The following is a 57,455-nucleotide window of genomic DNA, read 5'->3' as shown; positions in this document are numbered from 1 at the left end:
ACACGCGCACGGTGTGCTGCTTGACGTGACCGACGCGGCAGCGGTGCGTCGCGGCGTCGAGCAGGCCATCGAGCGCGCGGGACCGATCGACGTACTCGTCAACAATGCGGGCTACGGTCTCTTCGGCGCATTTGAAGAGGTCTCCGACGCGGAAGCACGTCAGCTGTTCGATACCAACGTGTTTGGAACGGTCAACGTGATACGCGCCGTACTGCCTCATTTTCGCGAGCGCAACCGCGGTCATATCGTGAACTTCTCGTCGGTCGCCGGCGTGATCGGCATCGCGGGCTGCAGTTTCTATTGCGCTTCGAAGCATGCGATCGAAGGGCTTTCGGAATCGCTCGCTCGTGAACTGAGCCCGTTCGGGATTCGTGTGACCGTGGTCGAGCCGGGTGGCTTCCGCACCAATTTCGCAGGCGGATCGCTGAAGTGGAGCGAGGTCGAATCACCCGTCTATACGGAGACCGTGGGCAAGATGCGTCGTTACATGAGCAGCTACCACGGCACGCAAACGGGCGATCCGGCAAAGGCTGCCGACGCCATCGTGCGCGCGGTTTCCGCAGACAGCCCGCCGCTGCGGCTACCACTAGGTCCCGACGCCGTCGACGTCGTTCGGAAGAAACTTTCGTCCGTGCAACACAACCTCGAAGCCTGGCTCGACGTGTCGAGTTCCACCAACTTCGACCACTGACGCCTGGCAACTCATAGCCCTGGAGACGACATGTCCGCTTTGGACCCGTTCTATGCAATGCTGCGCGATGAAAGCGACCCGTTTCGCAAGCACCCCGAGAACCTTCGCGAGCTTCAGCTCGCTGCCATGAAAGAGCGCTTCGCCGAGCGCCGCGAACAGATCAGGCTACTGCGTCGCAGAGCGGAAGATGTCGGCGTCAACGAGGTGACCCGCCATGAAGATATGGTGCCCCTGCTGTTCGCGCATCAGATCTACAAGAGCTACCCCGAGTCATTCATCGACAACGGCCGCTGGAAGCATCTTTCGGCATGGCTGCAAACGCTATCGAGCAAACGGGTAGCCGAAGTCGATCTGGACGGCGCGGACAACGTCGACGCATGGATGGACCGTCTGCGCACAGCGGGACACCATGTTTTCAGCTCGAGCGGCACATCCGGCAAGTGCAGCTTCATCAGTCAGACGCAAGCCGATCTCGACAATGTCACCGAGTCGTGCGTGAAACTGGGCGTCTATGGCAACGCAATGATCCAAAGAGATTTCGGCAAGCGCCCGGCTTTCCTCATGATGCCGCCTGCCGGCGCGCATCGGCATATCGAACCGGTACTGAACGCAGCGCGACGGCTCGGCGCGGAAACCACGCTGATGTTCGACGAACCGGTGCTCGCATCCGCAACGATTTCGATGGGCCGCATGCGCCGCGCAATCGCCGACGGCTCCGCGAAACCGAGCGAGGTCGCGGCGTTTCAGGAGCAGGCGGTGGCGCGCCAACGTCATACCGGCAAGATGATCGACCGGTTTCTCGACAAGCTCACCGCGCAGCGCGAAGTTCCGGTGCTCGTCCAAGGCAACTGGTCGTTGCACTGGACGCTCGTCGAGCGCGCCCGTCAGCGCGGCATCGCCGATGGCATCTGCCATCCGGACACGGTAATCACCACCGGTGGCGGCTTGAAGGGCACCTCGGCCCCCGCCGACTATCGGGAGCAAATCATCCGCTTCTACGGTATTCGTGCCGAGAACGTCCAGAACAGTTATGGCATGTCCGAGATGATCGGAACCGGCCCCTGGTCGGAAGTTGCGCAGGGCTATGCAATCTGCCCGTGGATCGTCCCGTTCGTCCTCGACAAGGCGGGAGAGCAACTGCTGAATCCTGCGGATGGACTGGGCGTCGTTGAGGGGCGCTTCGCGTTTTTCGATCTGCTGGCCGAAGGATACTGGGGTGGTTTCATCACCGGCGACAAGGTCGTGGTCGACTTTTCACCGGCGGGAAACACCGACGGCCTGCAAGGGCCGCTGGTCCGTCAAGTCGGCCGCTACGCCGATCTCGAAGAAGGCGAAGACAAGCTCTCGTGCGCCGGCACGATGGAGTCGTATGTACGTGGCATGATCAACGTTTGAGCCCTGCTGCGCGCGGTCCGAGCCCCAGGGGCGCCATGACTGGCGCCCCCTTGGGCTCATGAGTATACTGATGTCCTGATTCCGACATCAAACACTCCCCGATGTACAAACCTATGTCAGTTCAGGCTCCCAACGGAGCCTCGCGGCTCGCTGCGGCGGACAAACCTCGAACGGCTGGCCGGCCCACCCACGACGATGCAGTTCAGTTGCGCGAGCGGCTGCTCGAAGCCGCCAAATCCGTGTTCATCAGAGAAGGTTTCGGCGCCGCCAGGGTCGAGGAAATCGCATCGCTGGCTGGCGTCAGCAAAACGACCGTGTATCGCCAGTTCGGCACGAAAGAAGAGCTGTTTCGCTCCATCGTCTGGCGCGGGATGGCCGATCTGCGGGGCAAGATCTCGGAACATCTGGAACCGGGCCGCGATTTTTCGACGAACCTGGCATCCCTTATCGATGCGCTCGTCGAACACATGGCAATACCGGACAGCATGCACACTTCACGCATGGTCATTGGCGAGGCGATTCGCTTTCCCGATGTCGCAAAGCAGTTTCTGCAGTTCGTGGTGACGATGCTGGAGCCGCTAACCGGCGTTCTGGAAGCCGCCGCGCTCAGCGGCGTGATCGCCATCGACGATCCCTCGAACGCGGCGCGCGATCTTCTCACACTGGTCACAGGCGCGCCCGAAGTGCACCTCGCGGTTCAGACCACCCGTTCCGAACGGAAACGCCGGGCTGAGCGGATTCATCGGCTTCTGTTGACCGCGTGGAGGTACCGTGCGGCACTGGATAAGGTTCGAGCCCGGTCAATGCCGTAACGTTCGCGCGGCCATCCAGGTCTCGCCGACGCACTAGCTGTCAATTTCTCCCATCACCTGGAATTGCCCCGACGCCTGGGCGATGCATTTCGCATTCGCCCAGATCCGGCAGTCGGAGAAAGTCCGCATTCGCTCTTGCGAAAGTAGGTAGGTCCGAACATCCGATGGAAGGGACCGAACTCCGGCATCAATGCAAAGCCCTCCGGGATGAGCTTTGCGCCGCTCTCTTCGAGCGCGTCTACCGCCGATGAGTCTGCTTGCTCCAATGCAATCCTCCTGTTCAACGCCGCCTGCGAGACGGCGCCAATATTGCTTTTTCATCGATAGAACATAGCGTATCATTATCCGCACACAAGTCAACTATGTGAATGACCAATGGATACCACGTCGCTCTTTTCGCCTCTCACCGTGCGCGGGGTCACGCTTGCCAACCGTATCGTCATGTCACCCATGACTCGCGGCTTTTCGCCGAACGGATTGCCCGGTAGTGACGTCGCCGCCTACTACAAACGGCGTGCGCAGGGCGAGACGGGCCTGATCATCACGGAAGGCGTCGGCGTCGATCACCCCGCGGCGCTCGGCGAAGCCGGACTCGGAGAAAATTCGATTCCAGTGCTCGCCGGAGAGGAATCAGTTGCCGCGTGGCGACGCGTGACGGACGAAGTTCACGCTAGCGGCGGAATTATCTTTCCTCAGTTGTGGCATATGGGACCCATGAAAGAGGCGAATACGGGCCCCTTCCCGGCCGCCTCGCCACTGCGCCCATCGGGACTGTGGGGACCGGAAGGACGAACCACATCGCTCAACGCAGGTTACATGGAGCGCGTCATGCCGCCAACTCGCCCGATGACCGATGCCGAGATCGCGGACGTCATTGCAGCCTATGGTCGAAGCGCGCGCTATGCGACGGCCGCCGGCTTCGATGGCATCGCGATTCACGGAGCTCACGGCTATCTGATCGACGCTTTTTTGTGGGCAGAAACCAATCAACGCACGGATCGATGGGGCAAGGATCTCACGGCGCGCAGCCGCTTTGCCGCCGAGGTTGTCCGCGCAATCCGCGAAGCGATCGGTGCGACGATGCCGATCACGTTCCGCTTCTCCCAGTGGAAGCAGCAGGATTTCCGCGCGCGTCTCGCCAACGACCCGCACGAACTCGAGCACATTCTCGCGCCGCTCGCGGATGCTGGCGTCGACATCTTCGAGGCGAGCACCCGCTATTTCAACCGGGCGGAATTCGCGGGCTCAGAGATGAATCTCGCCGGTTGGGTGAAGAAGGTAACCGGCAAGCTTTCGATGACTGTTGGTGGGATCGGCATTAACAAGGGCTACTACGATTCAATGGCCGGGGCCGCGACAGCGGCGCAGCCCGACCTCACTGCCCTGCTCGATCGTTTCTCACGCAGCGAGTTCGATCTTGTCGGCGTGGGACGCTCGCTTCTACATGATCCGAACTGGGCGCGGCGCGTACGGCTTGGCGAGCCGTTCCTCGGGTTCAGCAACGACTCGCTCGCACACCTCACCTGAAACGCGATTTGCAGTTGGCGCCTTGACTCGGGCATCAACTGCTATTTCCGGTTCGGGATCTTTACGTACGCCCGGTGACAGGAATCAACGCACCGGTCACCCCCGACGCGGCGCCAGACGCGAGAAAGAGAATCACCTCGGCAATTTCTTCAGGCCGCACCCAGCGGGAAAAGTCAGCGTCGGGCATATCCTTGCGGTTCTGTGGCGTATCGATGATGCCTGGCAAGATAGCGTTGACAGTAATGGAACGGCCTTTGAGTTCTTCGGCCAGCGCCTCAGTCAAACGCATCACCCCCGACTTCGAGGCCGCATACGCTCCCATGCCCGCGCCCGCCTTCAGCGCAGCGCCGGCTCCAATATTGATGATGCGTCCGCCCTCCGCGCTGTCGGCAATATGGTCGAGTGCCGCTTTCGACGCAGTCGCCGCCGTGCGCACGTTCGTCCGGTACATCAGATCCCAGGTGTCGAGACTGCCGTCCGCCAGCGTTTCCCAGCGAAAGCCTCCCGCTACATTGACGATCGCATCGAGCTTGCCAAGCTGCTCGACGACCGCGGAAAGCGCCGAGCGCGCCGCATCGAGATCAGTCAGCTCGACGCCTCCTCGCCACCAGGAAGCATGCAGCTGCTCCGCGCTCGCGTTCTCCGGCTCGAGCGCCTTGTCGATCAGCGCGACCTTCCAGCCGTTCTCGGCAAACACGCGACCAACCGTGCGCCCAAGCGTGCCGAATCCACCCGTTATCGCCACTACCCGTTGCATGAGCATCCCTCCCTCGCCGCGCCCGGCGCCGCGGGTACCGCTGGCGCCGGACACTGTAAAAGCTCAACGTCCCTTGAACACCGGCTCGCGTTTCTCGCGAAACGCGTTGACCGCCTCTTGATGGTCTTCCGTCAGGTTCGACAGCGCCTCGTATGCAATCGACGCGTCGAGAATGGCATGCGCAAGTTGCTTCAGGCCGATGTTGATCGACGCCTTGGTCCACTGGATGGCGCGCGAAGCGCCGTTTGCGAGACGCTTCGCCATCGCGTCGACCACGGCATCCAGCTGGTCGGCCGGTACGGCATGATTGATGAGCCCCAGTCGGGCCGCCTCTTCCGCGGTGACGAGGTCCCCCGTCAACAAATACTCCTTGGCCTTCGCATAGCCCACGAGCTGCGGCCAGATCACCGCGCCGCCATCGCCCGCCACGAAGCCGACTTTCACGTGCGGATCGCCAATCTTTGCGTGATTGGCCGCGTAGCTCAGATCCGAGAACAGCGCGATCGTCGCGCCGAGACCGATTGCATGACCGTTGATCTTGGCGATGACCGGCTTCGGACAATCGAGCATCGAGAAGACAATTTTCTTTGCACGCTGCATGCCTTCGAGGAACAGCGTGGGGTTGTCGATGACCTGCTGCATATGCTCGATATCGCCGCCCGCGCTAAAAGCCCGCCCTGCGCCCGTCAACACCACGACACGGGTCTCAACGTCCTCCGCGACATCGAGAAAAAGCCGCGACATCTCAATGTCCATTTGCTCATCGAACGCGTTCAACGTTTCCGGGCGGTTGAGCGTAACGGTCAAGACGCCGCCTTCGCGTTCGAGCAGTAGCGCCTGATAGGCCGAAATATTCATGGCTAACCTGTTCATAATGAAGAAATCGCGCGGGACGGACAGACCGTCTGCCGCCGCCGACCGGTACAAGGCCGATCACACGTGCAGCGGAATGAACCGGCGGCCGTTGTCGTACATGATCTTGCGCGTGTCTTCTTCCGAGAGCCCATTGCATGCTTCCGACGCGAACTCCTTCGGTTCGGGCACGCCTTCCGCGTGCGGATAGTCGGAGCCCATCAACAGGAAGTCCGACGATCCCGTTTGAGCGATGATCTGGGCGATGTCGTCCTCCGGATACGCGACCACGAAGACATTTTCCTTGAAGATCTGGCTCGGGCGTTTCTTCAGTTGACCGCATGGCCAGTAGCCATTCTTCGCCATCCCCCGGCACTTGTCCATTTTGACGAGCAGCGAAGGCACCCATTCGGCACCGTTTTCGGCGCTGCACAGCTTGACCCGCGGGAAACGCTCGAAGAAGTTGTAGAAGATGAACGACGACAGCGTTTCCATGACCGGCCGCTCGCCGTAACCGTGCATCCAGACAAAGGCGGTCTGACGCTGGCGCGACTGCTGCACGGGCTCGCCCCACACCGCCATATGATCCTTCATGTAGATCGCTTCCGACACATGGAAGGTGACGCGCACGCCCGCTTCGTTGAGGATCGACCAGAACGGATCGAAGTACGGATCCGCAGGTGCACGGCCATTGAACGGCCCCATCGGCATCAGGATCACCCGCACACCGTTCGCAACCAGCCACCTGGCCTCGGCGACAGCCGCATCGAGATCGTCGAGCGTGACGACCGGCGTCGTGTAGATGCGGTCTTTGTAGTCGAAGCCCCAGTCGTCGAGCATCCACTGGTTATACGCATGCAACACCGCATTTGCCGCAACGGGCTCGTTGAGGTAGGAAATACACGCGACCATTTCGCCGATGTACATCGTGCAGGCTTCAACACCGAAATCGTCCATCTTCTTCAGGCGCGCGTCGCGGTTGAACATGTCCGGCGTCGGCGAAACCCGCATATCGACGTTATCCTTGCCATCCTTCATCGCGCGCAGCCATTCATGCAGCTTGCCCGGCGGCGGAACGTGCCCCTCGGCCGATGTGTATCCCTCGCTGATTTCCACCTTCCGGTCGCCCACATACATGCAGCGGTTGCCGTCTGCCGTGACACGGCTGGTAAAAGACCAGTCCTTCCTGAACTTCTCGGGCAAATGACGGTTGAACGCGTCCTCGACTTCGTAGAAGTGCGTGTCGGCGTCGTAGATCTTCCCTTGATACGTTTGCATGGTCTCGCTCCTGATTGTGGGGAGCGCTTCAGAACGTGCGCCCTTGAAAGAAGTATCGGGTCAAGCCATCGACCAAAAAACTCTCATATCGAACTCGAAAACGTCGATATCGATTTGATATCGGGCGGTGGCCTCGCGACCCTTGCGGTCGGTATCGAACTCTCCAAAAAACATCAATACGAACGACGTTCGCATATAAGTATAATCGAAACGAAGACACGCAACCGGAGACGTTTATGCAAGCCGAAGTACTCTCCCAGCCGGCACACCGAGCGCAACCGGTAGCGGGTCCACCGCGCGGGTTCACGATGGCGATCCTGCTTGCCGCGGTAGCGGCCTCGTCCGGCATCACCGTCATCTACACCGTGCTGGTCACGCTCTACAAGGCTTTTCCTGCGTCGAACTCCGTGAGCTGGACCGTCACCGCGTACTGGCTCGGCTCGGCCGTCTTTGCCGCCGTGAGCGGGCGACTCGGCGACCTGTTGGGCTACCGCCGCATCCTGCTCGTGGTGATATCGGTCGCTGCGGCGGGCGCAGTCGTGGCCGCATGCGCGACCGATGTCGGCATGCTCGTCGCGGGGTGTGCGATGCAATCGATCGCGGCAGGCATTACGCCACTCTCCATCGGGCTGGTTCGTGAGAATCTGCCACCCGCGAGACTGCCTGCCGCGGTGGGGTTGATCAGCGCGGCAGGCATGGTGTCGGCGGGGCTGATCTACATCTGCGCGGGCGTTGTCGTGGATCACTATTCGTGGCAAGGCGGCTTCTGGTTCAAAGTCGCGCTTTGCGTCGTGGCCGTCGCGGCGGTACGCGCGTGGGCACCGCCGTCGCCACCGAATCCCGGCGTACGGATCGACTACATTCGAGGTCTCGCGTTCGCTCCGGCGCTTTGCGCCATCCTCTTCGCCGTGCAGCAAATCCGCACGTGGGGGCTCGGCGATCCGCGGCTGTGGGGCTTGATCGCTGGCGGGATGATCGTGCTCGGACTCTGGGCACGCCATCAACACGGGGCGCGTCATCCGCTCATCAATGTGCGTCTGCTGAAGACGCGCGAAGTCGTGTTGGCCAATGCATGCATGGCATTCCTCGCGGCAGGCGCCATGCAACTAGGACAGGTCTTCTCGCTGCTCGCCCAGCAACCTGCCGGCACGCACGCCGGATTCGGGTTGAGCGCGACGGCAGCCGGATTACTGATGTTCAGCATCAACATCGTCGCGCTGGTCGCGAGCCCATGGAGCGGCCGGGTTGCTGCCCGCTACAAGGCCCGGCCCGCTGCCTTGATTGGCATGCTCATACTGGCCCTGGGCTGGGCCTCGCTGATCGTGCTTCATCGCAGCCTGCTGCTCTTCGTTCCAGGTGCGGTGCTGTGCTCGTTCGGCCTCGCCTTCGCAAGCACGGCGCTGTACAACCAGATCGTGGAAGCGACGCCTGCACATCAGACAGGCGAGGCAACGGGCATGCTCTACGTTTTCTTCTCGTGTTTCTTCGCGGTAGGTGCCCAGGCGGTATTTGCGCTGCTGCGCAGCGCGACGGCGGGACACGACGGTGCATCGTTTCCGGCCGATAGTGGCTATGTTTCGGTATTCGTCTACATCGCCTGCAGTTCGATCGCCGGACTGCTGGTCGCCTTCATGCTGCCGAAGCGTCGTACACGCTGACGGTCGTTGCGACCGATCCGTTGCGCGCGGGTGCAACGCTTCTTCGACCGCACCGCGACCGCGGCGCATTGAAGCACCCGCTTCACTGCGCCGCCGGCCGACTGGCGAGTCACTCCTCTTCTGCCTGACCCAACGCAGACGCCCGCTGGGCGACTCTGATCATGTGCTCTTCGAGCCGGCGACGTTCGCGGTCGAAGCGTTCGAGCGGCGCACCAATTGCCATCGCCGCGATGACATTGCCATTCGGTCCGAAGATCGGCGACGACACGCCGGCCGAATCCGGCAGTAGTTCACCGCGACTCACCGACAGGCCGCTTTCGAGGATGTGGTCGAGTTCGTCACGCAACGCCTTCTTTGTTGCGATCGTTTGCGGGGTGCGGCGCTCGAATTTGACCGTCTTCATGTAGTCGGTAACGAAAGCGTCCGGTGCATGGGCGAGCAGCACGCGGCCCGCAGCCGTGCAATAGAGCGGGCGACGCAAACCGATGTGCATTGAATAGCGCACCGATTGCTCGCTCTCGATCACGTCGACATAGGTGATCTCTTTGTGTTCGACGTCAAGGACACCGACATACACGGTTTCATTGGTGCTCTTCGAGAGATCCACCAGGAACGGGCGCAGTATCTTCGAAAAATTCCACGCGGCCATCACGCCTGCCGACAACCGGAAGATCGACGGTCCCAGGCGATAGCGGCCTACGTCGTGCATCAAGTACCCCTCCGCCACCAGAGGTCTCAGCAGATTGAGCAGGCTGCTCTTCGGTGACTCGAGAGCGACATTCAGTTCTGCTAGCGACATCCCGTCCGGAGACTTCGCCAGCACATCGAAAATTCCGAGGAGTCGGGTCAGCGAGCGCGGCCCGCTGACGTCCCGGTCCGCCGGCGCTGAGGTCTCTTTCAACATGATTTTCCCCATGAATTGACTGTATCGATTATACGTGAACTATTCACATAGTTTTACATCGATCACAATTTGGCACACTTTAACACCACCCGAATTCGGGAATACGCCAGGGCGCTCCCTCACACAGCTTGGGATATATTTGAACGACGTTCACAAATCTGGAATTCAGAAGCATCATCTTCCAGACCCTTTACGCAATACGCTCGCGCGTCGAACAGCAACATCAACCTTCACTTCTGGATTCACTCATGTACACGAAAAAACTGGCAGAAAAGGTCGCCATCGTGACCGGAGGCGGGCAAGGCGTTGGGCTCGGCATCGCCCTTGCGCTTGCCACCGAGGGGGCGAGTCTGGTCCTCACTGGTCGCACGGAGGCCAAACTCACGCGGGCTGCTGAGCAATTGAGCGCCCTCGGTTCGCAAGTGCTGGTCGTGCCCGGCGATACGCGCAATCGCGCCGACGCCGTGCGGACGGTCGAGCTTGCCGTCAAGCGATTCGGACGTGTGGACGCACTCATCAACAATGCCCAAAGCAGCAGCCCGGGGGTGCCGCTCGAGTCCGTTACCGACGATGACTGGAGCAACACGCTCGAATCGGGCTTGTACGGCACGCTGTATTTCATGCAGGCCGCATTGCCGCGGATGAAGTCGCAGGGCCGCGGCGCCATCATCAACTTCGGCTCGCGCACCGGCATCGAAGGCCTCAAGGGATTCGGCGCGTACGCCGCAACCAAGGAGGGCATTCGTGGGCTCTCGCGTGTTGCCGCGCGCGAATGGGGCGTCTACGGCATTACCGTCAACGTCATTTGCCCGGCAGCGCTCACGCCTGCCGCCGAAGCCTACCTCGAAGCCAATCCTCAGGAACGCACTCGCTATCTCTCTGAAATTGCGCTTGGCCGCTTCGGCGATCCTCAGCGCGATATTGGACGAACAGTTGCATTTCTATGTAGTGACGACGCTAATTTCATAACCGGGCAGACTATCAGTGTGGACGGCGGACAGTCAATGCTCTAGTGCGTCTTTTTGAACACGGTGCAATATATGAAACGTCCAGTTGCATTATCGCGAGCCGCGATCCGAGGAGTGAGCTTCCCGCCGGGCGCGTACCGCGTCTGTTGAGAAATTTCTTAAAACCATTCCGACGTGAAGAACGGCAAGTGCACGTCCATCCAGTCGAACTCGCTGCGGCAGTTCGCCCAAGCCCAATGAGGTGACTTTCCGCTGCGCACGGGAGCGTCCGAACGTTGATGCGGACGCGAGATATTCGGGGCGTCCCTACCGGAGTGGATACACCCGACTTCTACGTGGTCTGTACATACGATACGGCTGTTGCGTCGCAGGCTTTGCCCTTTCTATAGAACTTTCTTTTCGCGCAGGATATCGATATCCGACTGCGACATACTCAGCACATCACGCAGCACGTCGTCCGTATGTTGTCCGAGCGTCGGCGGCGCCCCGTACGAATCGATAGGCGTGCCCGACATCTTGACCGGGTTGGCGACCATCCGAACCGCCTTATCCGTGAGCGGGTGCGCAACTTCGACGCACATCGCGCGTGCCTGCACATGCGGATCTGCGAACACCTGCTCCAGATTGTTGATCGGTCCGGCCGGCACCCCGGCGGCGTCGAGTGCTGCGAGCAGTTCGTCGCTCTGCCATTGAAGGATCAGCGGCTCGAACACTTCGCCCAGCGCGCGACGATTCTTCACGCGCAGCGCAATCTCGCTGAATCGTGGATCGCTAGCGAGCTCGGGGTGCCCCAGAACGTTACACATCCGCGCGTATTGCTCGTTGTTGCCCGCCACGATCATGATGTCGCGATCGGCGCAGCGGAACATGCGGGACGGCATACCACCGTTGCCCTCGGTACCGCGCCGGATAGGAATCTGGCCTGATACGAGATACTGGCTTGCATAGTGCGATGTGGCAGCAATCATCGCGTCCAGCAATGCCAGGTCGATGTACTGTCCCTGCCCGGTACCGCCTTGCGCCGCGTCGCGATGATAAAGCGCTGCGATGATCGCCGAAGCGGCGTACTGACCACACAGGATGTCCGCAAGACTGGGCCCGGTTTTCATTGGCCCGCCGCCCGGCACGTCGTCGCCGTTTCCGGTCACGCTCATCAGGCCACCCATCGCCTGGAAAATCGAGTCGTAGCCGGGGCGCGGGCTATACGGTCCGGTCTGACCGAACCCGGTTATCGAACAGTAGATCAGGCGCGGATTGACCAGCTTGAGGCTGTCGTAGTCGAGCCCGTAACGCTTGAGGTCGCCAACCTTATAGTTCTCGAGCAACACGTCGCAGTGCGCCGCCAACGAGCGGATCAGCGCCTGGCCTTCGGCCGTGGAGATATCGCACGTGATCGACTTCTTGCCTCGGTTCGCGCTGATAAAAAACGTCGACTCGCGCGTGACCTTTCCCTCCCGATCCATCAGGAACGGGGGGCCGAATTGCCGCGAATCGTCGCCCTTGCCCGGACGCTCGACCTTGATGACCTCCGCGCCGAGATCCGCCAGCATCTGAGCCCCCCAAGGCCCGGCGAGAATGCGGCTCAGGTCGAGTACGCGAACACCCGCCAACGCGCCTTTTGTCATAGCAAACGGTCCCCTTGAATTCACACCGGCTGCCCCGGAAGCTTGCATCAGCGTCCGACGAACTTCGCCGTACGTTTTTCGATGAAGGACTGAACCCCTTCCTTCGCGTCTTCAGTGTTGTAGAGAAACTGCTGGGTCGACTGAATCGTCGCGTAAGCATCCTGCCAGCCTTGTCCCAGCGAAACGCGCGCGTTCTGCATCGTGGCCTGCACGGCTAGCGGTGCCTGTGCCGCGATTCGCTCGGCGATCGCGAGCGCCCGGTCGAACTCCTGCCCCGCAGGCACGACATCCTGCACGAAGTTCATGTGCCGTGCCTCGTCTGCGGTGAATTCGTCGCCGGTAAGCAGTACCTTCATTGCGTTGCCCCAGCCGGCTCGCTGCACCATGCGAAACGTCGCACCACAACCTGCCATGATCCCCCGCTTGACTTCAAGCTGGGAGAAACGGCAGTTGTCGGCCGCAACAGCCACTTCCGATGCAAGCATCAGTTCGACCGCGACCGTGAAGCAGATTCCCTTCAGCGCAATGACGACCGGCTTGGTACGCAGCGGCGCGCGCAAGTTGAACGGATCGACCTCGCCTTCAGGAAGCAGCGGTTTCCCTTCGCGGCGCAACGGCGCGACCTTTGGCATGTCGAGCCCTGCCGTAAAGTGATCGCCTTCGGCGTATACCAGCCCGCAAAAAATATCGCCGCTCTTCTCGAGCTGCGTGTAAGCCATGGCAAGCTCTCTGAACATTTTCGGCGTGAAACCATTGCGCTTTTCCGGCCGGTCAATGCCCATCAAGAGCAGGTTCCCACGCTGCTCAACGCGAATCTGTCCGTCCTCGTGACGAGTGGTCATGCAGTGTCTCCTCGCGGTGTTTTCCGTTAGCAATTCTGAGCTCGCGCTCAATTGACAAAGCTGGGTCGCACATTCAGAATCATAAACGTCGTTCACAAAATTGGCAACGCACGATACGCTCCGACGCTGCCGAGCGGCGCACCGCAGACACGCAAATCATCGGCGAGGAGGCCCCATCCGGGCCTAGGTGTTCACCCTCATTCGTTCAAGGAAGAACCATGGCCTACGAGACGATCATCGTCGAAACGCACGGGAAAACCGGCTTGATCAGGTTGCACCGTCCGCAAGCCTACAACGCACTGAACAACCAGCTGATGGACGAGCTGACGGCGGCACTCGACGACCTCGACGCCGACCCCGCCATCGGCGCCATCGTGATGACCGGTAGCGAAAAGGCGTTCGCCGCCGGCGCCGACATCAAGATGATGAACGAATGGACGTACATGGACGTGTACAAGAATCAGTTCATCACGTCGAACTGGGAACGCACGTCGCGTTGTCGCAAGCCGGTCATCGCCGCGGTCGCGGGTCTTGCGTTAGGCGGAGGCTGCGAACTGGCCATGATGTGCGACTTCATTCTCGCCGCCGACAACGCCCGTTTCGCCCTGCCCGAAATCACGCTCGCGACCATTCCCGGCGCCGGCGGCACGCAGCGCCTTACGCGCGCGCTCGGCAAATCGAAGGCGATGGAAATGATCCTCACCGGCCGCAGGATGGACGCCATTGAAGCCGAACGATGCGGCCTCGTGAGCCGCATCGTGCCCGCCGACACGCTCGTCGAGGAAGCGCTGAAAACGGCCGATGAGATCGCGCGATACTCGCAACCCGTCGTAGCGATGGCCAAAGAGTGCGTCAACCGCGCCTACGAATCGAGCCTGGCGGAAGGCATCCTGTTCGAGCGGCGTATGGCGTATTCGACCTTCGCCACGGAAGATCGAAAGGAAGGCATGGCAGCCTTCGCCGAAAAGCGCAAACCTCAGTTTCGCGATTGTTGAATTGCTAAAAAGCGCCACGCTGTCGTGGCGAACAGAGCCCGCCAGGTCACGCGCGTCACGCGCATTTCTCTGGCACCCATACTTCCTATCCAGGCTACAGGCGCGCGATGAAACCGTATGTCAATCGCATTACTGAATTACTCGGCATTCAATATCCCATCATTCAAGGCGGCATGCGCTGGGTGGCGCGAGCCGAACTGGCGGCGGCCGTGGGCAATGCCGGCGGTCTCGGCTTCATCTCCGCGCACACCCATGCAAGCGCCGATGCACTCGCGCGCGAAATCGACAGGGTGCGTTCGCTCACCGACAAGCCCTTTGGCGTCAACCTGACCGTTCTCGGCGCCAATGTCGGTCTCGACTATGACGCGTATGTGCGCACGATCGTGTCTCAAGGCGTCCAGGTCGTCGAGACAGCAGGCAGCAATCCGGCGAAATACATCGCCGAGTTCAAGGCGCAGGGCGTCAAGGTCGTGCACAAGTGCGTGACGGTTCGCCACGCGGTGAAGGCCGAATCGCTCGGCGCGGACGCCGTCAGCATCGACGGGTTCGAATGCGCGGGGCACCCTGGCGAAGACGACATCCCTGGACTGATCCTGATTCCCGCCGCCGCCGACAAGCTGAAGGTGCCGATTCTCGCGTCCGGCGGCTTTGCCGATGGGCGCGGGCTGATGGCGGCTCTCGCGCTCGGCGCGGACGGCATCAACATGGGAACCCGATTCATGCTCACGCAGGAGTCCCCCGTCCACCCTGCGATCAAGCAACGGCTGCTGGAAGCGAGCGAGCGCGATACGGTGCTGGTTGGCCGCTCGATCGGCGATTCAAGCCGGGTGGTCAGGAACAGCGTGAGTCTCGCCGCGCTCGAACTCGAGCGCGCCGGCAACGTGACGCGCTCGGACCTCTACGCGCTGATCGGAGCACAGCGCTGGATGGACGCATTCGTGACAGGAGAAGTTGAAGGCGGCGCCTTCCCCGCCGGTATCGTGACCGGCCTCATTCACGACTTGCCGACCTGTGCGGAATTGATCGGTCGCATCGTGAAGGAAGCCGCCGCGATTGCGCAACGCCAGCTCGGCTTCAGCGCTGCTCTGGCATGAAACTGACCGGCCTTCGCGTCGTGGACCTGTCGCAATTCATGCCGGGTCCGTTCCTCGCCGCCAACCTCGCCGATCACGGCGCGCACGTCGTCAAGATCGAACCGGTCACCGGCGACCCCACCCGCGGCGCACCCGGCACCGACGGTGCGTTCTTCGCCGCGATCAACCGCGGCAAGCGCAGCATCGCGCTCGATCTGAAACATCCGGACGCACGCGAGGTCGCGCTCAAGCTGATGAACGAGGCCGACGTCGTGATCGAATCGTCGAGGCCGGGCGTGGCCGCTCGGCTTGGCATCGACTACGACACGATCAGCCGGACGAACCCGGGAGTCGTTTATTGTGCGATTACCGCATTCGGCCAAACCGGCCCGCTCTCTCAATTGCCCGCACACGATCCGGTAGTTCAATCGCTTGCAGGCACGCTGCCGCGCGATGGCCGGGGAATCCCAATTGCCACGGGACCGTCGCTCGCTGCGCTGGCCGGTTCATTGACGGCGTTGTCCGCCATATTGATGGCGCTGCTGCGCGCGCGGGAAACGGGGCGCGGCGACTACATCGACATGGCGCTTTTCGATGCGGCGCTCACATCGCAGCCGTATCTGAGTGGCCGCTTGCTCAACGCGCCGGACAGCCAATTGCGAGGGCCGACTGAAGGCGACAGCGGGCTCGCGTTGCTCGACACCTATGAGACCGCCGATTCGAAGTGGCTCTGCCTTGGCGGCCGGGAGCACAGCTTTGCAACCAACCTGCTTACACCGCTCGGCCGTCCGGATCTCGTCGCCGACGCGATCGGCCCAGCCGGTGAAGGCCAGATACGCGTCCGGGCGTTCCTGACGCAAATCTTCCTGACTCGCACACTCGATGAATGGCTCTGCTGGTTCGAAGGCCGAAACATCAGTGTGGCGCCGGTGCTCTCGCTCGCCGAAGCGCTCGACCATCCGCATGCGCACGAGCGCGGGATGGTCCAGGTGGATCCGTTCGGACGCAACCACGTTGCAAGCCCGATTCACTTCCGTTTGGAGCCTGGGTCGCCACCGCTCGCCGTTCCACACCTTGGCGAGCACACAGAACTCGTGCTGCGGAGCATTGGCTACAGCGACGAACGGATTGCGGAACTCGTCGCGACAGGCGCAGTACGTGGGCAGCACGACGAAGCCCAGGCCCTTGCGCAACCCGCCACCTGACGCAAACAACACCATGCCCTTACAGCTAGAGGCGGACGCCGTCGATTTCGCGTCCATCATCCGCCCCGGCGATACCGTCGCATGGGGCCAATCGAACGCAGAGCCCCTTGCGCTCACGCGCACTCTACTTCAGCAGCGGCACGGCATCGGCGCGTTCCGGGTCTTTCTCGGCGCCGGCAACCACGACACGTGCCGGCCTGAGCACGCGGACTGCATCGATTTCGTTTCGTACTGCGGGAGCGGCTCCAACCGCGCACTGGCCAAGGCTGGCGCGCTTGATATCCTGCCCTGCCATTATTCGCAGTTGCCAGAGATGATGGAGTCGGGTCAGCTAGCGATCGACGTCCTGCTGCTGCAGTTGGCGCCACCCGATGCGCACGGCCGCTACAGCTTGTCCGTCGCGCATGAGTATCTGATCCCGGCGCTCGAGCGCGCGCGCGTCATCATTGCGGAAGTCAACGAACAGGCACCCTGGACTTACGGCGAGCGATATCTTCGCGACGACGACCTCGACTTCATGGTCCCGACGTCGCGCGCTTTGCCCGAGAGTTCGCCCAGCGCCGTCAGCCCGACGGAGCTGGCGATTGCACGGCACACGGCCGGTTTGATCGAAGACGGCGCCACCATTCAACTCGGCCTCGGCGCGATTCCAGAAGCGATCCTCGCCTGCCTCGGCGATCGGCGAGACCTTGGCATCCATTCCGGCACGATCGGCGACAAAGTCGCCGATCTGATGGAAAGCGGCGTGATCAACAATGTGCGCAAGACCATCGACACGGGCAAGACCATTGCTGGCGTGATGATGGGGGGTCGCCGCATACACGAGTTCGCGCATCGAAACGACGCCGTGCAGTTTCGTTCGACCCGCTACACGCACGATCCGAACGTGCTCGCAAGCATCGACCGCTTCGTCGCCATCAACTCGGCGGTCGAGGTCGATCTGAGTGGCCAGATCAACGCCGAAATTGCCGGTGGCGTGTATGTGGGCGCGGTGGGCGGCGCACTGGATTTCCTGCGCGGCGCGCGGCGCTCGCGTGGCGGCGTTCCTGTCATCGCATTGCCGTCCACAGCGGGCAAGGGCGCGACCCGCATCGTCGCGTCGTTGAACGGACCGGTCAGCACGCCGCGCAGCGACGCCGCCATCGTGGTGACCGAATACGGCGTGGCCGATCTGCGCGGCCTGACGCTGCGCCAAAGGCGCGAACGCATGCTGGCAATCGCCCATCCGGACCATCGCAGCGCTCTCGATCAGATGGCGGGCGTCCCGCCTTCCAATCGCTTAAGAAGCGCGACGCTCGTCGGCTGATTGCAACTCCAGCCGAATCAGAACTTTCAAACTTTGCAAGGAAACGTCCGATGAAACGCGCGGCAATTGTCTCCCCTGTACGAACGCCCGTCGGCACCTTTGGCGGTAGCCTGCGCGGCGTTTGCGTCGAAGATCTCGGCGCGCTCGTCGCGAATGAAACGATCCGGCGCGCAGGACTCGAACCCGCTCGCATCGACGACGTCGTCTTCGCGCAATCGTACGCGAACAGCGAAACACCTTGCGTGGGCCGCTGGATTGCGCTGCAGGCCGGCCTGCCGGTGGAGGTGCCGGGCATGCAGCTTGATCGACGTTGCGGCGGCGGCCTGCAGGCGCTCGTCACCGCCGCGATGATGGTGCAGACCGGCGCCGCCGACGTGGTGTTGGCCGGCGGCGTGGAAAGTATGAGCAATATCGAGTACTACAGCACGGACATGCGCTGGGGCGCACGGTCGGGCTCCGTCCAGTTTCACGACCGGCTCGCGCGAGGCCGCGAGCGCTCACAGCCGGAATCGCGCTTCGGCTTTATCTCCGGCATGATCGAGACCGCGGAAAATCTGGCCACCGACTATGGCATCAGCCGCGAGGCCGCCGACGAGTTCGCGCTGCGCAGCCATCAGCGCGCGGCCGCCGCATGGGAGTCCGGCCATATGGCCGAGGAGGTCGTGGCGGTCAGCGTTCCTCAGAAAAAAGGCCAGCCGCTTCTGTTTTCCAAAGATGAAGGATTCCGCGCCGACGCCAGCATGGAAAGCCTCGGCAAGCTTCGCGCGTTGATGCCGGGCGGCACAGTCACCGCAGGCAACTCCAGCCAGCAAAACGATGCCGCTGCCGCTTGCCTCGTCGTCGCGGAAGACCGCCTCGAAGCGCTCGGACTCGAACCCATGGCCTGGCTGACCGGCTGGGCCGCAGCCGGATGCGAGCCATCACGCATGGGCATGGGGCCCGTGCCCGCAGTGCAGAAGCTGATGACGCGCATCGGGCTTACGCTCGAGCAGATGGATCTTGTCGAAGTAAACGAAGCATTCGCGTGTCAGGTGCTGGCAGTCCTCAAAGGCTGGAACTGGCACGATACCGACCGGCTCAACGTGAACGGCTCTGGCATATCGCTGGGCCACCCGATTGGCGCGACGGGCGTGCGCATCATGACAACGCTGTTGCACGAGTTGACGCGCCGGAAAGGACGTTATGCACTCGAGACCATGTGCATCGGCGGTGGCCAGGGTATTGCCGCCGTGTTCGAGCGCGCCTGATCCTGAGCGATGAAGCGCACGGCCTTGCGCCGTGCGCCGTGCGCCCGCCCGCTCAGGCCTCCACTTCGAACATCACGAAGTCGGACTTGGTCGCACCGCACTCGGGGCATGCCCAGTCATCGGGGATGTCTTCCCAGCGAGTGCCAGGCGCGATGCCCTCCGCGGGAAGTCCCGCTGCTTCGTCGTAGTAAAAACCGCAAAAAATGCATTGCCACTTTTTCATGATCGTCGATGAGTCGTTGAGGGTGGGGATACTTCAGGGCGCTACGTCCCAGACGAGCGGCAGATAGAGCATGCCGTTGACGGAGCCCGAGCCGCATCGGGGCTTGTCGCCCTCGCGAATGCGAAAATCGGGAATGCGTTTGAGCCACTCCTGGAGAAAAACCTTGATCTCCGTACGCGCGAGGAACGACCCCGGGCAGCGATGCGGGCCGTTGCCGAACGCTGCGTGCAGCACTGGCTTGCGCGTCAGATCGACGGCGAGCGGATCGCTGAACTTGCGGTCGTCGAGGCCAAACAGGGAGTTCGGCAATTGAATCTGGTCACCCTTCCTGAACTGGATGCCCTTGTATTCCATGTCCTGCGTGATGAGCCGCGCGGTGTTCGCCACGCCAAAGCGACGAATCATCTCATCGACCGACGACACCATCAGATCGGGATTCTCGATCAGCTGCCTGCGGTGCACCGGATTCTCCGCCAGAAAGCGCGCGATGAAACCCATCATCGACGCGACGGTATCGAGGCCGCCAAACAGCACGACGATAAACATCCCAAACATGCGCTCGGGGCTGATCGGCTTGCCGTCGATCTGCGCGTTGGCGATGAGGCTGACGAGATCGCCGCCCGCCTCTGCCTTGCGCTTGTCCACCCAGGTGGAGATATAGCCAATCAGCCGGTGCTGGGATTCGTTGCGCTGCTCGAAGTTGCCGCGCACGGCCCATTCCGCCCATTCGAGCAATTGTCCTCGATCGCTCAACGGAAGATCGGCAAGACGTAGGAAAATCACGATCGGCAGGATCTTCGAGAACTCCGAGACGAACTCGCATTCGCCTCGTGGAGCGATTTTTTCGATCAGCTCGATTGCGAGCTTGCGCACGTCGCTTTCCAGCGAGGAGATAGCTTGCGGCAGGAAAGCGGGCGTGATCAGGTTGCGGTACGCGGTATGTTCAGGCGGGTCAAGCTCGAGCGGCACGAGCTGCGTTTCGTTGAGCGGCGGGATGTTGACACTGCGATGCGAAAAATGGGTGTGGTCCTTCTGCATGGCCTCGATGTCTTCGCCGCGCGTGGCGATCCAGTGGCCGCCATGGTACGGGGACCAGACGATATCGGGCCCGGTATGCAGCCTCTTCCACGCCAGATGAACGTCGTCTTGCGCACCGGGCGGATTCATATAGTCGAAATCGACCACGAGTTCTCGCGGAACATGGTCCGGCACGGTCCAGTCTTTCGTAGGGTTCATCTCGCGTCTCCTATCATTTGGTCGTCTTCGAATGGATCAATCGTCACACTTTGCATCAACGTGCCAGCGTTCATATTATGCAACGCCGTTCAGTTTTGATATTATACCGAAGCGAGCTTTTTTACATCAACGCCTATCGAACGGAGACAAGAGTGAGCGATTTCGTCAAGGACAAGGTGGTAGTGGTCACGGGTGCGGGTGCCGGCATCGGGCGCGATTTTGCGTTGCAATTCGCGGCGAACGGCGCAAAGGTCATCGTCAACGACCTGGGTCGCAACGCCGAATCCGGCCAGTTCGCCGCAGAGCGCGTCGTCGAAGAAATCAAGGAGGCCGGCGGGCAGGCGCTTGCCTCGACGGATAGCGTCGCTGAATGGGATTGCGCGCAGAAGATCGTGCAGGCCGCGCTGGACACGTTCGGCCGCATCGACTGTGTGGTCAACAACGCCGGCATCGTGCGTGACCGCATGTTCTTCAACATGAGCCTCGACGAGTGGAAGGCCGTAGTCGACGTGCATCTGAACGGGTCGTTTTTCGTGGCACGCGCGGCGGCTCCGCATTTCAAGGCACAAAACGGCGGCAGCTTCGTTCACATGACCTCCACCTCGGGTCTGATCGGCAACATCGGACAGGCCAACTACTCCGCCGCCAAAATGGGGGTCGTCGGTCTGTCGAAGTCGATTGCCCTCGACATGGCGAAATTCAACGTGCGCTCGAACTGCATCGCGCCGTGGGCATGGACCGCAATGACGGCCTCGATCCCCTCGGAGACGCCTGAGCAAAAAGCACGCGTCGAAATTCTCAAGCGCATGGAATCGCGCAAGATCGCGCCGCTCGCGGTCTACCTTGCGTCCGACCAGGCCGCAAAGGTTTCGGGTCAGATCTTCGGCGTGCGCGCCAACGAGATCTACTTCTTCAACCAGATCCGCATGATCCGCTCGCTGCATCGCGACGGCGGCTGGACGCCTGAAGCGATTGCCGAGCAGGTCATGCCGGCGTTCGAGTCGAGCTTTTTCCCGAACGTGCCGTCCATGGCGCTCACGCCCTGGGATCCGGTGTAAGCGATACCGTGTCACGCCCGCGCCACATGATGCGGTGGTGGCGCGGGCGGTGCGGCGCTCACCCGCACCCGCCGCACCACTTACCCTTCCTCTGAACCTCGCACGCTTTCAGACAAGCCAACGATGCGTCTTGCCTTGAGCAATACCGGCAAGTCCACCATCCGTCCATCTACGGACACCGCCCCGCCTTCTGCCCGCTCATACGCGTCGACGATTCGCCGCGCCTTGGCAATTTCATCCGCGCTCGGGCTGAACGTCGCATTGACCGCTGCAATCTGGCGCGGATGAATGCACAGCTTCCCGCCAAAGCCCAGCGATCGCGCCTTCGACGAATCGTGCGCGAGTTGTCGTTCGTCATCGATTGCCACGCTAACGCCATCCACGGGAGACTGAATGCCCGCTACGCGGGAGGCCAGCACGATACGCGAACGCGCGAACAACAACGCGTCCCATGAACCGTCACAATCCAGATCGAGTTCGAAGTCAACCGAACCGAATATGAGTCGCTCGACGCCGGGCATGCGCGCCACGTCCAGTGCGTTCCAGACGCCCTCGGCAGATTCGATGATCGGCAATATGGGTTTCGCCGTTGCCGCCGCGACAGCGGCCAAAGCAGCCGGATTCTCAGCCTTGGGCAACACCACGCCATCGATACCATCGAACGCTGCGAGCGAGAGGTCCCGCTGGAACGACTGCGTCCCCGCGCCATTGATGCGCAAAAGTACCCGAACCGTCGATGCCAAAAATGTACGTACCGCGTCGGCAACATATGCACGCGCCGACGCTTTGTCCGCATCTGCAACAGCGTCCTCGAGGTCCACGATCACCGCATCGGCGCCTGCCGCGAGCGCCTTGGCGAATCGTTCAGGCTTGCTGCCCGGCACAAAAAGAAACGAACGCATAAAGTCTCCCATTCAGCGTCCGGCCCGGCTATGGCGACCTCGCCAGCGGACCGGCTCGACGATCAGATCAGAACAGCCGTGGCTTCCATGCGCAACGATCCGTCGCTGCCGGCGATCCACAAGCTCACCTTGCTTTGGTCCGATTCGTGTTGCTTTCCGCAAACATGGAAAGGCGAAGTGTCCACCACCGGCTTGATCGCGCGGAACGAAAACGCTCCGACGCGCGCGCCCGGCAACTCCGATCCGAGCGAGTCCATCAGTAGCGTGGCGAGCAGCGGGCCATGCACGACGAGTCCCTCGTATCCCTCTGCGCCGATCGCGTAAGGCCGATCGTAGTGAATGCGATGACCATTCAACGTAAGCGCTGAGTAGCGAAACAGCAGCACAGGATCGGGATTGACCTCGCGTGCCCATTGAGCGCCCATGGGCGCGGCCTGTAATGCTGCGGGCTTTTCGCTGGCGGCCGGATGATCGCGATACACGATATCCTGGCGTTCGACGATCGCAAGGCCAACAGCGTCGCTGACCTCGTGCTTGACCTTCACGAACACGAGATCGCCGGTACGTCCACGCTTGTGCGCAACACTCTCGATGCATGAAAGACGCGTGATCGCACTCCCTGCTTTCAGCGGCCGTAGAAACTCGAGTTGACTGCCCGCCCACATGCGGCGAGGCAAATCGACCGGCGGCAGAAAGCCGCCGCGTTTCGGATGACCGTCCGCCCCCACCATCGACTGGCGATGAACCGGCAGAAAATAAAGCCAGTGCCACAACGGCGGCAAGTCATCGCCACGTGCTGAAACCGCGTCATCGTGGTCAAGCATGGCGCTGAGGGCCGCTATCGGCGTGGAGGTAAGCTGGTCCTGCACTTCCTCAGTGCGCCCAGTCCATTGCTGCAAATACTCGATATCCATGCGCATCGTGCCAATCACTTCAGATCCAGTGCGTCGCGAATCGCCGCAGCGATCGGAAGCAGCGGATCTTCTTCCGGCGTGGCCGGGTTGAACAGCTTGTTATGGCAGATCGCGACGGCGAGCCCGGTATCCGGGTCCGCCCAGCCGATCGAATTGCCCTGCCCCGGATGGCACAAAGCGCGCGGCGAGCGTGCCGCCGTCACCGGCGGATGGTTGCCGCCGAACCAGAAGCCACCGATCGTGATTGGAATCGGAAAGCCGAACATCACCGGGTCGGGCTCCTCGCTATTGGCGCGCGGCGTGTTGAGCGTGGCGACGAGCTCCTTCGAGAGGATCCTCACGCCGTCCAACTCGCCGCCGCACGCCAGCATTGCCCAGAAGCGCGCCTCGCTGCGTGCGCTGAAGATCCCGCCAACGCCCGCCACTTCCGCGCGCCGCACGTCCGGACGCTCGAACACTTGCGGCGCCAATGCGACCTGTTGCGGCATCGAGCGCAGGAACAGCGGCGGCAGGTATTCCGCGGGAACCGGCACCATTGCATCGGTGAGACGTGCGATGCGCGGTTCGACTTCGTCGGGAATGCCGATCCATAGATCGTCGATGCCGAGTGGCATTGCAATCTCCTCCCGGACAAAACGGCCCAGCGAGCGCTTCTTCGGATCGGCGCGCCGCACCAGCTCGCCAACGATCCAGCCGAACGTCATCGAGAGGTACAGCGTCTTCGTCCCCGGCTCCGCAAGCGGCTCGAGGTTGGCGATGGCGCTGGTCATCCACTGCCAGTCACACATCAGCTCCGGTGTGACGCCTTCGGGCATTTGCGGCACACACGCGCGATGAGTCAGCACATCGCGCACCGTCGTTTTCTGCTTGCCGTTGGCACCATACTCTGGCCAGTAGCGTGTCACCGGCGCGTCGTATTCGATGAGCCCGCGGTCGGCCAGGATATGCAACGCGGTTGCTGCAACCGCCTTCGTCACCGAATACACATTGAACAGCGTTTCGCCGTCGACCAGACGGCCGGTGGACGGATCGGCCACGCCGCTCCATGCGTCGATCATGAGCTTGCCGTTCAGATAGGCCGCCACCTGCACGCCGATCTCACCGCCTTCCCGTGTGGCGCGGTCGAGCGCCTGCTGAACGATCGCGTTGCGCTCCGTTGATGCTTGCACTACCAAGGTCATATCGTGTCTCCCATTCGTGAACATTCGCGTTGACGGACTACGTCTTGCCGGACTGCGCAGCAATACCGGCGAGCCCTTCGAGCGCGAGCCCGTAGCCCAGTTCGTCGACCATGCGGCGCTTGAACGGCTGCGTGAAGACCGCGCGCGTGTATCGCAGCGTTTCGATCGGCTTCGCCGCGAGTTCGTGCGCCATTTGCCACGCACGTTCGAGCAAGGTGTCGTGCGCGACGACTTCGCCGACGACGCCAAGCTCCCACGCGCGCTGCGCCGTGATGCGCTCGCCGCTGAGAAGAAAGTAGCGGGCGCGGTTGTGACCAATCAGCATCGGCCAGACGATCTGCACGCCGTCCGCCGGCACGACGCCGTGAACGAAGTGCGCCTGGTCCGAGATTTCGGCGCGACTGGAGGCCAGCACGATATCCGACAGCACGAGCAACTCGGCATGAATGAGTGCCGGCCCGTTGATCGCGCCGATAACCGGAACCGGAATGTCCAGCAGTTGCATCAGCAGGTCCTGCCCCTCGCGCTGCAGGCGCGGCCAGACTTGCACAAGCGGCTCCGCCGGCAACTCGGCGTCATTCATCGCGTCGCAGAACGAATCGCCGGTTCCGGTCAGGATGACTACGCGATTATCGAGGTCGCGTGCGATCTGGTAGAACGCCTCGCCTAGCTGGCTGTGAATGCTGCGATCGAGCGCGCCCCACTTGAGCGGGCCGCCATCGGTATGCAGGCGCACTTGCAAAATACCGTCGCGTCGCTCGAAATCGATGTTCGTAAAGCGCCCGCTGTAGTCTTCAAGGCGGCTCATCGCGCGTCCTCCAGGATCAGGCCGGCGGCGCGCCATGCCATCGCCATCATGGGGCCATTCGTGTTGCCGGAGATCATCGTGGGTGTTATGGAGAGATCCATCACGCGCAGGCGTTCGACACCGCGCACGCGCAGCCGCGAATCGAGCACGGCAAGCGTGTCCGATCCCATCTTGCAGGTACCGCACGCGTGATAGCCGGATTGGCCTTCACGCCGGTAGAGGTCGAGAATCTCGTCATCGGTCCGGACGGCGGGGCCTGGGCGTGTCTCCCCTGCCAGCAGGCTGGCAAGCGGCTCGGCGGCCAGCACGCTGCGCATGAACCGGAATGCGTTGACAGCCATCTGCCGGTCGTACGGATCGGCAAGGTAGTTCGCGACGACTTCGGGCGGCACGCGGGGGTCCGCGGACTGGATCCTGACGTGCCCTTCGCTGCGCGGGCGCAGCGGGTAGCTGAAGAGCTGCATGCCTGGGAACGACTCGAACGCGTAACCGGCCGCGCCGAAATCCATCGAGTACGGCGCCATCATCAGTTGAACATCGGGACGCATCGCATCCGCCGCGGTCTTGACGAAGCCGCCCACCTGGTACGAGCCGAGCGACATCACGCCACGGCGGAACAGCAGATACTGCATCGCGTTGCGCCATAAGCGCATGCCGCTGAACTGCCGGTTCTGCGAATCGCGCCAGTGCCGCAGGCGGGCCTGCAGCATATATAGATAGTGCTCGCGCAGGTTCCGTCCGACCCCCGGACTCGCCGCCACGACAGGAATGCCAAGCGACTGCAGATGGCCGGGATCGCCCACGCCCGACAACTGCAAAAGCCGCGGCGACTCGATCGCGCCCGCCGAGAGCACCACCTCGCGACGCGCACGGTAAGCGATCTGCTGCCCCGCGCTTTCGCACTGCACGCCGACGGCGCGCGTGCCGTCAAACACGATTCGCGCGGCTTGCGTGCCGGTGGCGACTGTGAGGTTCTTGCGCGCCCTCGCGGGCTTCAGAAAGGCTTCGGCCGAGCTTTGCCGACGACCGTTGCGTATCGTATAGATCAGATAGGCCACGCCCTCATGATCGAGCCTGTTGATATCTTCCAAGCGCCGCACGCCGAGCGACCGGCACGCTTCGAGTACGGCGTCGCCGATCCGATTGCGGCGCGCGTACGGTGACACTTTCAGCGGGCCGCCCTCTCCACGCAGCTCATCGGCGCCGAGCGCGTGATCTTCGATGCGCCGGAAGCAAGGCGCCAGGTTCTGCCAGCTCCAGCCCTCGACACCCAGTTCGGCCCATCCGTCGTAGTCCTCGGGATGACCTCGCATATACACCATGCCGTTGATGCTGCTGGAACCCCCGAGCATCTTGCCGCGAAGCCAGATTTCGTTGCGATGCCCGTTGCCGTGATCGGGCTGCACCGGAATGAACCAGGCATGGGCTGGATCGCCCAGCAGCTTGCCAAAGCCTTTTGGCATCCGGATCAACGGATTGCGATCTTCCGGACCTGCCTCGATGAGTAGCACGGTATGGTGCCCGCTCTGCGAAAGACGATTGGCTAGCACGCAACCCGCCGCACCCGCGCCAATCACGATAAAGTCAAACTCGGTCATCTATGCGTTCTCCACCGTCCGTGCCTTGTCGGCCAGCCCCATCCACAGCACGCGAGGCCAGCGTTGTTCCTGTTAGCCGAAGATGACGGGAATCGAATGCGGAACGCGCATCATGATCCCGTTGATCGGTGGAGCTGGCGCGGCCGGATCGAGCCGAAGATTGGGCAGGCGATCGAGAATCGCGTTGAGCGCGCGCGTCATTTCCACGCGCGCCAGGTGCTGGCCGATGCACACGTGCGGGCCATAGGCGAATGCAAAGTGCCGGTGACCCGCCTTGCGATAGATGTCGAACCTGTCCGGATCGGCGAAACGGCTGGGGTCGCGATTGGCGCTGCCCGCCACCACGTCGAGAAATGCGCCGGCAGGAATCTCGATACCGCCGAGCGTGACATCACGCGTCGCCATACGCGACTGCATCAGCACGGGGCCGTCCCAGCGCAGAGCCTCTTCGATCGCCGCCGCGACCAGCGTGCGATCCTGGCGCACCGCTTCGAGCTGTACCGGATCGCGCAGCAACGCAAGCAACAGTACGCTGGTCGCGCGATAGGTCGTGTCGCCGCCCGCATTCACCAGCTGGCGAAGAAACGAAATGACGACCTCGTCCGGTAGCCGCTCACCGTCCACCTCCGCGGTGGCCAGCGAGCTCACCAGATCGTCGCCGGGATGACTGCGGCGCTCGTCGACGAGCCGCGCGAAATAGGTGCCCAGCTTCGTCGATGCCTCCACGCCATGCTCGACATCGATCGAAACCAGCGTCTGTGCGATGGCGAGCTTGTGAAAGATCTTTACGTCTTCCGGCGGCAATGCCAGTTGCCGATAGATGATGTTGAACGGGTAGTGAAGCGTGAACTCGTTGACGAGATCCGCATGTCCGCGATCCATGAACTTCGACATCAGCTCGCTCACCACTGGGTCGACCAGCGTATCGCCCCATGCCGCGACGGTGTGCGGCAAAAAGGCCTTCTGGAAGATGCGGCGGTAGCGCGGGTGCTCGGGCGCATCCATCGTCGAGATACTGCGCCCGAAGCTGATGCCGAGATTGCGCTCGTAAGACTTGTTTGAAAACGTTGCCGGGTCGCCAAGCACCTTCGAGACCTCGTCGTATCCGAATACGGAATAGTGCGCGACATCGGACATGGTCAGGTCCGCCGCGCCGCCCATCAGCACACGGTAGTCGCCTTCCTGAACCACGGCCTTTTCCCGCAGTTCCGCAATGCGTGGATAAGGGTCCGCATCGGCACCGTAAGCGAGTGAATCCTCGAAAAAGGGGTTGAACTTAGGATCGTCGAAGTCCTCGAGTCGCAGCGCGCCGGCCATGGTTCCCGTCTCCAATAATCGTTTGTTTGCAGGCACCTCTGCTTTTGCGCGAGGTACCAATAGTTGAACTATGTTCTATTTTGCACAAGTGTGCAAGATCGATTTATCATTCGCGGAAGGGGATGTTGCGCGCTTTCTGGCTCGCGCCCCGCCATCAAAGGGAAACCATGCCGTCCAGCACCACGCACGCCGCCAGCAGACGGGCGACTGCCATCAATGTGCCGCGTGCCGCGGCGCGCAGCACGACGCCAGAGCGCATTCTCGATACGGCCGAGCGGCTGTTCGCGATGCACGGCTACTTCGGCACGTCGATTCGCGACATCATGCAGAGCTGTGGCATGGAGCTGAGCCTCGCGCGGTACCACTTCGGCAGCAAAGACGCGCTGTTTCAGCAGGCGATCGGCCGTCGCGCCGCGGTGATCAGCCGGCAGGTCATCGACTCGCTCGAGGCCGAACTGGCACCCCTGCAAGGCAAGCGCCCCGACGTGGAAGCAATCGTGACCGCACTTTCCGCACCGGCCTTCGCGCATCTGAAGAGCGGCGACCCGGGGTGGCGAAATTACTTGCGCCTGCTAACCCAGATTGGCTGTCTTCTGGAGCGCCCCGATCTCACGGCGCCGTTTTATGATCAATACGCGCCTGCGGCCGCGCGCTACCGTGACGCCTTCGCCAAGGCACTTCCCCACGTCACGCGGGAGACCGTCGAACTGGTGCAGCATTTCGTCGAGTCCGTGTTTCATCTCGTGCTCAACGAGCTTTACGCGCAGGAAGCGCGCTCCGGAGCCAAGGCACTCGCGACAGCACATATCGAGCGCATGCGCACCTATTTGATTCGTTTCGCGGTTGGCGGCATCGAGGCGATGGTCAGTTCCGCCTCGGCCCAACGGGGTTCATGAGCATTGACAGTCGCAGCGACCGTCGTTCACAATTTAGAACATTATTCAGACTTACTGTGGCCGCAGCGAGCCTGCGGCCGTGCCAGATGGAGTTAGCCTCATGACAGCTGGAGACGCAGAGAACATCGCGCTGATCGTCGGGGCGGGTCATGCAGCAGGAGAATGCGCGACCGCGATCCGCGAACAGGGATGGACGGGACGCATCGTGATGGTGGGAGAAGAACCGCATTTGCCCTACCAACGGCCGCCGCTCTCCAAGGCATTCCTGTCGGGTGAATCGACCGCCGAGCAGCTGTACCTGAAACCGCTGTCGACGTACGACAAAGCGCGTGTCGAGTTCATCCCGAACACGCGCGCGCAGCGCATCGACCGTGACGCGAAACGGGTCACGCTGTCCAACGGCAGCGAAATCAGCTATACGAAACTGGTTCTGGCCACCGGCGGCCGCGCGCGGCGCCTCGCGTTGCCGGGTATCGAAGCGACCGAGAAGCTGCAGAATTTTCACTACCTTCGCACGCTCGATCACGTCGCGCGCATTCGAAACCAGTTTCATGCCGGCTCGCGCCTCGTGATCATCGGCGGTGGATATATCGGGCTGGAAGTGGCTGCGGTAGCCGTGAAGCGCGGCTTGCGCGTCACCGTGCTCGAGGCGTTGCCGCGCGTCCTCGCGCGCGTCACGGCTCCCGAGCTTTCCAGGTTCTACGAGGAAGTTCACCGCGAAGCCGGAGTCGACATCCGTACCAACGCGATCGTGAGTGGGTTCGAACTCGACGCATCCGGCGACGCCGTTGCCGCCGTGTGCTGCGCGGACGGCACGCGCGTCGCCGCGGATCTCGTCATCGTCGGCGTGGGACTGGAGCCCGCCACCGAACTCGCGCAAGCGGCCGGCCTTGCTGTCGACAACGGCATCATGGTCGACGAACACACGCGCACGTCCGACCCGGACATTTTTGCGGTCGGGGATTGCACCAACCACCCCAACCCTTCCCTTGGACGCCGCCTGCGTCTCGAATCGGTCCCTAACGCGCTGGAGCAGGCCCGCACCGCCGCTGCGTCGTTGTGCGGCAAGGAGCGTGTCTACAACAGCGTGCCGTGGTTCTGGTCCGACCAATACGATCTGAAGCTCAAGATGGTCGGCTTGTCCCTCGGCTACGACGAGTTCGTCCTGCGCGGCGATCCCAAAGCCCGCTCTTTCTCGGCGTTTTATCTCAAGGACGGCGTCATGCTCGCAGCCGATACGGTCAGCCGTGTACCCGAATTCGTGCTGGCCAAGCGTTTCGTTGCCGAGAAAATTCCGGTCCGCGCCGCCGATCTCGCCAACGAATCGATCCCGTTGAAAAGTCTGCTTCCCTAGTCCAATTCATTTTTCAGAGGTTCAGAAGCCATGCCGCTCATTCGATTCATCCAGCCGGACGGTAGCGAGGCCGCCGTAAGCGCCAACGTTGGCGATTCAGTCATGCAAACAGCGGTGAACAATCAGATCCCAGGCATTCTCGGCGATTGCGGCGGCAGCTGCAGCTGCGCAACCTGTCACGCGTATGTCGACGACACCTGGAGCAGCCACATGCCAGCGGCGCAATCCTATGAAGTCGACATGCTCACCTGCGCGATGGACGTGCGCGAAAACAGCCGTCTGACATGCCAGATCTTCATGACGCCGGAACTGGACGGGCTGGTGGTGCGTCTGCCCGATCTGACGGCGTAAGCGCAATGGGCACAGAGGCCTCCCGCACGACGCTGATCACCGGCGAAGGCGCTGCCTCAGGCATCGGCGCGGCGCTGACCCGGCATCCGACGACGCTCGGCGAACGGGTGATCGGCGTCGATCTCCACGATGCGGAAGTTTGCGCGGACCTCACTCCTTGCATTCCTCGTCAGTCCCACGAATGGCTACGTGGCGGGCCAGGGGCCGAAGACGAGACCGCGCTTACGGCGCTTTCGTCAACGCGTCGATCGCGGGCTGTTCGCTGTTGCTCCAGAACGCCGCCCACGTCGGAAATCCTTGCGGAAGACGCGGCTGATACCGATCACCTTCATACTTGCCGGGCCAGTTCTGCAAGCGCGGCGCACCGGGGCGAGCGAGCCAGTCCGTCGAATACCAATGCTGTTCGTCGCGACGCTCGAAGCACCACTGCCCGTCGCGCCGCACATAGTGATCGAAGTAGCAGATCGCCATCACCACCCACGCTCCGTTGTCCTCGTGCTCCGCGCGACAATAGACGCTTCCCGTCGCATGGTCGGCATCGACGAAATCGACGACGTGGCCGCAGATCTGGTGAATGCTGCGATAAAAGCCGCGCAGAATATGCTCGGACCCGTAGAACGTCTTCAATGCCGCGCGCCCTACGCCCCATCGGCCGCAATCGACGTCTTCGGCGAACAGTTGCACCAGGCTGTCCAGATCGCGCGAATCGACCGCGAGCGCGTATCGGACGGGCAATTGTTGAATGGCGAGCTGCGCCTCGATGCGCTCGATACGCGCGAGCAGTGCTGAATCCGTCGTCATGCCTTCCCCTTCGTAGCGTTGGCCATCGCGGCCGGGCGCGCGCGGATTTCGTCGGCATAGTAAGGCTGGTGTGAAAGAAGTCCGCCATCGACGTTGAACACCTGGCCCGTGACGAACGCCGCCTCATCCGAAGCGAGATACACCACCGCGTGTGCAATGTCTTCGGGCTGCCCGAGGCGAGGCGTGAGATGGTGGCTCAGCATCATCTCTCCGGTCTCCCCCGCGTAGTATGCCTGGGTCACCGGCGTGACGATCAGGCCGGGAGCGATCGCGTTGCAGCGTATCCCCTCCTTGCCGTGCTGCGCGGCGACGTAGCGCGTCAGCGCCTCGATACCGGCCTTGCAGACACCGTACGCGCTGTACCCCAGCGCGCCCGCCTGAGCGGCACCGGAAGAGGTATTGATAATCGAACCGCCGCCTCGTGCGCGCATCAGCGGCAGCGCGCACCGCGAGGCCAGCATGGTGCCGCGAAGATTGATGCGCATCGTGTCGTCCCAGACCCCGACGTCGAGTGCCTCGACTGCCGCATCGGCAGTACTGGAAAGCGATGTGGCCGCGGCGTTGTTATGCAGGATATCGAGCCCGCCCCAAGTCTTGAGCGTCAGTTCGAACAATGCATCGATCGAACTTTCGTCGCCGATATCGACCTGCGCCGGGACCGCGTGCCCCCCCGCTTCGTTAATACGACGAACCTGTTCCTGCGCGCCTTCGAGATTCAGGTCCGCCACGACGATCAAGGCGCCCTCCTGCGCGAGCCTGGCGGCACAGGCAGCGCCGATACCGGATGCGGCCCCGGTCACGATGGCAATCTTTTGCTTCACGCGTTGCATGATCTGCTCCCTGTCTCAGGCCGTTATCGGTGTCCGGCCGCCTGCTGCAACGCGGTCGAGATGAAAGTCGATATCGCCGAACATCTTCTCCATCATCGTCATCTTGCGGAAGTAGTGCCCTACCGGATATTCCTCGGTGAGCCCCATGCCACCGTGCAACTGGATGCCCTGCGCGCAAACGAAGCGATTGGCGCGCGCGGCAACGGCTTTGGCCGCCGAGATGACGCGGCTGCGTTCGGCCGCCGGGCCGTTCAGGTGCGCGATCCCGCAGTACAGCATCGAACGCGCCTCCTGCGTGGCGACGAACATCTCAGCCATGCGATGCTGCAACGCCTGGAACTTGCCGATCGGCTGGCCGAACTGCGAGCGTCCCTTGATGTACTCCGAGGTGATCGCCATCACGGCTTCCATCATGCCAAGGCTCTCGGCCACGCTCGCGAGACTGGCGAGTTCCGCTGCCTGCGTGAGCACCTGCAGCGAGCGTTCAGGTCCGACGATCAATGCATCTTCACTGAGCTCGACGTTGTGCAGGTCGATATCCGCGGCACGCGATCCATCGAGCAAACGGTACGACCGGCACGTTACGCCCGCGGCCCGGCGATCGACAAGAAAAACGCCCACGCCTCGCGACGCGCCTTCGACTCGCGCGGTCACGAGCAGCTGGTCCGCCGACGCGCCGGCGATCACCAGCGTCTTCGCGCCGCTGATCAGGTAACCCGAGGCGCTCCTGAGCGCGTGCGTTTGCGCGTGGCATCCCAGCTTGTACCGGCTGCCCGCTTCGCTGTCCGCGAGCGACAGCAGCAGCGTGCCGTCGATGACGGCGGGCAGCAGCGACTCACGCCGGCGCCGCGCATCGCCTCGTTCGATGATCGTGGCGCAAAGCAGCGCCGTCTGCACGACCGGCTCGAGCGCCATACCGCGACCGAGCGCCTCCATCACGATCGCCGTTTCAACGAACGAGCACCCGAGACCGCCGACGTCTTCCGGCATCGTCAGCCCGAGCCAGCCCAGTTCGGCATAGGCGCGCCAATGTTCGCGGCTGAAGCCCTCTTGCTCCGATGCGATGCGCGTGCGCGCCTCGAATCCATACTCCTGCTGAACGTAGCGCTCTGCGCCGTCCTTCAGCATCAATTGTTCTTCGGAGAAGTTGAAGTCCATGGCTACAGTCCAAAGGCCAGCTTGGCAATGATGTTCTTCTGCACTTCGCGCGCGCCGCCATAGATCGTGGAGGCGCGCGCGATCAGATAGCCCGACGTGCGGCCGCCCATGTAATCCGGCCAATTTTCGTCGACCGCCAGATCACCCTGCGGCTCGCCGTGGTCGTCGAAACGCATCGCGCGGGGACCGAGTGCGTCCATTTGCAGCTGCGTCACGCGCTGTTGCATCTCCGACCCGCTGATCTTCAGCGCAGAGACGACCGCATCGAGATTGCGCTCGCTCTTCTCTTCGGCAAGGATGCGGAGCACCGACCATTCGAGCGCCATCAGGTCCGCTTCGACCTGGGCGACCTTGCGCGCGAACCCGGGTGTATCGATGAGCCGCACGCCGTCCTCCCGCTCCTGCCCCGCGATGTCTTTCGCGCGCTGCAGCTCGCGTTTATTGAAGTACAGGAACGCGCTCGCCGTGCGCTCCTTCTCGAGGAGGTACTTCGCATAGGTCCATCCCATGCCGGCCTCGCCCACGAGATGCGACTTCGGCACACGCACGTTTTCGAGGAACACTTCATTCAGGCCCTTGCCGCCTTCGATCGAAACGATCGGACGCACCGTGATGCCCGGTGTGTCCATTTTGACCAGCAGGAAGGAAATGCCTCGTTGCGGCTTGACGCTCGTATCGGTCTTGACGAGGAAGAAGCCCCAATCGGCAATCGTTGCGTCGCTGGTCCAGATCTTCTGGCCGTTGATCACGTACTCGTCACCGTCGAGCACGGCCGTGGTCTTCAGTCCAGCCAGATCCGAGCCCGCGTTCGGCTCTGAAAAGCCCTGGCACCAGAACTCGTCGCCGCGCAGAATAGGCCCGAGAAAACGCTCCCTCTGCCAGTCCGAACCGAACGCGATGATGACGGGCGCCACCATCTGCGTCGACTGCCACCCATAGTCCATGGCATCGGCGTTGTACAGCTCTTCCATGAAGATATGCTTGCGAATCGCGCTCCAGCCGGTGCCGCCATGTTCGACGGGCCAATGGGGCGCACCCCAGCCGCGCTCGTACAGAATGCGCTGCCATCTGCGGATGTCATCGCGCGCAGGCGGATGCACGCCGACACGCCAGCGGCGTGAAATGTCGGCCGGCGCATGCTCACTGAAAAACATTCTGACTTCCCGACGAAATGATTCGTCTTCCTCGCTATAGCCCAAATGCATGCCTGACTCCTGAATCTCTTGCGCCCTCGTTGTCTGCTCTGTCGCGCCACTGCGCCGCGCTTGCGCGGGTGCTCCGCCTAGCGGCCTCTGAAAGCCGGGGCGCGTTTTTCTCTCGCGGCGAGCCGGCCCTCCGCGGCGTCCTCGGAGTTCACCGCGAGCGCCACCGCGTTCAGTTCCTGCGCAAGAAACTCTTCCATGCCACCGGGGTTCAACCTGAACAACTGCTTGGTCAGCCCGAGCGAGAAAGTCGGGCCAGCCGCCAGCTCGCCAGCCAGCTTTTCGGCGGCCGCGTCAAGCTCGCCGTCCTCGACGAGATGACTGGCAAGACCCATATCGAGTGCTTCCTTGCCGCTCAGCCGGCGATTCAGATACATGATTTCCTTGGCGCGAAACTCGCCGCAATGACGCGCAAGCAGATGCACCATGCCGCCTTCAGGTAAGGTGGCGCGCATCAGGAAGGCGGGAATGAACTGCGCCGTATCGGAAACGATCAGCTGGTCCGCGCACAGCGCAAAGCTCCAGGCAATTCCCACGGCAACGCCTCGTACCGCCGCGACCACTGGCTTGTTCAGGTTGTACAACCGAAGCGCGATCTTCTGATACACCGCCATCGATGCGCGCGCGTGCGCCACGCTCATCTGCGGTGGCGCGGCGCCGCTGCCCTTGATGTCGGCACCGGCGCAAAATGCGCGGCCTGCGCCAGTGAGAATCACCGCGCGAATCTCCGGATCCTTTTCGATGCGATCGAGGTGGCCGAGAATCAGATCAAGCATTTCCGGCGTCAGCGCGTTGAGCTTCTCGGGGCGGTTCAGACACAGCGTCGCAACCGCGCCGTTCAAAGTGAGTTCAACATCCATGATGTTCGGATCTTCGTCTGAGTTTGGTTCGTCCGTTCGACGGTCTGGTCAACTGCCGCGAGCATGCAGGCGGATCATCCCGTCGCCGAACGGCTCGTCGCGGCGCTTGAGCGCTTCCTTCAGGCCAACCGCTTCCATGTCCGCCTTGAACTGCGCGCGGCGCGGCCCCAGGCTCTGGTGAGCCCGTGAGTCGTTTTCCACCGCGAGCCGCTGAAGCGTGCGCGAACCGGCCAGCTCCAGCCCGATGTTGACAATACGCTTGTTGGCCGCAAGCAGATCGGCATCGACAAACGACAGACGGCGTGCCAACTCGCCCACCTCCGCTTCGAGCTGCTCTGCCGGCACCGCATCCATGACGAGCCCGATCTTCGCGGCGTCGCGGCCCGTCAGCGAGTCGCCAGACAGCAGCAGGCGCTTCGCCCACTGCGGGCCGACGTGATAGAACCACATATGCGCAGGCGGCGAGCCGTTCGCGCGCGTGGCGGGAAAGCCGATCCTTGCGTTGTCGGCGGCGATCACCATGTCGCACGCCAGCGCGAGATCCGTGCCGCCCGCAAGACAGTTGCCATGCACCTGCGCGATGATCGGCTTGTGGATATCGGCCATCAGATTGACCGTCTCCGACTGCCGCTCCATCGACCAGCAGTCGTCGTCGAAGCTGCGAATCGTTCCACGATAGTCCCCCGGATCAGCGGCGTCCGCGGCCCGATCCGAATACGTCGTCACCAGATCGTAGCCTGCGCAGAAGTCGCGGCCAGCTCCCGACAGTACGATCACGTTCACCGATTTGAGGTCGTCGGCTTCGAGCAACGCCGCCTTGAGTTCCTGCAGAAGCGGATTGTTGATGGCGTTGCGCTTGTCCGGACGACTCAGCGTGATGCGCGCGACGCGTTGCGCCACTTCAAACTTCACGCACTCCGATGTTTTCAGCCATTTGGCCATGGTCGATTCCCTCCAATTGAGGCGATTACCGTTCACCGGGCAAACTGCGCGCGCAGACTTACCTTGCTGATCTTGCCCGTCGGCAGCCTCGGCAATTCGTCGACGAATGCAATGGCCTTCGGACATTTGTAGCTCGCGATCAAGCCGCGACAGAACTCGATCAATTCGGCTTCGCCCGCTTGCTCGCCACGGCGCAACACGACGATCGCCTTGACGCACTCTCCCCACTTCTCGTGCGGCACGCCGATCACCGCCACGTCGATGACTGCCGGATGCTGGAGCAGCGCATCTTCGACTTCACGGCTGTAGATGTTCTCGCCGCCGGAAATGATCATGTCCTTCTTGCGGTCGACGAGGAAAATGTAGCCGTCCTCGTCCTGGTAGCCCATGTCGCCCGAGCGATACCAGCCATCGCGCAGTGCTTCCACCGTCGCCACGCTGTTGTTCCAGTAGCCACTCAACTGCGTCTGCGAGCGCAGCCAGACCTCGCCGGTCTGGCCTTGCGGCAGCTCGTTGCCTTGATCGTCGACGATGCGCAGGTCGATGCCGGGGCACGGGCGCCCCACCGATGCGAGACGCCGTACCTGTTCCGGAGACCCTTTGGGCTTGACCTCGTGCGCAGGCAACCAGCAGGCGTTGCTCTCGGTCATGCCGTACTGGACCGAAAACACCGGGCCGAGCACCTGAATGCCGCGCGACAGCAGCGGTGCAGGCACCGGGGCTGCCGCCGTGACGATGTTTTCGATGCTGGACACGTCATAGCTCGACAGTTCGGGCACATCGAGGACCGCCTGAAGCATCGCGGCAACCATGAACGTGAAGGTGATGCGTTCTTCGGCGATCGTCTCGAGCATTTGCTTCGGCTCGAAGGCGCGATGTACGACCGTCGTGCCGCCCATCCAGGCCACCGAATTAACGAAGCCAATTCCACCGACGTGGAACGCCGGCGTCGTCTGTAGCACGCGGGTATTGCCCGAAAACTCCGTCACCAGCGCGCAGCTTTCGGCGGTGACGCACATGGCATGGTGCGTGCGCACGACGCCCTTGGGACGCCCCGTGGTGCCGCTCGTGTACATCAGGTACGCGTAGTCTTCCGGTTTCGAACGGATCGGCGGCCCTTCCACTGGGCCGGCTTCCATCACCGCCTCGAACGAAACGGCCCATTCCGGCGCGTCGCCAATGCAGATGTACTGCTCGATTTCGGGCAGTTGCGAACGCAGTCCGTTCACGACATCGGCATACTGAGCCTCGAATACGAGCGCCTTGGGGGCCGCGTCCTTAAGAATATAAAGAATCTCCGCGGGGGCCAGCCTGAAATTGACGGTTGCCAGAATGAAGCCGGCCCATTCGCATGCACGGTAGCTCTCGTAGTACTCCGCGCAATTCATCGCGAGGATCGCAACCCGGTCCTGACGCCGCAGGCCGCGCTCATATAGCGCTCCCGAAAAGCGGCGGGCACGCTCCGCCAACTGACTGTGCGTCAGACGCCGGTCGGCGTACACGAGCGCCGTGTGGTCGGCATGCAAGCGAGCGTTTCGCTCGATCATCTCGCCAAGGGTTCTCATCTCAATCCTGTCGTTGTTTTGTCAGATCGACTGTCAGCCAGCGAGCGTCTGCGGATCGGCCAACACGGTTCCAATGAATGCGGCGAACCGCGCCGCGTCGGCTCCGTTGATCACTCGATGGTCGTAGCTGAGCGACAGGGGCAGCATCTTGCGCCAGCTGACGCCGCCGTCGTCCGCCGGCGCGGCTGCCAGCCGGGTTTTAGTCACGCCGAGAATCGCCACCTCCGGCGCATTGACGATAGGCGTAAAACCAGTACCGCCAAAGCCGCCGAGCGAACTGATCGAAAAGCAACCGCCCGACATCTCTGCCATCGATAAACCCTTTTCGCGCGCCTTCTGCGAAATTGCTGCAAGTTCCACCGAGAGTTCTTCGACACTCTTCCTGTCGCAATCGCGCAGCACCGGCACGAGCAATCCGAAGCGCGTGTCCACGGCGACCCCGATGTGGAAGTACTTCTTCAGAACGATGTTTTTGCCGTCACCGTCGAGCGACGCGTTGAATTGCGGGAACTCCTGCAAAGCCCGCACCACGGCTTTGATAAGGAAGACGAGCGGCGTCAGCTTAACCGCCGTGCCCGCCTCGTTACGGGCCTTGCGATAACTTTCGAGCGACGTAATATCAGCGTCGTCGTGGTGGGTCACATGTGGGATCGTCAGCCAGTTGCGCGACAGGAAGGCTCCTGTGAGCTTCTGGATGCGCGACACCGGCTTGACTTCCACCTCGCCGAATTCGGCGAAATCGACCTGCGGCCAAGGCGGCAGATTCGCGCCGAAAGCGGGGACCGCAGCCTCGCCGGGGCCGGTATTCACATCGGACTGCGGTCGCGTAGCAACGGATTCGACACTCATCGCGGATGCCTCTTCGAACGACTGTTGGACAGCGTGACGGCCTGCGGCCAATCAGACGATTTCCGCCAGCACCGTGCCGACGGGATACACTTCGCCAACCTGGGCAACGATGCGCAGCGTGCCCGACGCGGGCGACTCGACTTCCTGAATCGATTTGTCGCTCTCGAGCGCGTAGAGAATCTGCCCTTCGCTCACGGTTGCGCCGTCGTCCGCCAGCCATTCGGCTAGCGTGCCTTCGTTCATGGAAAAGCCCAGTTTGGGAAGCAGAACTTGTGTGGTCATGACCTTGCTCTATTGATGATGGAATTCCGGGTGTTCGTGCTGGTCATTTCAGCGTCGCGCGAACCGCCGATTCGATTTCGGCCACGCCCGGTACGAACGCGTCTTCGAGCGGCTTGGAGAACGGCACGGGGCAGAATTGCGCGCCTACACGCTGCACGGGCGCCTTGAGCTCGCGAAACAGGGCTTCGTAGATACGGGATGCGATTTCCGCACCCACGCCGAACGGTTTGACGGCTTCGTGCACGACAACGGCGCGCCCGGTTTTTGCAACCGAAGTCAGGATAGTTTCGGTATCCAACGGAGAGACGGTGCGCAAATCGATCACTTCGCAGGCGACACCATCTTTCGCCAGCACTTCGGCAGCAGCCATGGCTTCCTGCACGCGGCGGCTGTAGCTGATCACCGTCACGTCGGTACCCGCGCGAATCACGTTGGCTTTGCCAAGCGGAATCGCCACGCCGCGCTCCGGCGCACTGCCCGGATTCCAGTAGGTCGGCATGTTCTCGATGAAAAGGCAAGGGTCGTCATCGCGGATGCAGGACAGCATCAAGCCATACGCATCGGCAGGATTCGACGGTGTGACGACCTTGATGCCGGCAACGTGCGCAAACCAGGCCTCGAGGTAGTCGGCGTGCTGACCACCCGTGCCGAAGCCCGCGCCCGTCATGGTGCGGATGACGATCGGCACATGGGTCTGTCCGCCCGACATGAACCGCAGCTTCGCGGCGTGATTCACGATCATGTCCATCGCGACGGTCGTGAAGTTCATCAGCATGATTTCCGCCACAGGACGCATCCCGACCATCGAAGCGCCGATTGCCGCACCGATGATGGCCTGCTCCGAAATCGGCGTCGAACGCACCCGCGACGTGCCGTATTTCGACGACAGTCCCTTCGTTACGCCGACAATGCCGCCCTCCTGGCCGTCGGCAACGTCTTCACCCAGCACGATTACGTTGGCGTCGGCGGCCATCGCGTCGTCGAGCGCGAAGTTGACCGCCTGGATGGTGTTGATGTTGGTTGGCTGCTGGCTCATGCAAGCACCTCGTCCTTGAAGATGTCGCGCCGAAGCTCCGCGACATCGGGATATTCGCTCGACAGCGTGAATTCGACCGCAGCGTCGATCTGCGCCTCGTGTTCGGCTTCCATCGCAACCAGTTGCTCCTCGGTCGCATGCTTCGCATCGATGAGCCACTGACGGAACAGCGGCACCGGATCCTTCGCGAGCCAGGCGGCCTTTTCGTGCTTGTCCATATAGGCGTCGGGGTCGCCGAACACGTGCCCCTGAAAGCGGAACGTGTTCGCTTCGATCAGCGTCGGGCCGCCGCCGTTGCGCGCGCGTTCGACCGCTTCGTGCGCCGCCTTGTGCATCTGAATCGGATCGTTGCCGTTCACCGTGATGCCCGGCATCTGGTACGCGACGGCACGCTGGGCGATGTTCGGCACGGACGTGCCATACGCGTATTTGGTGTGCTCAGCATAGCCGTTGTTCTGGCAGACGAAAATCACCGGCAACTTCCACACGGACGCCATGTTCAGCGACTCGTGGAAGGCGCCAATGTTTGATGCGCCGTCACCGAAGTAGGCCACGGCCACGCGCGATTCACCACGAATCTGCGCGGCGAGCGCAAGCCCATTTGCGATCGGCATCGAACTGCCGACAATGCCGGTCGTCACCATGACGCCCGACGCGGGATGCGTGACGTGCATCGGGCCGCCCTTGCCTTTGCACGTCCCCGTCACTCGCCCTCCGAGCTCGGCCCAGAGTTCCTTGAGCGGCACACCTTTGGCGATCATGTCGTGGACGCCGCGGTAGATCGTGCAGATGTAGTCGTCGTCGCTGAGACACACCGACATCGCCGACGGAATCACTTCCTGGCCGCGTGGCGAGTAGTACGGCATCACCAGCTTGCCGGCCTTGATAACGGCACGAAAGCGCTCATCGTTCTGCTTGATGAGAGCCATGCGCCTGTAGATGTCGACCAGGACTTCGCTGCTGGGCGGCTGATAGGCATTCATTCGTCACTCTCCTGTGTCACCAGATCTTTTGCGCGCCGCTCGCATGCAGCGCCGCGATGTAACCGAACACGAACGATGCGCCGATGCTGCTGCCGGCGCCCGGATAACACCGGCCAACCACGGATGCCGTGCAGTTGCCGGTGGCGTACAGTCCAGGGATTTGCGAGCCGTCGTCCTTCAGCACACGTCCGAACTCGTCGGTCACGAGACCGCCTGCCGTGCCCACATCCCCTGGATACATGCGCACGGCGTAGAACGGCCCCTCCTCGATCGGCCCGAGATTGGGGTTCGGTTTGATGGTCGGGTCTCCATGACAGCGATCGAATGCACGCGAGCCGCGACCGTAATCTTCGTCGACGCCCGTTTCGCAGAAGCCGTTGAAGCGCTTGACGGTCCCGAGCAGCCCAGCACGGTCGATACTGCATTTCGCGGCCAGTTCTTCGAGCGTGTCAGCCTTGATCATGTATCCGCTGTCGAGCCACTTCTGCGGAATCTGGCCCGGCATCGCCGTGCCCCACGGGTAGTACTTACGCTGCCGGCTGTCCATGACGACCCATGCGGGAACGGCCTTACCCGTCTGCTTGTGGCGCTGGTACATGCGTTGACCGATTTCCATGTACGCTCCGGCTTCGTCGCAAAAGCGCTCGCCGTCCTGGTCGACCATGATCGAAAACGGCAGCGACAGGTCGAGGTGATGCATGAACGGCAGCGGCGAACCATCCGGCGCGCGTGCACCTTCGGGCAATTCCTCGTTGGGACCGAGCGACGTCACGACCCACCACGCTTCCTCCATGCAGTCCACTGCGCCGCCGAGCGCAATCGCGGCTTGCAGGATTTCACCGGTATCGCCCGGATTCGCATTGGTCCAGTCCGCGGACGACGGCTGCGGCTGGTACCTGCGGCGCATTTCTGCGTTGTGTGAAAAGCCGCCGGTATTCAGCAGGACGCCTTCGCGAGCGCGCACGCGCAACTCGCGGCCGCTGCGTACCGCGACGATGCCGGTCACGCGTCCGTCCTCGACGATGAACTCGCGCACCGGCGTGTCCGTCCAGATCGGCACGTTCGCGCGCAGCGCCATCTGCAGCATGCGCCCTTGAATCGCCGCGCCGTTGGCCACGAGCTCCTTGCCGGTGATCTTCTGATAGAGCATCCGGCCACCCAGTTGCATCGCCTTGCGCTTGCCGCCCCACGTCCGCTTCATCAGAAACAGTTGCGGATACTCGTCCGAGTTGGCCGGCATCGACGGCCCCTTGTAGCGCGACAGACGCGGCGCCCATTCGCCCAGTTCCTTCACGTCGAACAACCTGGCGAGCAGCGACCGGCCACGCGGCTCGCCGCCGGGCAGCGTGTCGTAGTAATCGGACCAGCCGTCCGCGTACACGAACTGCATCCCCTGCTGCTCGAGAAACTCGGCCATCTTCGGGCCGGTGCGCAAGTAAGCCTCGCGTCGCGCGTCAGAAGTGCCCGGGCCTTGATAAGTAACCGCCGCATCGAAGTACTGGCGCGCGCGTTCATAGGAATCGCTGACGCCGTGACGCTTCATCACATGATTGTTCGGAAGCCACCAGACCCCGCCCGAATATCCGGTCGAGCCGCCGACCTTCGCCTGCTTCTCGATGATCAGTGCTTCTTTGCCCACCGACTTGCAGGCAAGCGCCGCACACATCGAACCCCCGCCGCTGCCGACCACCACGAAGTCGTAGGTTGCGTCCCAGTTTGTCGGCATCACTCATCCCGCGCGATGAATTCGCGCAGCGCGCGATGGAAGTTCGAAACCGACGATTCCTGCAGCGGATTGGTGCGCAAACCCTTGAAGCCGCGCGACTTCATGCCCTGCTGAACGTTGGTCATGTTCTGAAAGTCTTGCCACAGGATCAGGCCGAAGTTCTCCTGCGCGTTCTCCTTCCAGTCGTCCACGCCGTAATAGAACTCGCGCTTCAACGGCGGCTCCGCCCCAGGCGCGAAGCGCTGCAGCGACCAGATGTCGTAGATGCACGAATCCGGGTTGTCGCCGTCCGGCCGCGCGCGATAGAACAACGCGCCGTCGGGGTACGGCAGGAACACCAGATTCGGAAAGACGTGCCAGTCCGCTCCCGCGCGACCCAGTTGCTCGAAAGAGATCTCGGGCCAGCCCGCACCCTCGGCGATGGCCGCCTCGCGTTGAAATTCCATCGCCTTCCCAAGGACTTCGAACTGGTTACCCGACGGCGACATTTCGGTCATCAGGCGCTTCGCGGCTTCGTAATCGCGCGCGGTATTGATCGCCTTCAGAGTCTCTTCCATTACCCGGAAAAAGTTCACGAGCCCCTGGCGTACGTCTTCCGGCATCGGCTTGCCGGTTCGCGGCGAGGGCGCGCCGATCATCCGCGTCGCCGTCGAATAACCAAACATCCCATGGCGGCCATAGGAGAAACTGCGCGTCACGTCATCGCCGGCGACGTCGAGCAGTTGCGGATGCGTTGCCGCTACGTGATAACCCTCGTTGAACGCTTCGAGTGCAACCTTCCAGTTGCACGGCAGACGAATCGACTTGTACCAGCGATAGCGCATCTTTTCGAACTCGAAGCAGTTGGTGATCTCCGGCACCGGGTCGAGAAATTTCGCGAGCGGCTCTGCATCCGGATCCATATTGATGAACACGAACCCGCCCCACGTATCGACCAGCACGTCCGTGAGACGAAGGTCCCCGTCAGCCATGTCCGGGCAACCTTGCCAATCTTGCCTGTCGAGCACACGCGCAAGACTGCCATCCAGATTCCACTGCCAGCCGTGATAGGCGCAGTGAAATTTCGCGGCCTTGCCACAGCCGTTAGTCAGGCGCCGGCCACGGTGCTGGCAGACGTTGAAGAAGGCCTTGATCTGATCTCCCGCGGTTCGCACCACGACGATCGATTCGCCGGCCACGTCGAAGGTCACGAAGTCGCCCACGTTGGGAATCTCTTCGAGGCGGCAGGCGACCTGCCAGGCTCGCGGCCAGAGGCGCTCGTGCTCGCGCTCGAGAAACTGCTTCGACAGGTAACTGTCCTTCGGGACAAAATCGAGGCGGACAGTGTGCTCACCCGAATCGGGACTGGTGTTACCCATTGTTATCTCCTTCGTCATATGGCCGGCGTAGGCGCCGGTTCCGGCTTTTTATGTAGCGGCCGCGCGCTCGACGGTCCTATTGCAACTATCAGTTCAATTATCTTGAACAGCGTTCGGGCCAGTGTCAATCCGGGCGAACGTCAATCGAGCGCCGCGGTCAGTGCCGGGACAGCGTCGAAAAGGTCGGCGCTCAGACCGTAGTCGGCCACCTGAAAGATCGGCGCCTCGCTGTCCTTGTTGATCGCGACGATGACTTTCGAGTCCTTCATACCGGCGAGGTGCTGAATCGCGCCCGAGATACCCACCGCGATATACAACTGAGGCGCGACGATCTTGCCGGTCTGGCCGACCTGATAGTCGTTCGGCACGAAGCCGGCGTCGACCGCGGCGCGCGACGCGCCGACCGCGGCGCCAAGCTTGTCCGCAAGCGCGTCGAGCAGTTTGAAGTTGTCGCCGTTCTGCATGCCTCGGCCGCCCGACACCACGATGTTGGCTGCCGCAAGCTCCGGCCGGCTCGATTTCGTCAGTTCCTGGCCGACGAAACGGACCTCGTCGAAAACCGCTGCCGATGCGACTGCGCGCGACGGCGCGGCGGCCGAACCGGTAGCGGCCGCATCGAAGGCGGTCGGACGAATCGTGACGACCTTGATTGCGTCGGACGATTGGACCGTGGCGAGTGCATTGCCGGCGTAGATCGGACGCACGAACACATCGGGGGCCTTAAAAGCGATCACGTCGGAAATCTGCGCGCTGTCGAGCAGCGCGGCTACCCGCGGCATGAAGTTCTTGCCCACGGCCGTGGAGGCCGCGATCACGTGCGTATAACCGCTAGCCAGCGAAACGACGAGTGCGGCCAGATTTTCCGGCAGCCCATGCGCGTATTCGGGTGCATCCGCGACGAGCACTTCGGCGACGCCGGCAACGTTCGCGGCCTGCTCTACCACCGCCGACGCGCCGTGGCCTGCGACCAGTACATGAATCTCGCCGCCCGCAGCGCCCGCCGCCGTGATGGCGTTGAGCGTGGCGCGCTTGAGGCTTGCGTTGTCGTGTTCGGCGATAACGAGAATAGTCATGATCAGATCACCTTCGCTTCATTACGAAGCTTTTCAATCAGCGCCGCAACATCGGGAACCATCACGCCGCCCTTACGCGCCGGCGGCTCGGTCACTTCGAGAACCTTCAGACGAGGCGCAACGTCGACCCCCAGCGCGTCGGGGCTCAGCGTCTCCAGCGGCTTCTTCTTCGCTTTCATGATGTTGGGCAGCGTCACGTAGCGCGGACTGTTCAGACGCAAGTCCGTCGTGACCACCGCCGGCAGATCGAGCGCGACACGTTCGAGTCCGCCATCGATCTCACGCGTGACGAGTAGTTGTTGACCGTCCACTTCCGTCTTGAACGCGAACGTGGCTTGCGGCCAGCCGAGCAACGCGGCGAGCTTCTGGCCGGTTTGTCCCGCGTCGTTGTCGATGGCCTGCTTGCCGAGCAGCACCAGTTGCGGAGTTTCCCGCGCGGCCACGGCGGCCAGCAGCTTGGCGACCGCGAGCGGCTGCAGATCCGCATCGCTTTCCACCAGCAGCGCGCGATCAGCCCCCATCGCGAGCGCCGTACGCAGCACCTCCTGCGATTGCGCGGTTCCCGCCGACACCACGACGACTTCACTCGCCACGCCCGCTTCCTTGAGGCGCACCGCCTCCTCCACCGCGATCTCATCGAACGGGTTCATGGCCATTTTCACGTTGGCCAGATCGACGCCCGAACCATCGGACTTCACCCGAGGTTTCACGTTGTAGTCGATCACGCGCTTCACCGCGACCAGTATTTTCAATTTGACGCTCCGAACGCTTTGTTGAACAATGTTCTATATTCTGAACTCATCTTTTTGTAGCTGTCAACGAGAAGAATGAGGAGAACGTCGCTTGTCGCTCAATTCGACGCCCTCGTTCGACACCATGGAGACGACCAATGAAGCTCTATCGATGTGAACGGTTTGAAGGTATTGCGGGTCTGGCACTACGCGAGGAACCCGATCCGGCGCCGCCCGGCGCTCACCAGGTACTGGTGCAGGTCAATGCGAGTTCGTTGAATTTCCGCGAGTTGCTGCTGGTCAACGGTGTGTATCGCGACTGGATGGCGCCTAACTTCATTCCGGCCTCGGACGGCGCGGGCGTCGTGCTTGCCGTCGGCCCAGGCGTGCGGCGCTTCCGACCCGGCGACCGGGTGATGGCCAATTTCGCGCAGAACTGGCACGGCGGCACCCGCCCGCAACACGCGGATACGCTGGGCCGCGGCGCTATCGTCGAAGGCATGCTGCGCGACAAGGCGGTGCTGAGCGAGGAAGAGCTGGTTAGCGTTCCGGATCATCTTTCCGACGAGGAGGCCGCAACGCTGCCTTGCGCCGCGCTCACCGCATGGAACGCGCTGTGCCAGCATGCGCCGCTGCTGCCGGGCCAAACCGTGCTCGTACAGGGCTCTGGCGGGGTATCGCTGTTCGCTCTGCAGCTCGCCCGTCTGTTCGGCGCGCGCGTGATCGCGACTTCGTCGAGCGAAGCGAAGCTCAAACGGCTTGCCGAACTCGGCGCCGACGCCACGATCAACTACCGCGATACGCCGAATTGGGATGACGCCGTGCTGCGCCTGACCGATGGCTTTGGGGTCGATCTGGTCGTCGAGGTGGGCGGCGCCCAAACCTTCGGCAAGTCCATTGCCGCCACTCGCGACAGCGGGCGCATCAGCGTGGTCGGACTGCTGACCGGCGCCCCTTCTCCCGGCGAAGGATTCTTCACGCGCGGACTGTCGATCGCGCCGATCCGCGTCGGCTCCCGTCAGGATTTCGAAGCGATGAACCGCGCGATCGGACTGCACAAGCTCAAGCCCGTCATCGACTCGGTTTATGACTTTGCGCGCGTACCGGATGCGCTGCGGCACCTCGAAAGCCAGCAGCATTTCGGCAAGATCGTCATTCGCCACCGGTAACCAGCCTTCGCATGATCCACGGAGTCAGACTATGAAACTCTTTTCGCTGGAAGGACAGATTGCGCTCGTCACCGGCGCGTCGCGCGGCCTCGGCTTCGCCATGGCTAACGCGCTGGCGGCAGCGGGTGCGACGGTGATACTGTGCGCGCGTTCGCGCGCGAGCCTCGAAACCGCTGCGGAATCGATTCGTCAAGCGGGCGGCGACGTCGATATCGAACCGTTCGACCTCACCGATCAGGGCGCAATCAGAAACGGCGTTCGCAACGTCCTTGCACGCCACGGACGCATCGACGTCCTGCTCAACAATGCCGGCATTTGCGAGTGGAGTGATTTTCTGCAGTCGAACCTCGACATGTGGCAAAGAACGATGGATACCAACGTCACGGCCGCCTACGTGCTCGCGCAGGAAGTTGCGCGCCCGATGATCGAACGCGGACACGGACGCATCATCAACGTCGGGTCTTATGTGTCGGTGCTCGGTCGCGAGAAGCTGCAGGCATACGTGGCCAGCAAGCACGCGATTGCCGGACTGACGAAATCGCTCGGCGCGGAACTGGGCCGACACGGCATTCGTTGCAACGGCATCTGCCCCGGCTACTTTCTCACCGAAATGGCCGAGCCTGTCACGTCCAACCCGCGGATGAAGGAAATCGTGCGCTCGCATATCTCGGTGGGACGCTGGGGGAACCCCGAGGAACTCGGCGGCGTCGCGGTTTTTCTCGCCTCCGAAGCGAGCTCCTACATGAATGGGCAAATGCTGATGGTCGACGGCGGGGTCTCGGAGATCCTGAGCTTCTCGATGTCCGTGGTGTAGCGCAACGAGTGGTTCGCCCCAACGCGCCGCGTGACCTGCAGGCAAACGGGCCCGCTATCTCCACGGATAGCGGGCCAATTCTTTTGTCCTGCCAGGGTGCCGCGCGAAGAGCGGCACCGGTCACGCAGTCACGACCGCAGCGTTGCCTCACCGCTACAGGCCTCGACCTTCGTGGAACCGGCGGCGCCGCCCTTCGCCACTGCTTTACGCGAAATGCCTTGCAGCAGGAAATGCGACAGCGCCGGAATGAGGATCAGCGCGCCGATCATGTTCCACAGGAACATGAACGTGAGCAGGATGCCCATATCGGCCTGGAACTTGATCGGCGAGAACGCCCACGTTATGACGCCGGCAGCCAACGTCACACCGACCAGCGCCACGACCTTCCCGGTGAACTGCACCGCATGCCGATAGGCTACACGCAGCGGCTGCCCAGCGCGCTGATACGCGAGCTGCACACTCAGCAGATAGAGCGCATAGTCGACGCCGATCCCCACGCCCAGCGCGATCACCGGCAGCGTTGCCACCTTCACGCCGATGCCGAGCTTGACCATCAGCGCCTCGCACAGCACCGACGTGATCCCGAGCGGCACGACCGCCACCACGACCGCGCGCCAGCTGCGGAACGTGATGAAGCACAGCAGGATCACCGCTGCATACACCATCAACAGCATCGTGCGGTTCGCCTTGGCAACAACGACGTTCGTCACCGCGTCGATGCCCGCCGACCCGGCGACCATCAGGAACTGATGATCGGCGTCGCTATGGGCTTTCGCGAATGCCTCTGCAGCCTCCATCACGCGCGACAGCGTCGCCGCTTTGTGATCGGTCAGATAGGCGATGACCGGTGCGGTGCCGCAGGTCTGGCTCAGCAGATCAGGATGATCGAGCAGGATCTGCCACACCGTCTTGTTCACGATCGAAGGCACGCGGTCGATCGTGTACCACTTCGGGTAGCCCTCGTAGAACCCGGACGTCATCCAGCGCGCGAGACCGCCGACCGAGGTGGTGGTCTGCACCCCCGGCACGCCCCGCAGTGCGGTTTCGAGCCGGTCCGCCTCGAGCACCAGCGGGAAGTTGTTGGCGTCGCAGGTGCCGTGCGACGACTTGCCGATCACGACGAACAGGTCGCTCGACAGACCGTAGTGCGCGTTGGTGTACGCGTTGTCGAGGTTATAACGCGACTCCGGCCTGAGTTCTGGCGCGCCCGAATCGAGGTCGCCGATCTGCAGGTGCTGACTGATCGACCAGCCGAACACCGTGAGCGCCGCCGCACAAACGATCGCACCGACAGCCCAGCGGCGCTCGGTGAAGCGATCAAGCAGATTCCACAACGCGCCCGCCGACGAGGTGCCGCGCGCGTCGTTCTGCTCGCCACGCACGCTGCGTCGTGCAGCCGACGGACTCACACCAATGTATGACAGTAGTACCGGCAGCAGCAGCAGGTTGGTGAAGACCAGCACGCCGACGCCAACGCTCGCGGTAAATGCCAGATCCTTGATTACCGGAATGTCGATCACCATCAGCACGGCAAAGCCAACCACGTCCGCGAGCAACGCCGTGAGACCGGCGAGGAAAAGCCGCCGGAACGTGTAGCGCGCCGCCACGTAGCGATGCGTGCCACGCCCGATGTCCTGCGTGATCCCGTTCATCTTCTGCGCGCCGTGCGAAACGCCGATCGCGAAAACGAGAAACGGTACGAGCACCGAGTACGGGTCTAGCACATAGCCGAGCGTGCGAATGATGCCGAGCTGCCAGACCACCGCAATCAGCGAACACCCCACCACCAGCAGCGTGCTGCGATAGCAGCGCGTATAGAGAAAGATCACGACGAGGGCGATCCCCGCGGCCACGCCGAAGTACATCGCTACCAGCTTGAGTCCGTCGATCAGGTCGCCGATCAGTTTCGCGAAGCCCACCACGTGAACCTGCACCTCGCCGCGGCCCTCCGCTTTGATGACCTCGTCGATCCGGTGCGAGAGCTTCGCGTAGTCGAGCGGCTTGCCGGTATCGGCGTAATGATCGAGCAGCGGCAGCTGGATCATGCTCGAATGCAGATCGTTCGACACGAGGCTGCCCACGATGTTGGCGCGGGCAACGTTGGTGCGCAGCTGTTCGACTGCCTGCGCGGACGCGTCGAAGCCGTCCGGCATCACCGGTCCCCCTGCGAAGCCGCGCTCCGTGACCACGTTCCAGCGCACGATCGGCATCCAGAGCGACTTCACGCCAGGCCGGTCGACGCCCGGAATCAGGAACAACGCGTCGTTGATACGCCGCAGCGCCGCGAGATATTTCGGATCGTAGATGTCACCCGACGGATTCACGACGACGATCCGCAGCGAATTGCCGAGTCCTTTCAGATCCGCCTTGTTGGCGAGGTAGTTTTTGATGTACGGATGCGACAGCGGAATCATCTTCTCGAAGCTCGCATTCACATCGAGCCGCAGCGCCTGAAATCCCAGCACCGCCGTGATGATCGCGCAGATGATGATGAGCCACGGACGCCGGTTGAAGATCAACCGCTCGAGCGCGTTACCCGAGCGCGTATCGAAGCTGGCAAGATCCGCCACCACGGGCATCTTGTCGAATTGGGCATTGTTGCCGCCAGCCATGTCTGCTCCCCCTTAGTGCAACTTCGACAATGCGATCCGCGACAGGCCGGCCGCTCCGGCCAGCACCGCGGTGTCGCCGCGCAGCGCCATGGCGAAGATGCCGCCTGGCTGGCTCGCGCCGAGTGTATGAAACGTTGCCCCCTGGTCGGCGCTCTCGAGCAGCTCGCCCGCCTGGGTCGCGAGAATAAGGTGACCGTTCGGCAGTTCAGCCGAAGCGAGAATGCTCGCGCCGGTCGGCAGCGTGATCTTGTCCCACGTCGCGCCGCCGTCGGTGGAGCGATACGCGTTGCCGAGCAGACCGTAGACGATCATCGCGTTGTGCGTGGAAGCGAGACCGAAGAAGCTACCCTTCGACGGCGTAGGCACCGCGACGAAACGCTGCTTGTCGGGATCGAGCTTGAGCAAGAGCCCCTGTTCGCCCGCGATATAAAGCGTGCCGTTGATACGGCGCATCGCATGCAGGTTCAACGCGTTGGGATTGTCGACGCGATCGAACCAGGGCACCCAGCTCTTGCCGCCGTCGTCGGTATGAAAAATGATGTTGAACGAACCGATGACCCAGCCGGAATGCTCGTCATCGAACCAGACGTCGAGAAACGGACGGCCTCCCTGGTCTGCTTCAAAGCGCTCGGCCTCTTCGCGCGATGCCTTGAGATCGGGTGAATCGCCCTGTTGCTTCGCGTAGTACTCGCTCATCAGCCTGGCCGCCTGCTGGCCGTCGAGCTGTCGCGTCCAGCTATTGCCACCGTCGGTGGTATGGAGCACCTCGCCGTCGTGTCCGACCGCCCAGCCCAGCGCGGCCGACTTGAACGTCACGGCGACCAGATCGGAACTCACCGGCACCTGTACCTGGCGCCAGTGCACGGCGGCGTCGTCCGATACGAGAATTACTCCGCGCGGACCTACCGCGACCAGGCGCTGTCCGGCCTGCGCCAGCGCCATCAGCGGTTCATGCGCGGCCTGCGGGTTGATGACGGCGGGCGAGCGCATCGGGTCGGCGAATTCGGCGTAGACCGACCCGCTCGCGGCGCATGCCGCGGCGACGATTGCCAGCCAACGAAACAGGGTCTTGCGCATTGTGTCTCCTTCACAGTAACTGGCGATCGATCACGCGAACAGTCCTGAGCTTTTTATGAAAACTTCTTTGTGCGCCACGTCTTCACATTATTGCGCTGCGCCGTACCCACGTAGCGCAGTTCCCAATCCCACAACGCTTCCTGACCGTCCTTCGGCACAGGGAACGGCTTGCCGCCGAATGCGCCGGAAACGAACAGGCCATCCTTTTCGAGCTTCGCGTTCTGCTGGTGATGCGTCCCGCCAGGCAAGCCGGGCAGGGACGCATCACTCAATACCTGATCCTCAACTCGGCGCGCAATTAGCGCACACCCGCGGATTGCATACGCTCCGGCGTGAAGTAGTCATTTGGGAAATTCACGTTGAAGAAAATCCCGGGCGAGTCTGCCGGATGGCTGCCGAAGATATAAATGCCGCTGTTGAAGTCGTAGAACCAGTTACCGAGCGAATACGGCACCTTGTAGTCGTACGCGGGAACCGTGGTCTCAAAGCCGGCGCGATAGAGCTTGCCGGACTGGTCGTAGGCATCCATCATTCCCCCGCCGCCATCCTCGTCGAAGTACAGCGTCTTCTTGCTGTAGATGTGACGCGCGCCCGGCTTGAGCGTCAGCTCCACGACCCATACGCGGTGCAGCTCCCACCGGACATAATCGGGATTCACGAAATGCGGCGTGGTGATCTTGCTGGCCGGCGTGTCGTACTGCTGCTTGTAGTCGTTGTACGGAATGTACATTTCCTTCTTGCCGACCAGCTTCGCGTTCCAGCGATCGATCTTGCCGTAGAACAACTGGATGTCGTCCATCGTGATCGCGCCGGAATAGCCGGGATTCGGCGTGTCGTAGGCGAGATCGGGCGCCACGCGCACGCGGCGTTGGCCCGGGTTGTATTCCCACGATTGCTGATCGTGATCGGCCGAATCCGTGAAGTACCAGAAGAGCGTCGTGTCGCCAATCAGGCGGGCCGGTGACGCGTAGTCGTTATATACCTGATACCAGATCGCGAGGGGGCCCTTCTTGCGAAACTCCGCTTCGTCCTTCGACTCGAAATACGGATAGAGCAGCGAACTCTTGAACTGCGCAGCAAGAATCGGCGTGCCGCTCGAATCGACGAGCCACGTCTTCACGTTGTTTTTCTGGGCCGTTCCGACGTAGCGCAATTCCCAGTCCCACAGCGCCTCCTGACCGTTTTTCGGCACCGGGAACGGCTTGCCGCCGAACGCCCCATCGATATAAAGGCCATTTTTTTCGAGCTTGGCACTTTCCGCGTCCTTTTCCGAGTTCTGAAGGTACCAGTCCGGATACGAAACCGAGCGGTGCGTCGGGTAAATGTCCATCCGGTAAGTCGGATAGCGCTTGAACAGCTCGATCGAGGCGGCACTCAGTTTGTCGGCGTATTGCTGATAGTTCTGAGCCGTGATTTGCAGAACCGGCTTTTCACCAGGAAACGGGTCGGCCCATTTTCCGGAGTCGGCCTTGAACCCGGTCGGAAAGTCCTTGATGCCCCCCGTGTATGCTGGAATCGTGCCCTCCTTGTTGCCGGCAATTTCCGCGCCGAACGGCGTGATCCCACTCTCGATTGCCAGCGTATACGGCGAGGCCCAAACCGCGGCGAGTATCGCCAGCGCCTTAAAAAGCTTTGGGAATCTTTTCACACGTGCCTCCGTCATCAAAACGTTGTCTGATAGGTGATGCCGATCCACGACTTGTCGCTGTACGGTGCACCGAGCGCCGTCGCGGCTCCCGCCGTTGAGTACCCCTTCTTGTTCATGTAGTAGGTGTAGGTAATGTCCACCTCATGCTTGTTGTAGATCGTGAAATCAAGCCCGACCACGAAGGTGTTCTGCCCCTGTGCTTCGGCCGCCGGCGCGATGACAGATGAGTAGCCCTTCAGATTCAGATTAACGAACAGCGGCATCGTCAAATCAACCCCAGGGAATACCTGATACCACTGCGGGCTCGCACCAATGCCGATCCCGGCCCAGAAGCGCGTCGAGCAGTTGTTAAACGCGGAGTTGCCCGATGCCGAACATTGGCCCGTGGTGTCATAGCTGGAATTGGCAAAGTTCCGCGCATTCGATTGCACGCTCAGCAGCTGGTTGAACGCGAATTCCGCCTGCAGGAACATGTTGTCCCACATGGGCGTCTTGCCGAACGACTGCGTGACGTTCAGCAGACCGTGCAGCGTGCGACCTGTCGGCGCATCGTTGACCGTCGTCGTGTTGACGGCGTTGAGTGGCATGTTCCAGCGATACGACAGCTCGCCTGCCACTGCCGCGCTGCCGATCGCACTGTTGAAGCCAGCGCCGATCAGGTTCACGTCGTTGCCGTACTTCGCCGTAACACCGGGAAGGTTGGTGCCCGGGAAGAGTTCGGGTCCGGCACCCGGGAGTAGCACCGCCGCCCACGGCATCTTCATGGCGAAGTGGCGGTACGTAAATTCATAGGTCGTTGCGATCGAATCGACACGCCACTTGCCGTCGATGCCGATATCGCCGATCTGGCCTTTCGTCGGCGCGATGCGCGGAATCGCGAATGTGCCCAGCCCCGGAATGTTTTGGTAGCTGGCGATCGGAGGGCCGTAAAGAATAGGATCGGCACCGCCGAAATATGTGCCGCCTTCAGGCAGCCGATCGTGATTCCATTCGAACGTGTACTGCGCGCCGAGAGAGAACGTGTCGGTAATGTTCGTCGTCACGTCGGCCTGAGCCGTCGGCAACACGATTTCCTTGAGCGAAGCGCTCGGGCTCTGCGTCAGTTTCATCAGGTCGAGCGGCTGCTGACCGATGGCCACCGAGTTCGCGCCACCCAGCGTAGCAAACGCCGACTGCCCCCAGGTGACTGCCGTCCGGCCGAGCTTGACGTTGACAGAGTGACCACCGAGGTCAAAAGTGTGGAACACGAACGCATCACGCAGCTCGGCGCTCGGCCCCTGGTAGTACTTCTTGATGTAGCTGGTGTACTCGTTGTTCGGATAGTTCGGAGGAAATGCAGGATTGCTCGTATTGTGATTCTTGAACGTCGGGTCGTACCATGCGTCCATACTGATGCGGAAGCCGGACGTGTCCTTGTACTTGAAATCGAATTCGCTGTAGAGGTTCAGCATCGACTGGATCGTGCTGAACTTCGGCGTCGATAGATCGCCTTCGTCGTAGGTCGGGCTGTTCGTGTAGAAGTGGCTCGGGTTCTGAAGCCGGATGCCGTAGTCCGCACGCACCGTGTTGTCCCATTCCATGTCGATGTCCGGGTTCGGCACATCGAAGTGGAAGGCGTTGGCATTCGCGCTCCACAACCCGCACGCTGCAGCGATGCAGGTCGCGTGCACGCCAAGGCTGATCGCACTTGGCTTTAGACTCTTCTGTTTCATGCGTCTCCTCTTGTCTTTGTCGCGCTGCCGCAGAAAAGGCCCAGGCCGTTGGACTGCCGCAGACTTTTGCAATGAAGCGAAACCGGCCTCCCTACCTCGTCAGCATCGCGCCTCGGATACCTCCCACAGCGTCACCAGAATGCGAATGCTGTTCGGAAAGATAAACGCTCGAAACTCGACTGTCAACGCTCGCTCACCCCTAAGTGATGCAATTTTCCGAACGACGTTCAAAACGCGGGGTAAACGTGGATTTGAGTTTGGTGATCAACTCGAAGCGGTCCGCGCATGACCAGGGTCGCAGTGGTGCCCAATGCGTGCAGAGCGCGTGACGCTGACGAGACAGTGGCGACGCTTGCATTTGCGAGGTGTCCGATTCGACTGCGCAGATTGTCGATGCAAACCATGGATGGCTTTCGGAAAACCGTCCGAGCCGATGATGAATCGATGGGCAGGCCGGGCGCAGCCCGGATTCTTCGATTCTAGTCCGGTACGCAGTACAGGCCACGATGAGCCGGCCTTCCGTCTTTCCATTCAAGCGCGAAAGTCAGGACGAATCGCAGAAGCAGCCGAAAACGCTTGTGCGATCGGATCAGTTTCCTTTGCAGTCCTTTTATATAGGCTGTTCATGGACCGCGATCAGACGAATCCCTTATCCCGTTCCTGCGTAGAAGTGCCTTTCTGGTTTGCGAGGAGGAGGCGGGAACACGCGCCATGCCCCGTCGTCGTGTCGAAAGAAGAATATCGCGAAGGAGTTCGCCGCGGCGGACGACCGCGCAAGTACACACCTCGTCTGGCCTGAATTTGCGAAAGTACATCGGGTGATGTGCACCGAGGTGGTTGCAGTGGGCGCAATCCACTTGTCGATCAGCGAACGCAAAGAACCTTCCCCAACCTTCATGTCCAGCTCCTTCTACCGCCCTGTACGCGCTGCTGACATCACAACCACGAACGCAAATTGGCGACTCTAACCGGCCAACCCCAAACCCTGCGGATCTGCTGCTTCGGCTTGCGACACATGGGAATGGTCGGTTTCCGGCGTAATGTGTCGATTGACTAAATAGTAGTAGTCAGCCGACCCATTATCAAGCCCAGATGACACCAGGGGAAATGCTGGTATGGACAAATCTACCCTTTATTCGGGTAGGATATGTGATGCCGCGAGTGACTGGATCAGGCTTTATCTAAAAGCTAATTAGTCAGAAGACGCATATTTATTCGTCATCCGACTATCATCAGGTCAATGCCGGCGCTGCGCGATCAGGATCGAACGCCGTTCGTATCAGGCGGGGTATAGCCCGCAGATACACATCCCGGACTGGCAACAAGCGCGAGGACAGCAGACGCCAAGGAGAGCACAACAGATGAAAGACCTGACCATCTCATCGGCAGACCTCGGCAACACGGCAGCAGACGGGCCCAGACGGCGCGGGAACAGAACGACCCGCGTGCCCGCCATCATCGAAGTGGCGATCGAGGTCTTCGCATCCGAAGGTAACGCTGGTTTCACTCAACGCCGAATTGCCAGCGAGGCAGGGATTCGACTGAGGACCTTGCAGCACTACTTCAGCACCCGCGAAGAACTATTGCGGGCCACGATCGAGGCATACACGGATCGCTATTTCGAGCACTATCGGACGATCGCCCAAGACAAATCCCGGTCACCGGAAGCACGACTGGATGTCATCGTCGACGAGGCGTTCTCCGTACTGACGGCGAGCGGCGGAAACCGCGTTAGCGCCTTTGTGCTGGAATGCTGGAGCCTCGCAGAGCATGAGCCCTTTCTGCATGCCCTGATGGCGAAATCTACTGCGGATTTTCAGGGTCTCCTGGCGGAACTGATCGCGCAGATCAACCCAACCTTGCCCTCGGGAGAATGCACGTTGCGCGGCGCCCTACTCCTTTCACATCTGCACGGTCTGGTCGTCTTTCTTCGCCGGTCCGGCGCGGACACATTTAATGCGGACTCGTTCCGTCACGCCATGAAGGTCGTCTGGCGAGCGTTGAGCAAGGCATCTCCATAAAACTGCAAGGCAGCTGCTTGTGCCAGAATCGCG

General features: G+C 62.0%; 52 protein-coding genes (1 of these 52 only partly in view). 18 read left to right on the top strand and 34 right to left on the bottom strand.

Annotated features, from left to right (window positions below):
- The 4 genes from HDG32_RS06130 to HDG32_RS06115 form a co-directional block, all read left to right on the top strand.
- Window positions 1-691, top strand: the 3' portion of a protein-coding gene (locus HDG32_RS06130; RefSeq protein WP_184064410.1) for an oxidoreductase. 161 nt of this gene lie to the left of the window's left edge; the window shows 691 of its 852 coding nt (coding positions 162-852); its start codon lies beyond the left edge, outside the window; it ends in the stop codon at window positions 689-691.
- A 30-nt stretch (window positions 692-721) separates the two neighbouring features.
- On the top strand, window positions 722-2,086 hold the full coding sequence (locus HDG32_RS06125; protein ID WP_184064409.1) for a hypothetical protein: 1,365 nt from the start codon (window positions 722-724) through the stop codon (window positions 2,084-2,086).
- 113 nt (window positions 2,087-2,199) lie between these two features.
- Window positions 2,200-2,898: a TetR/AcrR family transcriptional regulator gene (locus tag HDG32_RS06120; RefSeq protein ID WP_260335992.1), complete on the top strand. Its 699-nt coding sequence runs from the start codon at window positions 2,200-2,202 to the stop codon at window positions 2,896-2,898.
- Window positions 2,899-3,273: 375 nt separating this feature from the next.
- Entirely contained in the window at window positions 3,274-4,425 is a 1,152-nt protein-coding gene (locus HDG32_RS06115; RefSeq protein ID WP_184064403.1) for an NADH:flavin oxidoreductase, read from the top strand.
- Between the two features lie 61 nt (window positions 4,426-4,486).
- Here HDG32_RS06115 and HDG32_RS06110 read toward each other — a convergent pair whose 3' ends face one another.
- From HDG32_RS06110 to HDG32_RS06100, 3 genes are all read right to left on the bottom strand, one after another.
- Window positions 4,487-5,182: an SDR family NAD(P)-dependent oxidoreductase gene (locus HDG32_RS06110; RefSeq protein ID WP_184065002.1), complete on the bottom strand. Its 696-nt coding sequence runs from the start codon at window positions 5,180-5,182 to the stop codon at window positions 4,487-4,489.
- A 63-nt stretch (window positions 5,183-5,245) separates the two neighbouring features.
- Window positions 5,246-6,040, bottom strand: a complete 795-nt coding sequence (locus HDG32_RS06105) for an enoyl-CoA hydratase/isomerase family protein (protein ID WP_184064400.1) — start codon at window positions 6,038-6,040, stop codon at window positions 5,246-5,248.
- 75 nt (window positions 6,041-6,115) lie between these two features.
- Window positions 6,116-7,312, bottom strand: a complete 1,197-nt coding sequence (locus tag HDG32_RS06100) for an amidohydrolase family protein (RefSeq protein ID WP_184064397.1) — start codon at window positions 7,310-7,312, stop codon at window positions 6,116-6,118.
- Between the two features lie 236 nt (window positions 7,313-7,548).
- On the opposite strand from HDG32_RS06100, the gene HDG32_RS06095 reads away from it, so the two are divergent.
- Window positions 7,549-8,970, top strand: a complete 1,422-nt coding sequence (locus HDG32_RS06095; RefSeq protein WP_260335991.1) for an MFS transporter — start codon at window positions 7,549-7,551, stop codon at window positions 8,968-8,970.
- A 109-nt stretch (window positions 8,971-9,079) separates the two neighbouring features.
- On the opposite strand, the gene HDG32_RS06090 is transcribed toward HDG32_RS06095, so the two are convergent.
- Window positions 9,080-9,874 carry an IclR family transcriptional regulator gene (locus HDG32_RS06090; RefSeq protein ID WP_184064394.1) on the bottom strand — a complete coding sequence of 265 codons (795 nt, stop codon included), beginning with the start codon at window positions 9,872-9,874 and terminating at the stop codon, window positions 9,080-9,082.
- Between the two features lie 248 nt (window positions 9,875-10,122).
- On the opposite strand from HDG32_RS06090, the gene HDG32_RS06085 reads away from it, so the two are divergent.
- Window positions 10,123-10,887, top strand: a complete 765-nt coding sequence (locus tag HDG32_RS06085; RefSeq protein ID WP_184064391.1) for an SDR family NAD(P)-dependent oxidoreductase — start codon at window positions 10,123-10,125, stop codon at window positions 10,885-10,887.
- 338 nt (window positions 10,888-11,225) lie between these two features.
- On the opposite strand, the gene HDG32_RS06080 is transcribed toward HDG32_RS06085, so the two are convergent.
- A complete protein-coding gene (locus HDG32_RS06080; RefSeq protein WP_184064389.1) occupies window positions 11,226-12,467 on the bottom strand; it encodes a CaiB/BaiF CoA-transferase family protein in 1,242 nt (413 codons plus the stop codon).
- A gap of 47 nt (window positions 12,468-12,514) precedes the next feature.
- Entirely contained in the window at window positions 12,515-13,309 is a 795-nt protein-coding gene (locus tag HDG32_RS06075; protein WP_184032260.1) for a crotonase/enoyl-CoA hydratase family protein, read from the bottom strand.
- A 218-nt stretch (window positions 13,310-13,527) separates the two neighbouring features.
- On the opposite strand from HDG32_RS06075, the gene HDG32_RS06070 reads away from it, so the two are divergent.
- The 5 genes from HDG32_RS06070 (at window position 13,528) to HDG32_RS06050 (ending at window position 19,135) form a co-directional block, all read left to right on the top strand.
- Window positions 13,528-14,304 (top strand): enoyl-CoA hydratase, encoded by a 777-nt coding sequence (locus HDG32_RS06070; RefSeq protein WP_184064386.1) that lies wholly within the window; start codon window positions 13,528-13,530, stop codon window positions 14,302-14,304.
- A 107-nt stretch (window positions 14,305-14,411) separates the two neighbouring features.
- Window positions 14,412-15,398, top strand: coding sequence for a nitronate monooxygenase family protein (locus HDG32_RS06065; protein WP_184064383.1), 987 nt, complete (start codon window positions 14,412-14,414; stop codon window positions 15,396-15,398).
- Window positions 15,395-16,582 (top strand): CaiB/BaiF CoA-transferase family protein, encoded by a 1,188-nt coding sequence (locus HDG32_RS06060; protein ID WP_184064380.1) that lies wholly within the window; start codon window positions 15,395-15,397, stop codon window positions 16,580-16,582. The genes HDG32_RS06065 and HDG32_RS06060 overlap by 4 nt, the downstream gene beginning before the upstream one ends.
- A gap of 13 nt (window positions 16,583-16,595) precedes the next feature.
- On the top strand, window positions 16,596-17,888 hold the full coding sequence (locus tag HDG32_RS06055; protein ID WP_184064996.1) for an acetyl-CoA hydrolase/transferase family protein: 1,293 nt from the start codon (window positions 16,596-16,598) through the stop codon (window positions 17,886-17,888).
- Window positions 17,889-17,938: 50 nt separating this feature from the next.
- On the top strand, window positions 17,939-19,135 hold the full coding sequence (locus HDG32_RS06050) for an acetyl-CoA C-acetyltransferase (protein ID WP_184064377.1): 1,197 nt from the start codon (window positions 17,939-17,941) through the stop codon (window positions 19,133-19,135).
- A gap of 52 nt (window positions 19,136-19,187) precedes the next feature.
- On the opposite strand, the gene HDG32_RS06045 is transcribed toward HDG32_RS06050, so the two are convergent.
- Window positions 19,188-19,358: a rubredoxin gene (locus HDG32_RS06045; RefSeq protein ID WP_184064374.1), complete on the bottom strand. Its 171-nt coding sequence runs from the start codon at window positions 19,356-19,358 to the stop codon at window positions 19,188-19,190.
- A 33-nt stretch (window positions 19,359-19,391) separates the two neighbouring features.
- Window positions 19,392-20,594 (bottom strand): cytochrome P450, encoded by a 1,203-nt coding sequence (locus HDG32_RS06040; RefSeq protein ID WP_184064371.1) that lies wholly within the window; start codon window positions 20,592-20,594, stop codon window positions 19,392-19,394.
- Window positions 20,595-20,746: 152 nt separating this feature from the next.
- Here HDG32_RS06040 and HDG32_RS06035 point away from each other — a divergent pair, with 152 nt between their 5' ends.
- Window positions 20,747-21,652: an SDR family NAD(P)-dependent oxidoreductase gene (locus HDG32_RS06035; RefSeq protein ID WP_184064369.1), complete on the top strand. Its 906-nt coding sequence runs from the start codon at window positions 20,747-20,749 to the stop codon at window positions 21,650-21,652.
- 80 nt (window positions 21,653-21,732) lie between these two features.
- Here the strand turns inward: HDG32_RS06035 and HDG32_RS06030 are convergent, their stop codons facing one another.
- From HDG32_RS06030 to HDG32_RS06005, 6 genes are all read right to left on the bottom strand, one after another.
- Window positions 21,733-22,554 (bottom strand): CoA ester lyase, encoded by an 822-nt coding sequence (locus HDG32_RS06030; RefSeq protein ID WP_184064367.1) that lies wholly within the window; start codon window positions 22,552-22,554, stop codon window positions 21,733-21,735.
- Window positions 22,555-22,616: 62 nt separating this feature from the next.
- A complete protein-coding gene (locus HDG32_RS06025; protein ID WP_184064993.1) occupies window positions 22,617-23,474 on the bottom strand; it encodes a MaoC family dehydratase N-terminal domain-containing protein in 858 nt (285 codons plus the stop codon).
- A gap of 8 nt (window positions 23,475-23,482) precedes the next feature.
- Window positions 23,483-24,649 carry a serine hydrolase gene (locus tag HDG32_RS06020; protein WP_184064365.1) on the bottom strand — a complete coding sequence of 389 codons (1,167 nt, stop codon included), beginning with the start codon at window positions 24,647-24,649 and terminating at the stop codon, window positions 23,483-23,485.
- A 37-nt stretch (window positions 24,650-24,686) separates the two neighbouring features.
- A complete protein-coding gene (locus tag HDG32_RS06015) occupies window positions 24,687-25,457 on the bottom strand; it encodes an enoyl-CoA hydratase/isomerase family protein (RefSeq protein WP_184064363.1) in 771 nt (256 codons plus the stop codon).
- Entirely contained in the window at window positions 25,454-27,055 is a 1,602-nt protein-coding gene (locus tag HDG32_RS06010; RefSeq protein WP_184064361.1) for a GMC family oxidoreductase, read from the bottom strand. The genes HDG32_RS06015 and HDG32_RS06010 overlap by 4 nt, the downstream gene beginning before the upstream one ends.
- Before the next feature lie 72 nt (window positions 27,056-27,127).
- Entirely contained in the window at window positions 27,128-28,372 is a 1,245-nt protein-coding gene (locus HDG32_RS06005; protein WP_184064359.1) for a cytochrome P450, read from the bottom strand.
- Between the two features lie 122 nt (window positions 28,373-28,494).
- Between HDG32_RS06005 and HDG32_RS06000 the strand changes: the two genes are divergently transcribed.
- The 3 genes from HDG32_RS06000 to HDG32_RS05990 all read left to right on the top strand — a co-directional run bounded on the left by HDG32_RS06000 (window position 28,495) and on the right by HDG32_RS05990 (window position 30,973).
- The gene (locus tag HDG32_RS06000) at window positions 28,495-29,268 is read left to right on the top strand and encodes a TetR/AcrR family transcriptional regulator (protein WP_260335971.1); all 774 of its coding nucleotides are present in this window, start codon (window positions 28,495-28,497) and stop codon (window positions 29,266-29,268) included.
- Between the two features lie 100 nt (window positions 29,269-29,368).
- Window positions 29,369-30,622 (top strand): NAD(P)/FAD-dependent oxidoreductase, encoded by a 1,254-nt coding sequence (locus tag HDG32_RS05995; RefSeq protein ID WP_184064357.1) that lies wholly within the window; start codon window positions 29,369-29,371, stop codon window positions 30,620-30,622.
- Between the two features lie 30 nt (window positions 30,623-30,652).
- On the top strand, window positions 30,653-30,973 hold the full coding sequence (locus HDG32_RS05990; RefSeq protein WP_184032234.1) for a 2Fe-2S iron-sulfur cluster-binding protein: 321 nt from the start codon (window positions 30,653-30,655) through the stop codon (window positions 30,971-30,973).
- Between the two features lie 222 nt (window positions 30,974-31,195).
- On the opposite strand, the gene HDG32_RS05985 is transcribed toward HDG32_RS05990, so the two are convergent.
- The 15 genes from HDG32_RS05985 to HDG32_RS05915 all read right to left on the bottom strand — a co-directional run bounded on the left by HDG32_RS05985 (window position 31,196) and on the right by HDG32_RS05915 (window position 46,390).
- On the bottom strand, window positions 31,196-31,774 hold the full coding sequence (locus HDG32_RS05985; RefSeq protein ID WP_184064354.1) for a nuclear transport factor 2 family protein: 579 nt from the start codon (window positions 31,772-31,774) through the stop codon (window positions 31,196-31,198).
- A complete protein-coding gene (locus HDG32_RS05980) occupies window positions 31,771-32,604 on the bottom strand; it encodes an SDR family oxidoreductase (protein WP_184064352.1) in 834 nt (277 codons plus the stop codon). Before HDG32_RS05980 ends, HDG32_RS05985 begins: the two co-directional genes overlap by 4 nt.
- A 15-nt stretch (window positions 32,605-32,619) precedes the next feature.
- The gene (locus tag HDG32_RS05975; RefSeq protein ID WP_184064349.1) at window positions 32,620-33,762 is read right to left on the bottom strand and encodes an acyl-CoA dehydrogenase family protein; all 1,143 of its coding nucleotides are present in this window, start codon (window positions 33,760-33,762) and stop codon (window positions 32,620-32,622) included.
- 2 nt (window positions 33,763-33,764) lie between these two features.
- Window positions 33,765-34,967, bottom strand: a complete 1,203-nt coding sequence (locus HDG32_RS05970; RefSeq protein WP_184064346.1) for an acyl-CoA dehydrogenase family protein — start codon at window positions 34,965-34,967, stop codon at window positions 33,765-33,767.
- 77 nt (window positions 34,968-35,044) lie between these two features.
- On the bottom strand, window positions 35,045-35,824 hold the full coding sequence (locus HDG32_RS05965) for an enoyl-CoA hydratase/isomerase family protein (protein ID WP_184064343.1): 780 nt from the start codon (window positions 35,822-35,824) through the stop codon (window positions 35,045-35,047).
- Between the two features lie 48 nt (window positions 35,825-35,872).
- The gene (locus HDG32_RS05960) at window positions 35,873-36,766 is read right to left on the bottom strand and encodes a crotonase/enoyl-CoA hydratase family protein (RefSeq protein ID WP_090808822.1); all 894 of its coding nucleotides are present in this window, start codon (window positions 36,764-36,766) and stop codon (window positions 35,873-35,875) included.
- Between the two features lie 32 nt (window positions 36,767-36,798).
- Window positions 36,799-38,331 (bottom strand): class I adenylate-forming enzyme family protein, encoded by a 1,533-nt coding sequence (locus tag HDG32_RS05955; RefSeq protein ID WP_184064340.1) that lies wholly within the window; start codon window positions 38,329-38,331, stop codon window positions 36,799-36,801.
- Between the two features lie 33 nt (window positions 38,332-38,364).
- A complete protein-coding gene (locus HDG32_RS05950; protein WP_184064336.1) occupies window positions 38,365-39,180 on the bottom strand; it encodes a 2-oxo acid dehydrogenase subunit E2 in 816 nt (271 codons plus the stop codon).
- 51 nt (window positions 39,181-39,231) lie between these two features.
- The gene (locus HDG32_RS05945; protein WP_018425497.1) at window positions 39,232-39,462 is read right to left on the bottom strand and encodes a biotin/lipoyl-containing protein; all 231 of its coding nucleotides are present in this window, start codon (window positions 39,460-39,462) and stop codon (window positions 39,232-39,234) included.
- Between the two features lie 43 nt (window positions 39,463-39,505).
- Window positions 39,506-40,498, bottom strand: coding sequence for an alpha-ketoacid dehydrogenase subunit beta (locus HDG32_RS05940; protein ID WP_184064334.1), 993 nt, complete (start codon window positions 40,496-40,498; stop codon window positions 39,506-39,508).
- On the bottom strand, window positions 40,495-41,481 hold the full coding sequence (locus tag HDG32_RS05935; RefSeq protein WP_184064331.1) for a thiamine pyrophosphate-dependent dehydrogenase E1 component subunit alpha: 987 nt from the start codon (window positions 41,479-41,481) through the stop codon (window positions 40,495-40,497). The genes HDG32_RS05940 and HDG32_RS05935 overlap by 4 nt, the downstream gene beginning before the upstream one ends.
- A 16-nt stretch (window positions 41,482-41,497) precedes the next feature.
- Window positions 41,498-43,207 carry an FAD-binding protein gene (locus tag HDG32_RS05930; RefSeq protein WP_184064328.1) on the bottom strand — a complete coding sequence of 570 codons (1,710 nt, stop codon included), beginning with the start codon at window positions 43,205-43,207 and terminating at the stop codon, window positions 41,498-41,500.
- Window positions 43,207-44,565 (bottom strand): SRPBCC family protein, encoded by a 1,359-nt coding sequence (locus HDG32_RS05925; protein ID WP_184064326.1) that lies wholly within the window; start codon window positions 44,563-44,565, stop codon window positions 43,207-43,209. The genes HDG32_RS05930 and HDG32_RS05925 overlap by 1 nt, the downstream gene beginning before the upstream one ends.
- Before the next feature lie 140 nt (window positions 44,566-44,705).
- The gene (locus tag HDG32_RS05920) at window positions 44,706-45,638 is read right to left on the bottom strand and encodes an electron transfer flavoprotein subunit alpha/FixB family protein (protein WP_184064324.1); all 933 of its coding nucleotides are present in this window, start codon (window positions 45,636-45,638) and stop codon (window positions 44,706-44,708) included.
- Between the two features lie 2 nt (window positions 45,639-45,640).
- Window positions 45,641-46,390 carry an electron transfer flavoprotein subunit beta/FixA family protein gene (locus HDG32_RS05915; RefSeq protein ID WP_184064322.1) on the bottom strand — a complete coding sequence of 250 codons (750 nt, stop codon included), beginning with the start codon at window positions 46,388-46,390 and terminating at the stop codon, window positions 45,641-45,643.
- 137 nt (window positions 46,391-46,527) lie between these two features.
- On the opposite strand from HDG32_RS05915, the gene HDG32_RS05910 reads away from it, so the two are divergent.
- Both HDG32_RS05910 and HDG32_RS05905 read left to right on the top strand, forming a co-directional pair.
- On the top strand, window positions 46,528-47,538 hold the full coding sequence (locus tag HDG32_RS05910) for an NAD(P)-dependent alcohol dehydrogenase (protein ID WP_184064320.1): 1,011 nt from the start codon (window positions 46,528-46,530) through the stop codon (window positions 47,536-47,538).
- 31 nt (window positions 47,539-47,569) lie between these two features.
- On the top strand, window positions 47,570-48,352 hold the full coding sequence (locus tag HDG32_RS05905) for an SDR family oxidoreductase (RefSeq protein WP_184064318.1): 783 nt from the start codon (window positions 47,570-47,572) through the stop codon (window positions 48,350-48,352).
- Window positions 48,353-48,480: 128 nt separating this feature from the next.
- On the opposite strand, the gene HDG32_RS05900 is transcribed toward HDG32_RS05905, so the two are convergent.
- From HDG32_RS05900 to HDG32_RS05880, 5 genes are read right to left on the bottom strand one after another with little or no spacing between them, the layout of a single operon-like run.
- Window positions 48,481-50,964: an RND family transporter gene (locus HDG32_RS05900; protein ID WP_184064316.1), complete on the bottom strand. Its 2,484-nt coding sequence runs from the start codon at window positions 50,962-50,964 to the stop codon at window positions 48,481-48,483.
- 12 nt (window positions 50,965-50,976) lie between these two features.
- Window positions 50,977-52,041, bottom strand: coding sequence for a YCF48-related protein (locus HDG32_RS05895; RefSeq protein WP_184064314.1), 1,065 nt, complete (start codon window positions 52,039-52,041; stop codon window positions 50,977-50,979).
- A 53-nt stretch (window positions 52,042-52,094) separates the two neighbouring features.
- Window positions 52,095-52,313: a DUF1329 domain-containing protein gene (locus tag HDG32_RS05890; protein ID WP_409340004.1), complete on the bottom strand. Its 219-nt coding sequence runs from the start codon at window positions 52,311-52,313 to the stop codon at window positions 52,095-52,097.
- A 26-nt stretch (window positions 52,314-52,339) separates the two neighbouring features.
- Window positions 52,340-53,689 (bottom strand): DUF1329 domain-containing protein, encoded by a 1,350-nt coding sequence (locus HDG32_RS05885; protein WP_311539608.1) that lies wholly within the window; start codon window positions 53,687-53,689, stop codon window positions 52,340-52,342.
- 14 nt (window positions 53,690-53,703) lie between these two features.
- The gene (locus HDG32_RS05880) at window positions 53,704-55,401 is read right to left on the bottom strand and encodes a DUF1302 domain-containing protein (protein WP_260335951.1); all 1,698 of its coding nucleotides are present in this window, start codon (window positions 55,399-55,401) and stop codon (window positions 53,704-53,706) included.
- Between the two features lie 1,361 nt (window positions 55,402-56,762).
- Here HDG32_RS05880 and HDG32_RS05875 point away from each other — a divergent pair.
- Window positions 56,763-57,422: a TetR/AcrR family transcriptional regulator gene (locus tag HDG32_RS05875; RefSeq protein WP_184064309.1), complete on the top strand. Its 660-nt coding sequence runs from the start codon at window positions 56,763-56,765 to the stop codon at window positions 57,420-57,422.
- The last annotated feature ends 33 nt before the right edge of the window (window positions 57,423-57,455 follow it).

The organism is Paraburkholderia sp. CI2, assembly GCF_014201055.1.
GTDB lineage: Bacteria > Pseudomonadota > Gammaproteobacteria > Burkholderiales > Burkholderiaceae > Paraburkholderia > Paraburkholderia tuberum.
This window is presented reverse-complemented; position numbering and strand designations above follow the sequence as displayed.

Coding starts and splice junctions, on each gene's coding strand:
- HDG32_RS06125 (WP_184064409.1), top strand. CDS start 722: ATGTCCGCTTTGGACCCGTTCTATGCAATGCTGCGCGATGAAAGCGAC.
- HDG32_RS06120 (WP_260335992.1), top strand. CDS start 2,200: ATGTCAGTTCAGGCTCCCAACGGAGCCTCGCGGCTCGCTGCGGCGGAC.
- HDG32_RS06115 (WP_184064403.1), top strand. CDS start 3,274: ATGGATACCACGTCGCTCTTTTCGCCTCTCACCGTGCGCGGGGTCACG.
- HDG32_RS06110 (WP_184065002.1), bottom strand. CDS start 5,182: ATGCAACGGGTAGTGGCGATAACGGGTGGATTCGGCACGCTTGGGCGC.
- HDG32_RS06105 (WP_184064400.1), bottom strand. CDS start 6,040: ATGAATATTTCGGCCTATCAGGCGCTACTGCTCGAACGCGAAGGCGGC.
- HDG32_RS06100 (WP_184064397.1), bottom strand. CDS start 7,312: ATGCAAACGTATCAAGGGAAGATCTACGACGCCGACACGCACTTCTAC.
- HDG32_RS06095 (WP_260335991.1), top strand. CDS start 7,549: ATGCAAGCCGAAGTACTCTCCCAGCCGGCACACCGAGCGCAACCGGTA.
- HDG32_RS06090 (WP_184064394.1), bottom strand. CDS start 9,874: ATGTTGAAAGAGACCTCAGCGCCGGCGGACCGGGACGTCAGCGGGCCG.
- HDG32_RS06085 (WP_184064391.1), top strand. CDS start 10,123: ATGTACACGAAAAAACTGGCAGAAAAGGTCGCCATCGTGACCGGAGGC.
- HDG32_RS06080 (WP_184064389.1), bottom strand. CDS start 12,467: ATGACAAAAGGCGCGTTGGCGGGTGTTCGCGTACTCGACCTGAGCCGC.
- HDG32_RS06075 (WP_184032260.1), bottom strand. CDS start 13,309: ATGACCACTCGTCACGAGGACGGACAGATTCGCGTTGAGCAGCGTGGG.
- HDG32_RS06070 (WP_184064386.1), top strand. CDS start 13,528: ATGGCCTACGAGACGATCATCGTCGAAACGCACGGGAAAACCGGCTTG.
- HDG32_RS06065 (WP_184064383.1), top strand. CDS start 14,412: ATGAAACCGTATGTCAATCGCATTACTGAATTACTCGGCATTCAATAT.
- HDG32_RS06060 (WP_184064380.1), top strand. CDS start 15,395: ATGAAACTGACCGGCCTTCGCGTCGTGGACCTGTCGCAATTCATGCCG.
- HDG32_RS06055 (WP_184064996.1), top strand. CDS start 16,596: ATGCCCTTACAGCTAGAGGCGGACGCCGTCGATTTCGCGTCCATCATC.
- HDG32_RS06050 (WP_184064377.1), top strand. CDS start 17,939: ATGAAACGCGCGGCAATTGTCTCCCCTGTACGAACGCCCGTCGGCACC.
- HDG32_RS06045 (WP_184064374.1), bottom strand. CDS start 19,358: ATGAAAAAGTGGCAATGCATTTTTTGCGGTTTTTACTACGACGAAGCA.
- HDG32_RS06040 (WP_184064371.1), bottom strand. CDS start 20,594: ATGAACCCTACGAAAGACTGGACCGTGCCGGACCATGTTCCGCGAGAA.
- HDG32_RS06030 (WP_184064367.1), bottom strand. CDS start 22,554: ATGCGTTCGTTTCTTTTTGTGCCGGGCAGCAAGCCTGAACGATTCGCC.
- HDG32_RS06025 (WP_184064993.1), bottom strand. CDS start 23,474: ATGCGCATGGATATCGAGTATTTGCAGCAATGGACTGGGCGCACTGAG.
- HDG32_RS06020 (WP_184064365.1), bottom strand. CDS start 24,649: ATGACCTTGGTAGTGCAAGCATCAACGGAGCGCAACGCGATCGTTCAG.
- HDG32_RS06015 (WP_184064363.1), bottom strand. CDS start 25,457: ATGAGCCGCCTTGAAGACTACAGCGGGCGCTTTACGAACATCGATTTC.
- HDG32_RS06010 (WP_184064361.1), bottom strand. CDS start 27,055: ATGACCGAGTTTGACTTTATCGTGATTGGCGCGGGTGCGGCGGGTTGC.
- HDG32_RS06005 (WP_184064359.1), bottom strand. CDS start 28,372: ATGGCCGGCGCGCTGCGACTCGAGGACTTCGACGATCCTAAGTTCAAC.
- HDG32_RS06000 (WP_260335971.1), top strand. CDS start 28,495: ATGTTGCGCGCTTTCTGGCTCGCGCCCCGCCATCAAAGGGAAACCATG.
- HDG32_RS05995 (WP_184064357.1), top strand. CDS start 29,369: ATGACAGCTGGAGACGCAGAGAACATCGCGCTGATCGTCGGGGCGGGT.
- HDG32_RS05990 (WP_184032234.1), top strand. CDS start 30,653: ATGCCGCTCATTCGATTCATCCAGCCGGACGGTAGCGAGGCCGCCGTA.
- HDG32_RS05985 (WP_184064354.1), bottom strand. CDS start 31,774: ATGACGACGGATTCAGCACTGCTCGCGCGTATCGAGCGCATCGAGGCG.
- HDG32_RS05980 (WP_184064352.1), bottom strand. CDS start 32,604: ATGCAACGCGTGAAGCAAAAGATTGCCATCGTGACCGGGGCCGCATCC.
- HDG32_RS05975 (WP_184064349.1), bottom strand. CDS start 33,762: ATGGACTTCAACTTCTCCGAAGAACAATTGATGCTGAAGGACGGCGCA.
- HDG32_RS05970 (WP_184064346.1), bottom strand. CDS start 34,967: ATGCATTTGGGCTATAGCGAGGAAGACGAATCATTTCGTCGGGAAGTC.
- HDG32_RS05965 (WP_184064343.1), bottom strand. CDS start 35,824: ATGGATGTTGAACTCACTTTGAACGGCGCGGTTGCGACGCTGTGTCTG.
- HDG32_RS05960 (WP_090808822.1), bottom strand. CDS start 36,766: ATGGCCAAATGGCTGAAAACATCGGAGTGCGTGAAGTTTGAAGTGGCG.
- HDG32_RS05955 (WP_184064340.1), bottom strand. CDS start 38,331: ATGAGAACCCTTGGCGAGATGATCGAGCGAAACGCTCGCTTGCATGCC.
- HDG32_RS05950 (WP_184064336.1), bottom strand. CDS start 39,180: ATGAGTGTCGAATCCGTTGCTACGCGACCGCAGTCCGATGTGAATACC.
- HDG32_RS05945 (WP_018425497.1), bottom strand. CDS start 39,462: ATGACCACACAAGTTCTGCTTCCCAAACTGGGCTTTTCCATGAACGAA.
- HDG32_RS05940 (WP_184064334.1), bottom strand. CDS start 40,498: ATGAGCCAGCAGCCAACCAACATCAACACCATCCAGGCGGTCAACTTC.
- HDG32_RS05935 (WP_184064331.1), bottom strand. CDS start 41,481: ATGAATGCCTATCAGCCGCCCAGCAGCGAAGTCCTGGTCGACATCTAC.
- HDG32_RS05930 (WP_184064328.1), bottom strand. CDS start 43,207: ATGCCGACAAACTGGGACGCAACCTACGACTTCGTGGTGGTCGGCAGC.
- HDG32_RS05925 (WP_184064326.1), bottom strand. CDS start 44,565: ATGGGTAACACCAGTCCCGATTCGGGTGAGCACACTGTCCGCCTCGAT.
- HDG32_RS05920 (WP_184064324.1), bottom strand. CDS start 45,638: ATGACTATTCTCGTTATCGCCGAACACGACAACGCAAGCCTCAAGCGC.
- HDG32_RS05910 (WP_184064320.1), top strand. CDS start 46,528: ATGAAGCTCTATCGATGTGAACGGTTTGAAGGTATTGCGGGTCTGGCA.
- HDG32_RS05905 (WP_184064318.1), top strand. CDS start 47,570: ATGAAACTCTTTTCGCTGGAAGGACAGATTGCGCTCGTCACCGGCGCG.
- HDG32_RS05900 (WP_184064316.1), bottom strand. CDS start 50,964: ATGGCTGGCGGCAACAATGCCCAATTCGACAAGATGCCCGTGGTGGCG.
- HDG32_RS05895 (WP_184064314.1), bottom strand. CDS start 52,041: ATGCGCAAGACCCTGTTTCGTTGGCTGGCAATCGTCGCCGCGGCATGC.
- HDG32_RS05880 (WP_260335951.1), bottom strand. CDS start 55,401: ATGAAACAGAAGAGTCTAAAGCCAAGTGCGATCAGCCTTGGCGTGCAC.
- HDG32_RS05875 (WP_184064309.1), top strand. CDS start 56,763: ATGAAAGACCTGACCATCTCATCGGCAGACCTCGGCAACACGGCAGCA.